The 57,671-nt window shown below is 42.2% G+C and carries 50 protein-coding genes (1 of these 50 running past the window's edge); 33 read left to right on the top strand and 17 right to left on the bottom strand.

What is annotated here, in order from left to right:
* A protein-coding gene (locus tag F824_RS0120625) for an ABC transporter permease (protein ID WP_019599839.1) crosses the window boundary here: on the bottom strand, positions 1 to 1,121 show its 5' portion. Its footprint begins 130 nt before the window's first position; the window shows 1,121 of its 1,251 coding nt (coding positions 1–1,121); it begins with the start codon at positions 1,119 to 1,121; its stop codon lies off the left edge, out of view.
* 119 nt (positions 1,122 to 1,240) lie between these two features.
* Between F824_RS0120625 and queA the strand changes: the two genes are divergently transcribed.
* From queA to F824_RS0120595, 5 genes are all read left to right on the top strand, one after another.
* A complete protein-coding gene (queA, locus tag F824_RS0120620; protein ID WP_019599838.1) occupies positions 1,241 to 2,290 on the top strand; it encodes a tRNA preQ1(34) S-adenosylmethionine ribosyltransferase-isomerase QueA in 1,050 nt (349 codons plus the stop codon).
* A 101-nt stretch (positions 2,291 to 2,391) separates the two neighbouring features.
* Positions 2,392 to 3,075, top strand: coding sequence for a 2-C-methyl-D-erythritol 4-phosphate cytidylyltransferase (locus F824_RS0120610; protein ID WP_019599837.1), 684 nt, complete (start codon positions 2,392 to 2,394; stop codon positions 3,073 to 3,075).
* Positions 3,076 to 3,476: 401 nt separating this feature from the next.
* Positions 3,477 to 4,271 (top strand): LiaF transmembrane domain-containing protein, encoded by a 795-nt coding sequence (locus F824_RS0120605; RefSeq protein ID WP_019599836.1) that lies wholly within the window; start codon positions 3,477 to 3,479, stop codon positions 4,269 to 4,271.
* A 12-nt stretch (positions 4,272 to 4,283) separates the two neighbouring features.
* Positions 4,284 to 5,348 (top strand): sensor histidine kinase, encoded by a 1,065-nt coding sequence (locus F824_RS0120600; protein ID WP_019599835.1) that lies wholly within the window; start codon positions 4,284 to 4,286, stop codon positions 5,346 to 5,348.
* Complete coding sequence (locus tag F824_RS0120595; protein WP_019599834.1) at positions 5,326 to 6,060, top strand: LytR/AlgR family response regulator transcription factor; 735 nt, start codon at positions 5,326 to 5,328, stop codon at positions 6,058 to 6,060. Before F824_RS0120600 ends, F824_RS0120595 begins: the two co-directional genes overlap by 23 nt.
* 280 nt (positions 6,061 to 6,340) lie before the next feature.
* On the opposite strand, the gene F824_RS0120590 is transcribed toward F824_RS0120595, so the two are convergent.
* Both F824_RS0120590 and F824_RS0120585 read right to left on the bottom strand, forming a co-directional pair.
* Complete coding sequence (locus tag F824_RS0120590; protein ID WP_010855875.1) at positions 6,341 to 6,562, bottom strand: DUF2795 domain-containing protein; 222 nt, start codon at positions 6,560 to 6,562, stop codon at positions 6,341 to 6,343.
* 77 nt (positions 6,563 to 6,639) lie between these two features.
* Positions 6,640 to 7,887 carry a DUF349 domain-containing protein gene (locus tag F824_RS0120585; protein ID WP_019599833.1) on the bottom strand — a complete coding sequence of 416 codons (1,248 nt, stop codon included), beginning with the start codon at positions 7,885 to 7,887 and terminating at the stop codon, positions 6,640 to 6,642.
* A 130-nt stretch (positions 7,888 to 8,017) separates the two neighbouring features.
* On the opposite strand from F824_RS0120585, the gene ettA reads away from it, so the two are divergent.
* Both ettA and F824_RS0120570 read left to right on the top strand, forming a co-directional pair.
* Entirely contained in the window at positions 8,018 to 9,697 is a 1,680-nt protein-coding gene (gene ettA / locus F824_RS0120580; protein WP_019599832.1) for an energy-dependent translational throttle protein EttA, read from the top strand.
* 885 nt (positions 9,698 to 10,582) lie between these two features.
* Positions 10,583 to 11,905: a pyridoxal phosphate-dependent aminotransferase gene (locus F824_RS0120570; protein ID WP_019599830.1), complete on the top strand. Its 1,323-nt coding sequence runs from the start codon at positions 10,583 to 10,585 to the stop codon at positions 11,903 to 11,905.
* Between the two features lie 2 nt (positions 11,906 to 11,907).
* Here F824_RS0120570 and F824_RS0120565 read toward each other — a convergent pair whose 3' ends face one another.
* A complete protein-coding gene (locus tag F824_RS0120565; protein ID WP_019599829.1) occupies positions 11,908 to 12,939 on the bottom strand; it encodes a zinc dependent phospholipase C family protein in 1,032 nt (343 codons plus the stop codon).
* A gap of 209 nt (positions 12,940 to 13,148) precedes the next feature.
* Here F824_RS0120565 and rpsT point away from each other — a divergent pair, with 209 nt between their 5' ends.
* The 9 genes from rpsT to F824_RS0120515 all read left to right on the top strand — a co-directional run bounded on the left by rpsT (position 13,149) and on the right by F824_RS0120515 (position 22,137).
* Positions 13,149 to 13,403: a 30S ribosomal protein S20 gene (gene rpsT / locus F824_RS0120560; RefSeq protein ID WP_019599828.1), complete on the top strand. Its 255-nt coding sequence runs from the start codon at positions 13,149 to 13,151 to the stop codon at positions 13,401 to 13,403.
* Positions 13,404 to 13,592: 189 nt separating this feature from the next.
* On the top strand, positions 13,593 to 14,288 hold the full coding sequence (gene radC, locus F824_RS0120555; protein WP_019599827.1) for a RadC family protein: 696 nt from the start codon (positions 13,593 to 13,595) through the stop codon (positions 14,286 to 14,288).
* 4 nt (positions 14,289 to 14,292) lie between these two features.
* Positions 14,293 to 14,913: a DUF1684 domain-containing protein gene (locus F824_RS0120550; protein ID WP_019599826.1), complete on the top strand. Its 621-nt coding sequence runs from the start codon at positions 14,293 to 14,295 to the stop codon at positions 14,911 to 14,913.
* Positions 14,914 to 15,087: 174 nt separating this feature from the next.
* Positions 15,088 to 17,499: a phenylalanine--tRNA ligase subunit beta gene (gene pheT, locus F824_RS0120540; RefSeq protein WP_019599824.1), complete on the top strand. Its 2,412-nt coding sequence runs from the start codon at positions 15,088 to 15,090 to the stop codon at positions 17,497 to 17,499.
* A gap of 4 nt (positions 17,500 to 17,503) precedes the next feature.
* Positions 17,504 to 17,788: a hypothetical protein gene (locus F824_RS0120535; RefSeq protein WP_019599823.1), complete on the top strand. Its 285-nt coding sequence runs from the start codon at positions 17,504 to 17,506 to the stop codon at positions 17,786 to 17,788.
* Between the two features lies 1 nt (position 17,789).
* Complete coding sequence (locus F824_RS0120530; RefSeq protein ID WP_019599822.1) at positions 17,790 to 18,074, top strand: cell division protein ZapA; 285 nt, start codon at positions 17,790 to 17,792, stop codon at positions 18,072 to 18,074.
* A 68-nt stretch (positions 18,075 to 18,142) separates the two neighbouring features.
* The gene (rny, locus tag F824_RS0120525) at positions 18,143 to 19,708 is read left to right on the top strand and encodes a ribonuclease Y (RefSeq protein ID WP_019599821.1); all 1,566 of its coding nucleotides are present in this window, start codon (positions 18,143 to 18,145) and stop codon (positions 19,706 to 19,708) included.
* A 293-nt stretch (positions 19,709 to 20,001) separates the two neighbouring features.
* Positions 20,002 to 20,781 carry a zinc-dependent peptidase gene (locus F824_RS0120520; RefSeq protein ID WP_019599820.1) on the top strand — a complete coding sequence of 260 codons (780 nt, stop codon included), beginning with the start codon at positions 20,002 to 20,004 and terminating at the stop codon, positions 20,779 to 20,781.
* A 72-nt stretch (positions 20,782 to 20,853) separates the two neighbouring features.
* Complete coding sequence (locus F824_RS0120515; RefSeq protein ID WP_019599819.1) at positions 20,854 to 22,137, top strand: M20/M25/M40 family metallo-hydrolase; 1,284 nt, start codon at positions 20,854 to 20,856, stop codon at positions 22,135 to 22,137.
* Between the two features lie 324 nt (positions 22,138 to 22,461).
* Here the strand turns inward: F824_RS0120515 and F824_RS0120510 are convergent, their stop codons facing one another.
* Together F824_RS0120510 and sucD are read right to left on the bottom strand one after the other, a co-directional pair.
* A complete protein-coding gene (locus tag F824_RS0120510) occupies positions 22,462 to 24,093 on the bottom strand; it encodes an ABC-F family ATP-binding cassette domain-containing protein (protein ID WP_019599818.1) in 1,632 nt (543 codons plus the stop codon).
* 174 nt (positions 24,094 to 24,267) lie between these two features.
* The gene (gene sucD / locus F824_RS0120505) at positions 24,268 to 25,149 is read right to left on the bottom strand and encodes a succinate--CoA ligase subunit alpha (protein WP_019599817.1); all 882 of its coding nucleotides are present in this window, start codon (positions 25,147 to 25,149) and stop codon (positions 24,268 to 24,270) included.
* A gap of 130 nt (positions 25,150 to 25,279) precedes the next feature.
* On the opposite strand from sucD, the gene F824_RS0120500 reads away from it, so the two are divergent.
* The 5 genes from F824_RS0120500 (at position 25,280) to F824_RS0120480 (ending at position 32,315) form a co-directional block, all read left to right on the top strand.
* The gene (locus F824_RS0120500) at positions 25,280 to 28,726 is read left to right on the top strand and encodes a sensor histidine kinase (RefSeq protein ID WP_019599816.1); all 3,447 of its coding nucleotides are present in this window, start codon (positions 25,280 to 25,282) and stop codon (positions 28,724 to 28,726) included.
* A 29-nt stretch (positions 28,727 to 28,755) separates the two neighbouring features.
* Complete coding sequence (locus tag F824_RS0120495; protein WP_019599815.1) at positions 28,756 to 29,934, top strand: hybrid sensor histidine kinase/response regulator; 1,179 nt, start codon at positions 28,756 to 28,758, stop codon at positions 29,932 to 29,934.
* A gap of 7 nt (positions 29,935 to 29,941) precedes the next feature.
* The gene (locus F824_RS0120490; protein ID WP_019599814.1) at positions 29,942 to 30,574 is read left to right on the top strand and encodes an ABC transporter ATP-binding protein; all 633 of its coding nucleotides are present in this window, start codon (positions 29,942 to 29,944) and stop codon (positions 30,572 to 30,574) included.
* Positions 30,571 to 31,794 carry an ABC transporter permease gene (locus F824_RS0120485; protein WP_019599813.1) on the top strand — a complete coding sequence of 408 codons (1,224 nt, stop codon included), beginning with the start codon at positions 30,571 to 30,573 and terminating at the stop codon, positions 31,792 to 31,794. The genes F824_RS0120490 and F824_RS0120485 overlap by 4 nt, the downstream gene beginning before the upstream one ends.
* 80 nt (positions 31,795 to 31,874) lie before the next feature.
* Positions 31,875 to 32,315 carry a hypothetical protein gene (locus tag F824_RS0120480; RefSeq protein ID WP_019599812.1) on the top strand — a complete coding sequence of 147 codons (441 nt, stop codon included), beginning with the start codon at positions 31,875 to 31,877 and terminating at the stop codon, positions 32,313 to 32,315.
* A 15-nt stretch (positions 32,316 to 32,330) separates the two neighbouring features.
* Here the strand turns inward: F824_RS0120480 and F824_RS0120475 are convergent, their stop codons facing one another.
* Complete coding sequence (locus tag F824_RS0120475; protein ID WP_019599811.1) at positions 32,331 to 33,152, bottom strand: aminotransferase class IV; 822 nt, start codon at positions 33,150 to 33,152, stop codon at positions 32,331 to 32,333.
* Between the two features lie 56 nt (positions 33,153 to 33,208).
* Between F824_RS0120475 and F824_RS0120470 the strand changes: the two genes are divergently transcribed.
* Together F824_RS0120470 and F824_RS0120465 are read left to right on the top strand one after the other, a co-directional pair.
* Complete coding sequence (locus F824_RS0120470) at positions 33,209 to 33,610, top strand: MerC domain-containing protein (protein WP_019599810.1); 402 nt, start codon at positions 33,209 to 33,211, stop codon at positions 33,608 to 33,610.
* Positions 33,611 to 33,663: 53 nt separating this feature from the next.
* Entirely contained in the window at positions 33,664 to 34,092 is a 429-nt protein-coding gene (locus F824_RS0120465; protein ID WP_019599809.1) for a hypothetical protein, read from the top strand.
* A 16-nt stretch (positions 34,093 to 34,108) separates the two neighbouring features.
* Here the strand turns inward: F824_RS0120465 and F824_RS0120460 are convergent, their stop codons facing one another.
* The 3 genes from F824_RS0120460 to F824_RS0120450 are packed head-to-tail and all read right to left on the bottom strand — an operon-like array spanning position 34,109 to position 35,775.
* Complete coding sequence (locus F824_RS0120460) at positions 34,109 to 34,555, bottom strand: c-type cytochrome (RefSeq protein ID WP_019599808.1); 447 nt, start codon at positions 34,553 to 34,555, stop codon at positions 34,109 to 34,111.
* Positions 34,552 to 35,214, bottom strand: coding sequence for an SCO family protein (locus tag F824_RS0120455; protein WP_019599807.1), 663 nt, complete (start codon positions 35,212 to 35,214; stop codon positions 34,552 to 34,554). Before F824_RS0120455 ends, F824_RS0120460 begins: the two co-directional genes overlap by 4 nt.
* A 21-nt stretch (positions 35,215 to 35,235) precedes the next feature.
* The gene (locus tag F824_RS0120450; RefSeq protein WP_019599806.1) at positions 35,236 to 35,775 is read right to left on the bottom strand and encodes a CopD family protein; all 540 of its coding nucleotides are present in this window, start codon (positions 35,773 to 35,775) and stop codon (positions 35,236 to 35,238) included.
* Between the two features lie 52 nt (positions 35,776 to 35,827).
* Here F824_RS0120450 and F824_RS0120445 point away from each other — a divergent pair, with 52 nt between their 5' ends.
* Entirely contained in the window at positions 35,828 to 36,232 is a 405-nt protein-coding gene (locus F824_RS0120445; RefSeq protein WP_019599805.1) for a hypothetical protein, read from the top strand.
* A 51-nt stretch (positions 36,233 to 36,283) separates the two neighbouring features.
* Positions 36,284 to 37,288, top strand: a complete 1,005-nt coding sequence (meaB, locus tag F824_RS0120440; protein WP_019599804.1) for a methylmalonyl Co-A mutase-associated GTPase MeaB — start codon at positions 36,284 to 36,286, stop codon at positions 37,286 to 37,288.
* A gap of 59 nt (positions 37,289 to 37,347) precedes the next feature.
* Here the strand turns inward: meaB and dnaA are convergent, their stop codons facing one another.
* From dnaA to F824_RS0120425, 3 genes are all read right to left on the bottom strand, one after another.
* Entirely contained in the window at positions 37,348 to 38,769 is a 1,422-nt protein-coding gene (gene dnaA, locus F824_RS0120435; protein ID WP_019599803.1) for a chromosomal replication initiator protein DnaA, read from the bottom strand.
* Positions 38,770 to 38,884: 115 nt separating this feature from the next.
* On the bottom strand, positions 38,885 to 39,802 hold the full coding sequence (locus F824_RS0120430; protein WP_019599802.1) for a bifunctional metallophosphatase/5'-nucleotidase: 918 nt from the start codon (positions 39,800 to 39,802) through the stop codon (positions 38,885 to 38,887).
* Complete coding sequence (locus F824_RS0120425) at positions 39,803 to 40,555, bottom strand: 5'-nucleotidase C-terminal domain-containing protein (protein WP_019599801.1); 753 nt, start codon at positions 40,553 to 40,555, stop codon at positions 39,803 to 39,805.
* Between the two features lie 145 nt (positions 40,556 to 40,700).
* Between F824_RS0120425 and F824_RS0120420 the strand changes: the two genes are divergently transcribed.
* The 4 genes from F824_RS0120420 to F824_RS0120405 all read left to right on the top strand — a co-directional run bounded on the left by F824_RS0120420 (position 40,701) and on the right by F824_RS0120405 (position 48,542).
* Entirely contained in the window at positions 40,701 to 42,125 is a 1,425-nt protein-coding gene (locus F824_RS0120420; RefSeq protein WP_139189689.1) for a methylmalonyl-CoA mutase family protein, read from the top strand.
* 17 nt (positions 42,126 to 42,142) lie between these two features.
* Positions 42,143 to 44,248 carry a methylmalonyl-CoA mutase gene (gene scpA / locus F824_RS0120415; protein ID WP_248691074.1) on the top strand — a complete coding sequence of 702 codons (2,106 nt, stop codon included), beginning with the start codon at positions 42,143 to 42,145 and terminating at the stop codon, positions 44,246 to 44,248.
* Positions 44,249 to 44,354: 106 nt separating this feature from the next.
* Positions 44,355 to 46,244, top strand: coding sequence for a DUF389 domain-containing protein (locus tag F824_RS0120410; RefSeq protein WP_019599798.1), 1,890 nt, complete (start codon positions 44,355 to 44,357; stop codon positions 46,242 to 46,244).
* A gap of 132 nt (positions 46,245 to 46,376) precedes the next feature.
* Positions 46,377 to 48,542, top strand: a complete 2,166-nt coding sequence (locus F824_RS0120405; RefSeq protein WP_019599797.1) for a cation:proton antiporter — start codon at positions 46,377 to 46,379, stop codon at positions 48,540 to 48,542.
* A gap of 83 nt (positions 48,543 to 48,625) precedes the next feature.
* Here the strand turns inward: F824_RS0120405 and F824_RS0120400 are convergent, their stop codons facing one another.
* The 4 genes from F824_RS0120400 to F824_RS0120385 all read right to left on the bottom strand — a co-directional run bounded on the left by F824_RS0120400 (position 48,626) and on the right by F824_RS0120385 (position 51,504).
* Complete coding sequence (locus F824_RS0120400) at positions 48,626 to 48,946, bottom strand: 2Fe-2S iron-sulfur cluster-binding protein (RefSeq protein WP_019599796.1); 321 nt, start codon at positions 48,944 to 48,946, stop codon at positions 48,626 to 48,628.
* Between the two features lie 15 nt (positions 48,947 to 48,961).
* Positions 48,962 to 49,966, bottom strand: a complete 1,005-nt coding sequence (locus F824_RS0120395) for an NAD(P)/FAD-dependent oxidoreductase (protein WP_019599795.1) — start codon at positions 49,964 to 49,966, stop codon at positions 48,962 to 48,964.
* Between the two features lie 88 nt (positions 49,967 to 50,054).
* Positions 50,055 to 50,495 carry a MarR family winged helix-turn-helix transcriptional regulator gene (locus tag F824_RS0120390; RefSeq protein ID WP_019599794.1) on the bottom strand — a complete coding sequence of 147 codons (441 nt, stop codon included), beginning with the start codon at positions 50,493 to 50,495 and terminating at the stop codon, positions 50,055 to 50,057.
* A gap of 139 nt (positions 50,496 to 50,634) precedes the next feature.
* Positions 50,635 to 51,504: a toxin-antitoxin system YwqK family antitoxin gene (locus F824_RS0120385; RefSeq protein ID WP_019599793.1), complete on the bottom strand. Its 870-nt coding sequence runs from the start codon at positions 51,502 to 51,504 to the stop codon at positions 50,635 to 50,637.
* Between the two features lie 125 nt (positions 51,505 to 51,629).
* Between F824_RS0120385 and F824_RS0120380 the strand changes: the two genes are divergently transcribed.
* From F824_RS0120380 to amaB, 4 genes are all read left to right on the top strand, one after another.
* Entirely contained in the window at positions 51,630 to 52,832 is a 1,203-nt protein-coding gene (locus tag F824_RS0120380) for a pyridoxal phosphate-dependent aminotransferase (RefSeq protein ID WP_019599792.1), read from the top strand.
* Between the two features lie 94 nt (positions 52,833 to 52,926).
* Positions 52,927 to 53,643, top strand: coding sequence for a glycosyltransferase family 2 protein (locus F824_RS0120375; RefSeq protein WP_139189691.1), 717 nt, complete (start codon positions 52,927 to 52,929; stop codon positions 53,641 to 53,643).
* A gap of 1,047 nt (positions 53,644 to 54,690) precedes the next feature.
* Positions 54,691 to 55,689 (top strand): DUF4421 domain-containing protein, encoded by a 999-nt coding sequence (locus tag F824_RS0120365; protein WP_033405518.1) that lies wholly within the window; start codon positions 54,691 to 54,693, stop codon positions 55,687 to 55,689.
* Between the two features lie 118 nt (positions 55,690 to 55,807).
* A complete protein-coding gene (gene amaB / locus F824_RS0120360) occupies positions 55,808 to 57,352 on the top strand; it encodes an L-piperidine-6-carboxylate dehydrogenase (RefSeq protein WP_019599788.1) in 1,545 nt (514 codons plus the stop codon).
* Positions 57,353 to 57,671 lie beyond the last annotated feature (319 nt).

Here is a 57,671-nt window from a genome sequence, read left to right as displayed (position 1 = left end):
TCAAGCGTGCCCACCGGAATAAAAGTGATCAAAAAGACGATCAGGATTCCTGCGATTCCACCGATCAAACTCAGGAAAATAGCTTCAAAAAGGAATTGGGAAAGAATGAAATAATTTTTTGCCCCCAATGACTTTTGGATGCCGATGATATTGGTACGCTCCTTGACGGAGACAAACATGATGTTGGCGATGCCAAAACCTCCGACCAAAATGGAAAATCCTCCGATTACCCAACCCGCAATTCCGATGACATCGAAAATGGATCCGATCGTGTTCATGATGAATTCCGACTTGTTCAGTGAAAAATTATCCTCTTGAGTAGGTTTCAACCCCCTCTTCACCCTTAACAGGCCGATCAATTCATTTTCCAAAGCGATCATCCCAATGTCCTCTTCTTTTCCCTTCACGGCGATGCTCGGTTCTATTCCATTGTTGCCCACATAATATAACTTGGTGAAGGATCCATAGGGGATAAGGCAGGATTGATCTTTGGATGCGATGTCAAAAATGCCTTCCCCCTCTTCTTCAAATAAACCAATCACTACAAATTTCCCCCCCTTCATCTTGATCTCTTTCCCAAGTGGGCTTTGACCCGGAAATAAAGTCTCGGAAATTTTTGTGCCGATGATGGCCACATTTCGGGATGAGTTGACCTCAAGTTCCGTGAAAAACCGACCTTCTTGCAAGGGGAGGTCATAAACGTCTTGGTAGGTAAAGGAAACTCCCTGGATATTGCTGCCCTGATAGGAGTTGCTGGCATGTTGAATGACGGTGTTGGCACCGGCAAAAAAAGCGACCGCTTCCGCATTCTTTAATTTGTCCTTCAGGAAAACATATTCAGAGTAGTTGTTGTACGGTCTTCGGAAATATTTCCACCAGGGATAATCAGGCCCACCTCCGCCGAAGGAAAAGCGATTTACCGTTACCACATTGCTGCCAAGGAAGCTAAAGCTGGACTTGATGTTTTTCTCCAGGGAGTCCACTAATGTGAAAACCGCAATAATGGCAAAAATACCAACTGTCACGCCCAAAAGGGAAAGAATTGTGCGGGTAAGGTTGGCTTTTAGGGCCTGCATGGCGAATCTGAGGCTCTCCCAAATCTGTTTGACAAAATGTATCATTTATTTTGGATTAAAAACTAATTCACAATATAAGTACAATTTGGTATTTTTCTTGCTAACTTTGCACTTTTTACGAAGTATCGTAAACCAAATCATAAAGCAATCTACATTCATTATATATGAAGTTATCCGATTTCAAATTCGACGTCCCCAGAAAACTTATTTCCTTGTATCCTGCAGAAAACAGAGACGAATCCCGTCTAATGGTTGTGCACAGGAAAACCGGAGAAATAGAACACCGCATTTTCAAGGATATCATTGAGTACTTTGACGAGGGTGATGTATTTGTAATGAACAACACCAAAGTTTTTCCTGCAAGATTGTATGGCAACAAAGAAAAAACCGGTGCCAAAATCGAGGTTTTCTTGTTGAGGGAACTGAACCAAGAATTGAGGCTTTGGGATGTGTTGGTGGATCCAGCAAGGAAAATCAGGGTTGGAAACAAGCTTTATTTTGGGGACAGTGATTTGGTGGCCGAGGTCATCGACAACACGACTTCAAGAGGAAGAACCATCAGGTTCCTTTTTGACGGAACGGATGAGGAGTTTTACAAAACCGTCGACACATTGGGAGAAACGCCTATCTTGAAGGAATTCATCGAAAGAAGCGTAGAAGCCGAGGATAGGGAAAGATACCAAACCATTTTTGCCAAGCATGTGGGAGCTGTGGCCGCACCAACGGCAGGACTTCACTTTACTCCCCATTTGCTCAAAAGATTGGAGTTGAAAGGTGTCGATGTGACGCCGATCACCCTTCATGTGGGTTTGGGTACTTTCAGACAAGTGGATGTGGAAGACCTGACCAAGCATAAAATGGATTCAGAGAATTTTGATATTCCAGAAGAAACCGTCAACCTTGTCAACCGTGCCTTGGATAGCAAAAAGAGAGTGGTGTCAGTAGGTACTACAACCTTGAAAACCATCGAATCTTCGGTTACTGCCAACGGCAGGTTGAAAGAAGATCGAGGATGGACGGACAAATTTATCACACCTCCTTACGAGTTTAAAATTGCAAATGCCTTGATCACCAACTTCCACCTTCCAGAGTCAACATTGTTGATGACGGCTTCGGCATTTGGAGGATATGACCTGATCATGAAAGCCTATCAAATCGCCATAAAGGAAAAATACAGGTTCTTCTCCTATGGAGATGCCATGTTGATTTTATAATTCATCAAAAAAAGAGCTCCAAAAGAGCTCTTTTTTTCTTTGATTTTTCGATTTTTGTGGGAAAAGGGTTTTTATTTTTTAGATCCGCCAATTACTGAAACATGAAAAAATTCGGGATTATCGTCGCAGGAGGAAATGGAACAAGAATGGGCGCCTCCATTCCAAAGCAATATTTGGAAATTGGAGGGGAACCCATATTGATGCACACCATGAAGGCGTTTTTTCAATATGACCCCACTATCAACTTGATTTTGGTGATTCCCGTAAGCGATTTCCCATTATGGAATTCCCTCTGTGACAAATTCGATTTTAAGATTCCTCATCAATTGGTGAAGGGAGGCCAAAGCCGGTTTCAATCCGTGAGGAACGGGCTGAATTCCATTTTGTCAACAGCCGGATTGGTTGCCATTCACGATGGTGTGCGGCCATTTGTAAATCAGTCGGTGATTTCAAGAAGTTATGAGGAAGCAGCAAAAAAGGGGAGTGCCATCGCGGTCATCAACCTAAAGGATTCCATTAGGAAAATATCAGGGGACGGAAAATCCAATTTTCAGGATCGGCAAGACTTTAGACTGGTCCAGACGCCCCAAACCTTTCAGCTGGAAAAAATCAAAAAAGCATTTGAGGTCCCGGAATCTAAGCAATTCACCGATGATGCCACTGTTTACGAGCAGCAAGGTTGGCAAGTAAACCTTATCGAGGGCAATCCTGAAAACATCAAGATCACAAGTCCAGAGGACATGGACTATGCCGAGTTTTTGGTCAATAGAAACAACAAGGCATAAATGAAGCTTGGGAGTGAGGGATAAGTTTCTCCAATTTATCGAAACCTCAACCAAAGAATCCCACTTGCTTGTCACTTTTTAAGAAATGTTGATTTTTTCTGCGTGATTTAACCCGTAATATGCAATAGGTTTCCAGATGGGGTTGGAACCAAAAAAATCAGATACTTGGAATAAAAATTTATGACACCAAAAGAGTGGAGACATAAAGAGTCAAAACTAAATAATTATGTGTCAATCACAATATTGAATTGAGTCCGTATTGCAAAAAACGGATTTAACCGACAAAATCCTTTATTTCACCGAATTTTCTCATGGGCTAGCCTATTTGGATGGCGTTAGGCAGAAGGTGATGCATTAGATTTGGTTTATTATCTACATCCATCACAATAAATGACAAAGACATGAATAGAAAGAAAGCGCAAAATGACAATGGGAATCTCACGATAGGGTTGATCATTCTCGTAATTGGAGCAGTTTTGTTGTTCAGGAAAATGGGGGTTTTTATTCCTGGCTGGATTCTTTCCTGGCCGATGATCTTCATTGCCATTGGGGTGATCACTTTGATCAAACATAATTTCAAAAGTGGGTTTGGGATATTCATGTTGCTTTTTGGCTCCTTCTTTTTGGTGAAAAGGGAATTGAATCTTCCTGTCGAGATCGAGCAATACATCCTTCCTGTAGGTCTTATCTTTTTGGGGCTTTTTATCATCCTTAGCCGAAGAACCAACAGTATGACGAACTGGAAGGAATGGAATGGGTTGGAGCAATCTCTTGAAAAGAATGCATTCAACTCCGCGGGAATTTTAACCCCAGATGATCCAAATGCGATCAATTCATTGGACTTAGACGTTGATGGCGGTGATGTCGTCAATTCGCAGGCGATGTTTTGTGGTATCCAAAAAAGGGTGCTTTCCAAAAAATTCAAAGGCGGAAAATTATCTGCGATCTTTGGTGGAACTGATATTGATCTCAGTCAGGCGGATTTGACTGGGCCAGCGGTTTTGGATGTTGAAGTGGCATTTGGAGGCATCAAGCTGATCGTCCCGCCACACTGGGATATCCAGATCAATGTGACCAATATGTTTGCCGGGGTGGAGGACAAAAGAATGTATCCTCAGACCAAAACGGATGGGACCAAGATTCTGAGAATCAAAGGGACGATCTTTTTTGGTGGGCTTGAAATCAAATCATTTTAAACTTCACGAAGAATGGGGATCACAGGACTCTTCAAAAGGGAAGGTGGGAGTTGGTTGAAATCCATCCTTGTTTTGGTCTTGTGGATCTTAGCCTCCGCAAAACTGATCCAATCGTATGGGCCAAATTTCAATTTGGCTCTTTTGGACAGTGCTGTGCAGACGACCCTGATAGTTGGAGGTTTGTTTTTGCTGGAGAATGTGTTTAGGTTTTACTTGCCACAACGCTCCAATGCTTGGCTTGCCATCGTTTTGCCACTCGTGATGAGTATCTTGGTTTTGTACCTGGGCCATTTTGGCCTCAAGCAACTCTTCTCCGATCAAACCGAGTACCTTTTGTTTTTGGAAAAGTCATTTGCGGTTAGGGGAGCGATCGTTTCGATTTTGTTCTCGGCATGCGCGCTCTTGTTGGTTATTGCGGGGAGATTGGAAGATCAGCTAAAAACCCGGCAGCGGGAAGAAATGATCATGAAGATGTCCAAGGAGGCAGAACTTCACCAATTGCGCCAGCAGCTGCAACCCCATTTTCTTTTCAATAGTCTCAATTCCATCAGTGCCTTGATTGCGAGCAATCCGGAGAAGGCAAGGGAAATGATTTTCCAGCTATCCGGATTCCTCAGGGGGACCATTCGGAAGGATGAAAAAAAGTGGGTGACAGTTCAGGAAGAGGTTTCTTACCTTCAGCTGTTTTTGGATATTGAGCGGGTGCGTTTTGGCCACAGGTTAAAAGCGGATTTCCAAGTGGAGGAAAACACCCAATCGATAAAAATCCCCCAAATGTTGCTTCAGCCGCTTATGGAAAATGCTGTCAAGCATGGCTTGTATGGCACCATGGGTGACGTGGATATCCAATTAAATATCCGGGATGTTGGTGTTTACTTGGAAATGACCATTACCAATCCATTTGATCCTAAAGCTGGAGTATCGGCCGATGGGCTGGGATTTGGCTTGGATGCCGTAAAAAGGCGCCTTTATTTATTGTTCGGACGGCACGATCTTTTAAATTGTGTAGTCAATCAAAGTCAGTTTTCAGTTGTGTTAAAGATTCCCTATGCCCATGATTCCAATCCTCATAATTGATGATGAGCCTTTGGCTGCACAGATTGTCAAGGAATACCTTTCGGATTATCCCGATTTTGAAGTGTTGAAAATCTGCGTGGATGGCTTCGAAGGGATCAAGGCAATTCAGGAGTACCAGCCCGAATTGATATTTTTGGATGTACAAATGCCCAAGATCAATGGCTTCGAGATGTTGGAGTTGCTTGACGAACCTCCATCCGTCATTTTCACCACGGCTTTTGACGAGTATGCGCTCAAGGCTTTCGATGCACATGCCGTGGATTATTTGTTGAAGCCTTTTCCGAAGGAAAGATTTTCTAAGGCGATCGCCAAATTCCTCCAGTTGGAATCCAAATCCTCCTTAAAAGAATTGATGGAATCCAATGCGCTGCCTTCCGAAGGGTATTCCAGTAGGGTAGTATTGAAGGTCAAAAACGAAATCAAAATCATTCCTGTCCAAGACATTAAATATTTTGAGGGCAATGATGACTATGTGAATGTCCATACCCAGGAAGGGAAGTTTCTGAAAAATAAAACGATGAGATTTTTTGAATCCACACTCAATCCCGATGTTTTCGTGAGGGTCCACCGTTCCTACATTGTCAAAATAGCTGAGATCACGAAAATAGAGAGTTATGAAAAAGACGGTTATCTCTTGATTCTCAGGGACGGCAAACAAATCCCGGTTAGCAAGACTGGGTTCCCGAAATTGAAGGCGGTGTTGGGGATTTAGGGAAGAGGGAAGTTATCGATACCCTTAAAAGGTGTTGGGAAAAAGCGGTGATTTCTTGGCTTGAATCCGTGTGATGCATTGCCAGCCCATTCTGACCTAAAAATGCTTAATACTCAGTCTTTATTTACTTTATCAATTCGGTGATATTCCTTATTCTCCCAATAGCCTGATTTACTTTCAGCTTCCACCCCCATTGGGAAATCCAATGCGTATTTGGGATTGTACTTCAGGATAGGGTACAATAAAAAATGACCCCAATGTGTTTGGGGTCATTTTTTATTTAATATTCATCCTCATTGAAAAAGAAATCGTCTTTGGTAGGATAATCTGGCCAAATCTCTTCTATATTCTCATATGGCTCACCATCATCTTCCAGTTCCTGAAGGTTTTCTACAACCTCCAAAGGAGCCCCGGAGCGGATCGCAAAATCTATCAATTCGTCCTTGGTAGCAGGCCAGGGTGCATCTTCTAGATAAGACGCAAGTTCTAATGTCCAATACATAGTGTCTTTATTTATTGTTTACCGGCTTTACGGGTTGCAAAAATAGAAATTGTTTTTAATTATCAATCTTTAACTGATTATTTGTTTGAAAGTTCCTTCAATATAAAATTTTTTACATCAACCTTTCTTTTATAAGCACTTAACTTTCTTTTCATCATGATTTCAAAATCGCTTTCCTGTGATTTGAAATTTTCCGCGTTCCCTTTGATGGTTTCCAGTTCGGTTTGGTCCCGATGAATGAGGTCTTTCAGGATGGTAGATTTGATCTGTTTTTGTTCAGCAATTGGCTTTTTGTCGAAGTCTGAATTTTTGGAGGTGGCCAATTTGTCCAAAAAGGCTTTTTCAAATACTACTTCGGTGGAGAAGATGAAGGAGCGCATGACCAGATTGGCTTCCTTGGGTTTGCTCGGCGGCAAATTCCTCCATTCCGCCTGAATTTTTTTTGCGGCAGCCTGTACCGATGGCGTTGCTTCCTGAAGGGATAATTTTTTCATCTCTTCGTTCATCGACTCCAGTTTTCGCATGAAGTCCCTGGGACTGAGCTGCGGCATGGACTGGATGGTCCTTTTGTACCTGCTGAAGATTCTGTTGTTTATTTTGGAAAACTCATCCCAAAGTGGCTGTCTTTTGTCAGCGGGAACCTTTCCGGATTCCTTCCATTGTTTTTGAATTTTCTTGCTGATCTCAAAGGCCCGCTTTGCATCCGCCATGTTAAAAGCATCTTGGGCTTGCGCCACAAGGGATTCGTAGACCTTTATGTTTTCCTCGGCTTGCAGAGCCAGTCCTTCGAAAAATTGTTTTCTGTTGTCAAAAAAGGAATCAATGATGTCATTAAATGTGGTTTCAAGATCCTCTTCGTATTCCTTTTCTACAGATCCTGTTTTGATCCAGCGGGTCTTGAGGCTTTTGAATTCCTCAGTGGTTTTCTTCCAGTCGGTATCGTCCTTGATTGCCTCAGCTTCCAAGATCAGTCCTTTTTTGATTTCGAGATTGCGCTCCCTGTTTTTTTTGATGATGTCCTCCAGGAAGGATTCGAGTTGGTTGAGGTCCTCGATCATGGGCACAAAGTCTCCCAGTGCGTCATATTGCAACAAGGATTCCTTCAGATGAATCAGTTTCATCAGGAAAGAGCCTTTGTTTTGATTTTCCTCGATGTCTTTTTTGAGATTGTCAACCTTACTCTTTATGGTTGAAAATCTTTCTTCGAAGTACTTGAGGGTAGAGGTTTCATCCTCTTTTACTTCCCCGATGACCCTATCGGGTTGGTTTAGAAATCCCTTCAAAAATACTTTGTTGTCCTTAATGTATCCGTACGGATGCTCCATTGCGATTTAATAGGTAGTGGCTGTTCTTTAGTTTTTTGCAAATTAATTAATTCAAAAGGATTAATCCTAAGAAAGGGGTTTTTTTGCCATCTTTGTTTTTGCAATTTTGTGAGTTGAAAAACAATAATTTATGAGCGCTGAGAAAATCATATTTTCAATGTCGGGGGTTTCAAAAATCTACCCTCCACAGAAGAAAGTTTTAAAAGACATTTATCTATCATTTTTTTATGGAGCCAAAATTGGTGTTTTGGGTCTAAACGGGTCTGGTAAAAGTTCCTTGCTGAAGATCATTGCAGGGATGGACAAGGAATTCCAAGGCGATGTGGTCTGGTCACCGGGCTATACCGTGGGCATGCTCGAGCAGGAGCCCAAGCTGGATCCCACCAAGACCGTCAAGGAGATTGTGGAGGAAGCCGTTTCGGCAACCATCGCTTTGCTCAAGGAGTTTGAGGAAATCAACGAGAAATTCATGGATCCTGCCTTGATGGATGATCCCGATGCCATGGACAAGCTTATCGACAAGCAAGGAGAAGTCCAAGCCAAGATCGATGCAGCCAATGCCTGGGAACTGGATCTTGTCTTGGAAAAGGCCATGGACGCCTTGCGTCTCCCGCCAAGCGATGCTCTTGTGGGCAATCTTTCGGGAGGAGAAAAAAGAAGGGTGGCCTTATGCAGACTTTTGCTGCAGGAACCTGATGTGTTGCTTCTGGATGAACCCACCAACCATCTTGATGCAGAATCCGTGCTTTGGCTGGAGCAGCATTTGCAACAATACAAAGGAACCGTGATCGCCGTGACCCACGACAGGTACTTTTTGGACAATGTGGCCGGTTGGATTTTGGAGTTGGACAGGGGCGAAGGGATTCCCTGGAAAGGAAATTACTCCTCTTGGTTGGACCAAAAGCAGCAACGCTTAAAGCAGGAAGAGAAAACGGAATCCAAGCGTCAGAAAACTTTGGAACGTGAACTCGAGTGGATTCGGATGACTCCGAAAGCCCGTCAAGCCAAAGGAAAGGCGAGATTGAGCGCTTATGACAAACTCGTCAGCGACGAAGGGAAAGAGAAAGAAGCCAAGTTGGAACTGTACATCCCGCCTGGACCAAGGTTGGGTTCCAAAGTGATCGAGGTCAACGGAGTTTCCAAAGCCTATGGAGACAAACTGCTGTTCGACAATCTTTCCTTCAATCTTCCCCAAGGTGGAATCGTCGGGATCATCGGGCCCAATGGAGCAGGTAAGTCAACCCTGTTTAAGTTGATCACCGGAAAAGAAAAAGCAGACGCAGGACATTTCGAAGTAGGAGAGACCGTCCAATTGGCCTATGTGGACCAGGAACATGACAATCTCGACCCCAACAAGTCGGTGTACGAGAGTATCTCCGGAGGCAACGAGATCATCAAACTGGGCAACAAGGAAATGAATTCCAGAGCCTATGTGAGCAAATTCAATTTCGGAGGAGCTGATCAGGAGAAAAAAGTAGGTAGCCTTTCCGGTGGCGAAAGAAACCGTGTGCACCTGGCCATGACGCTTAAGGAAGGTGGTAATTTACTCCTTCTGGATGAGCCAACCAATGATTTGGATGTGAACACGTTGAGAGCCCTTGAAGAGGCCCTTGAGAATTTCGGCGGCTGTGCAGTGGTGATTTCCCACGACAGATGGTTCTTGGATAGGATTTGTACACACATCCTCGCTTTTGAGGGAGATTCTCAGGTATATTGGTTTGAAGGAAACTTCTCCGATTACGAAGAAAACAAGAAAAAACGATTGGGTGACGTGACGCCAAAGCGGATTAAGTACAAAAAGCTGAAGTAACACTAGGTTCAAGTCTTCGGAATGGTTCAAGTCTTCAGACTTGGACCAAGTGTAATATTGCGATAATTCAAGTCTTCAGACTTTGACTTCCTTTTGAAATTTCAATTTGATGAACAAGAGAGTCTTACATATAGCCATAGCGATACATGCAGCCATCTTGGCGCCACACTACTTAGGTTATCCCTATCTGGGCAGCATCAAGGGAGCGATATGGGTATCTATGATTTTCATGCTTTTGGCTAATTTCCTCTTTTTAGTTTGGGAGTTTAAAAAGAAAGAGAAGGAAATGAAGTCGAAATGATTTTCATGAATTTCAATTCTCGGATTGGTTCAAGTCTTCAGAATGGTTCAAGTCTTCAGACTTGGACCATTTTTTATTAGATCCAACACTAAGCATGCCCCGGCAATTTTTCAAATAACAAATTGCTCGATTTAATGCGAAATATGCATTAGATAATCTTATGGGGATTAAGCCGCAAGAAAACCAGACTCTTTGAGGAATAAGGCAAATAAGCGACTTGGTAGAGTCAAAAAAATAAGCAAAGTCTGATTATCAAGAAATTTCAGGCTGAATAGGGAATGTATAGCACAGCTTTGGAATAAAAACTCAAAAGCATATGATTAAAACACGATCCTTTTAGTTTTAACCTTTTCTCCGACAAGCCTGGCCATACACACTTTTTGATTTGTCACAAACCAAAAGTAAAATATTGATTTTATTGTCCCAAAAAAAAGGATTTCTTATCGATCTGTTTCGTTCAAGTCTTCGGGCTTTGACCTAAGCCCTTTCCCGATATTCCAATCAAATCGTATCTTTTTTAAAGAATCAACAATCATTCCCTGCCTTTTTTGTTTATTTGCTTCATAATCCAAAACATCAGGTGTATGAGACAATTGCTATTGAGACCGGGAGCAGAAGAGTTGAATTATGAGATCAGGGGCATCGTAAAAAAAGCCCGGATGATCGAACAACTCGGCTATGAAATCACCTGGGAAAATATCGGCGATCCCATCCAAAAACACAATGTGGTGCCCGTTTGGATGAAGGAAATTGTTTCTGACCTTGTTGGCCAGGACAAATCCTACGGCTATGCAGATTCCAAGGGCGTCCTTGAAACCAGGCAATTTCTAGCGGGACTGAACAACCAAAAGCAAGGCGTTCAAATCTCCGCCGAAGATATTCTCTTCTTTAATGGCTTGGGTGATGCCATCGCCAAATTGTATCAATTCTTGATTCCGACGGCCAGGATCATAGGCCCTTCACCGGCTTACAGCACGCACAGCTCCGCCGAAGCCGCCCACGCCAATACTGCTCCGATCACTTATAAACTCGATCCGGATAACCAATGGCTTCCCGATATGGAGGATCTTTATAATAAGGTGAAATACAACCCCTCCATCGTTGGGATCCTGATCATCAATCCGGATAACCCGACTGGCATGGTATATCCCAAGGAGGTCTTGGAGGACTTCGTTAAAATTGCGCGTGAATTTCGTTTGCTGCTGATTGCGGATGAAATCTATCAAAACATCACTTATAATGGTATAAAAGCAGTTTCCCTTGCAGAAGTTGCGGGTGACTTGCCTTCTATTTCGCTGAAGGGTATTTCCAAGGAGTTTCCTTGGCCAGGTTCCCGATGTGGCTGGATGGAATTTTACAACAGAGGGGCTTCTTTGGAATTCAACAAGCTCTGTCAGACCTTGGAAAATGCCAAAATGATTGAGGTCTGCTCAACGATTCTGCCACAGCTTGCCATTCCCAGGATTATGACCCATCCGGATTATGCAGCTTACCGGCAGGATGCCAACGAGCGGATCGGCAGGCGAAGCCAAATCATGAAGGAGGTCCTGGGTGATATTCCCGGGATCAAGTTCAATCCCACACAAGGGGCGTTTTACAATACCATCGTATTCGATGAAAGCTTTTTAGATCCCAACCAATATTTGCCCATCACCGACTCAAAGGTGCAAGGGCTTTTGAGTGAGTGGTTGAAAGATACAGCCATGCCACTGGACAAGCGTTTTGTGTATTACCTTTTGGCTGCCACCAAGATTTGCGTGGTGCCGATCAGTTCTTTTTGTTCCGATTTGAGAGGATTTAGAGTGACCTTGCTTGAGGAGGATGAGGAAGTTTTTAGGGATACCTTCCATCAACTGTCCAAGGCCATCCAATTTTATCTGCAGTCGCACAAAAAGCAGATGGCCTAATTTTATTCTGTTGTTTTTGGGGGTGAAGCGCTCCACATGGACCTGACGAATGATCTTCGGGTTTCATTTTGAGGATCGGTTGAGGACAATCCTTCGTGCTCCCGGATTTCCAATTGTTCTTTTGGGTCGAAAGTCTCCTTCATGCCCTCGATGGGCGATTTCAGAAGGGAGTTCAAATCGGGTTGTCCGGCGTCAACCCAAGCGGTGTACCAAAAATCAGCAATCATCTTGATGGAGTTTTGCATTTGCCTTTCGATCTGTCCGTTGAGCATCTCGTTGTAAGCAATCGTGAAGGGCTTTGAATACACTCTGGTGTTGATTCCACCCCTCTCTTCGAAGCTGTATTTTTTGTCATCGGGAAATTTCTCGCTCAGGATTCTTTCAAAATTGAGAACGCTGTCCAGTGCGGCATGTGCGTTGATCACTGCTTGCCAAGCGGTGAGTTGGGGAGAGGGAAGATATTCGGCTTGTCCCACAAAAAAATCAAAATCATCGGAGAGCAGTTCCGGAACCCGGCTTTCCCAAAAGGCATGGATACCATTTTGGCCGGTTAGCTGTCCGTTGTAGTTCTTGGTGGTGTGAAGGGGTACATTGATGTCGGCGATATAATGGCCCAAGTCGGCGGCAAGCCGCAGGATTGCCTTGGTGTCTTTTTTCTTAAAAGCCTCCGTCAACTGTATTTTGACATGGTAAGCGTTCCAGGGGCCGATTCCATGTTGCCTCAATTCCTCTTTGGTGAAGGATTCGAGCGCCTGAGGCCAATATCTGGGCAGTTTGTACACGGCGCTGTCTCCATAATTATCGGCATCGATAAAATGTTTTTCGGCTTCACCCATGACAGCATACCGGCGTCTGTCCGGGTTGATGGCATTCTCGGTGATAAATTGAATATTGGCCTTGAAGAAGCCTATCATTTCTGGGGGAAGTGAAAAAATGGCGAGCCGATTGATCCTCCGATGAGCAAAAAATCCCCAAGCGCAAATGTCGGAGCCTGAAATGAAAAAAATCAGAAGCAAAGCTAAAAATCGATTCATATTTAAATTTAATGAAAAAAAGGATTTTAAAAAACTAAAATATAGTTATCTTTGTGGCACCCAAGGAGGGATGAGGTGAAAAAAATCTGTTGATTTTGAGACTTTATCTGGTTTAGTTTCGAAAACCGTTTGTGTTTAAGAATTAATCTGCTAAATTTGCACTCCGTTTAGGGCAAAGGAGATTGTAAAGACATTAAGTAAAATAAGATATGGCAAATCACAAATCGGCACTTAAAAGAATTCGTTCAAACGAAGCCAAGCGTTTGAGAAATAGATATCAGGCCAAAACTACAAGAACATTTATCAAAAGATTAAAGGCAACTACCGACAAGGTAGAGGCGCAAGATCTCTTGAACAAAGTGACTTCAATGATTGACAAATTGGCTAAGAAAAGCATTATTCACAAGAATAACGCAGCCAACAAAAAATCCAAATTGACCAAATTGGTCAATTCTTTGGCATAGTCTTTCGACAAAGTCAACTTAAAATGCATTTATTAAGCCTTAGTTTAAACTAAGGCTTTTTTTGTTGCCTATTATTTTCTATTTTTCACTCGCTTTTGGGAAAAGATCCTTTCAGCAAAGCACAGCAGAAAATCAGTGCAATGTTCAAATCCTTTGGCAATCGAAGGGAGGTTTTTAAGTTGATTTTTTATGGAGAAATACGAATCAATCAAAATTTCTGCTCTGGCAGAGGAGGATCGTCCAAGGGAAAAACTACTGCTCAAAGGGCGAGCTTCCCTTTCCGATGCCGAACTCGTCGCAATCCTGATCGGTTCAGGAACAAAATTTCTAAGCGCCGTTGATCTTGCCAAGCACATCCTCTCTTCGGTCAACAATGACTTGGGGGAGTTGGCAAAGTTGAGTGTGAAGGATTTGCAGCGGTTCAAGGGTATCGGCGAAGCCAAGGCGATTAGCATCGTTAGCGCCATGGAACTCGGGAGGAGAAGGAAAGTTTTTGAGCCCCAAAAGCGGATAAAAGTCACCTCCTCCTCGGATATTTATAATTACATGAAATCAGACTTGATGGATGAGACCACGGAGAGTTTTTATATTGTGTTGCTCAACCGCGCTAATTTCGTGATCCGGAAACAGCTCATCAGCAAAGGGGGTAGCAATTCAACACTTGCGGATCCAAAGATGATTTTCAAGCATGCGCTTGACCACATGGCAAGTTCCATGATCTTGGTCCATAACCATCCCTCGGGAAATCTAAGCCCCTCCGATGCCGACAGAAAACTGACCAATAAATTGGTGGAGGTTGGTAAAAATCTGGAGGTTTTGGTCCTCGATCATGTGATTTTCACAGATGTTGGCTATTTTAGCTTCGCAGATGAAGCATTGATTTGAATTTATGAAGAGCCAAAATATTTTCCTGATTATAGTAGTTTTCGTTGTCTCTGTTTCGGTTGTTTATATGCTGACCAATTCCGAAACTACGGAAGATTATATTGAAAAAATAGAAAAAGAAAGAGAGCGTCAATTTAAGTTTATCCGCTTCAACATCGATTCTCCCCTGACAGCGGAGCAGAAGCAAGGGTTTCAGGCGCTGAGTTTTTACCCCATAGATCCCGAGTTTCGAATCAAAGCCAAAATGGTACCCGTGGAGGATCGAAAAATGATCGAGGTACCACTCACGGACGGCTCAGTCGAAAAATACCTAAGGCATTCCTACGCCGAATTTGAGCTGAAGGGGAAACCCCACCGTTTGCTTCTTCTTCAGTCGGTAAAAGAGGTAGACATGAGAAATTTCTTTCTGGCCTTTGCCGATGCCACGAGTGGAGAAGAGACATATGGCGGAGGACGTTACATCAATCTTCGGCAGGATGGGAAAAACAGCATCACCATTGATTTCAATTTGGCATACAATCCCTACTGTGCCTATAATCCCGATTTTGCCTGTCCTTTGCCTCCGAAAGAGAATATTTTGGAAGTGGGTATTTTGGCCGGGGAAAAGGATTACAAAAAAGAGTAGGGAGGTTTAATGACCAAATCTGCACTTTCCACAAACCATTTGACTCCCAAATTTGAATGAGATGTTTGTGTTGGCGATTTATCCAAAGGGAAAACCAAAATTAACTCACCCAAACCTTCCTCCCTCCATCATTTCCATTAAATTTGTGCCTTATTCTGAAATAACCCAGCATTCATGAAAATCTCCATAAATAGACTCAAAGATTTTATTGCGATCGATCAAACCCCTGAAGAAATAGCGGCCTTGCTGACCGGTTCAGGCTTGGAAGTGGAGGGGATTTCGCTTTTTGAGTCTATTCCCGGAGGTTTGGAAGGAGTGGTCATCGGGGAGGTGTTGTCTTGCGAAAGACATCCCAATGCCGACAAGTTAAGTGTGACTACCGTGGATATTGGGACTGGAATTGTCCCGATTGTATGTGGAGCATCCAATGTTGCCAAGGGACAAAAAGTGGTCGTCGCCACGGAGGGGGCAACTTTATATCCAGTTTCGGGCGAACCTTTTGTAATCAAAAAAGCCAAAATCAGGGGGGAAGTTTCTCAGGGAATGATTTGTGCCGAGGATGAAATCGGTTTGGGCGAAAGCCACGAAGGCATCCTGGTGCTGGACACTCAATTGCCGAATGGCACGCCTGCATCCAAGTATTTCGATGTGGCTAGGGATCATGTATTGGAAATCGGTTTGACTCCCAATAGGGCTGATGCAGCCTCTCATTTGGGTGTTGCCAGGGACTTGAAGGCATTATTGAACAGCCCGATCTGTCTTCCTTCCGTGGATGGATTTAAAGTGGACAACCAAAATCTTTCCATATCCGTCGAGGTGGAGGACCCAAAAGACTGCCCAAGATATGCAGGATTGACGGTGTCAAACATAAAAGTTGGACCCTCTCCTGAATGGTTGCAAAACTATCTCAAGGCCCTGGACTTGGAACCGATCAACAATATCGTGGATATCACCAATTTCATCCTGCATGATCTTGGTCAACCGCTGCACGCTTTTGATGCAGACAAGATCAAAGGGAATAAAATTATCGTGAAGACACTCCCGAAAGACACTGTGTTCTTCACCCTTGACGATAAGGAAAGGAAACTTTCCGGTGCTGAACTGATGATTTGCGATGCGTCAGAGGGCTTGTGTATCGCAGGTGTTTTTGGGGGAAAAGGATCTGGGGTTTCTTCAAGCACCCAGAGTATTTTCTTGGAAAGTGCCTGTTTTTCACCGGATATTATCCGGAAAGGAGGGCAGTTTCATGGTCTAAAGACCGACGCCTCTTTTAGGTTTGAAAGAGGGACGGATCCCAATATGCCTGTTTATGCACTGAAAAGGGCCGCAATGCTCATTCAGGAATTGGCAGGAGGCGAGATATCTTCCGAGATTATCGATGTCTATCCCAATCCCGTGGAGGACTTCAAAATACCCGTTGCCTTCAAAAACATTGATCGTCTGATCGGAAAGCAAATTGCCAAGGAGGAAATCAAAGCGATCCTGCATGGATTGGAAATAGAGGTAAGTGCTGAAACCGAAATTGGTTTTTTGGCAACGGTAAAACCCTATCGGGTGGATGTGACCCGCGAGGCGGATGTCATTGAAGAAATCCTGAGAATCTATGGCTTTGAAAATGTAGCCTTGTCAGAAAACCTGAAATCAGACTTCCTTGCCGAACATCCCGGCAAAGACCTCAACAAGCTTCAGTACCGACTCAGTGAAGCTTTGGCGGCATTAGGGTTTTATGAAATCATCACCAATTCCCTCACAAAACCTGCTTATGTGGAAAAATCAGGTTTTTTGGAAACTTCCGAAAACGTGAACATCCTGAATCAACTCAGCGAGGATTTGAGCGTCATGCGTCAATCCCTTTTGTTCTCGGGATTGGAAGTGTTGGCCCACAATATCAATCGGCGGCAGAAGGATTTGAAAGTCTTTGAATTTGGCACCGTCTATTTCAAGGAGCAAGTTGGGTATAGGGAAGAAAAAAGACTTGGTCTTTTCATGACTGGAGACAAGGCTTCTGAAAGTTGGCTGGCACCTTCGCGAGCGGTTGGGTTTTCCGATTTGCATGCGGTGGCGGAGTTGATTTTGGAGAAGCTGAACATCGAGGGTTATGGAATGGAGATTCTCCACGATGCGCCATTTGAATATGCCTTGAAACTGACCTTGGGAGAAAAGGAACTTGGGAAAGTGGGCATGCTTCGCCAGGAAGCCTGCAAACTAGCTGGGGTGAAACAAGAAGTTCTTTTTGCCGAACTGAACTGGGATTTACTCGGTAAGAAAGCAAAAGGCTTGAAGAAGTTTCAGGAAATCTCCAAATTTCCTGAGGTACGAAGGGATTTATCTTTGGTAATCGATAAAAATGTTACATTTGACAACATTAAAAAGATTGCTTTAAAAGCCGGCGGGAAACTGTTGCAAAGAATCAACGTATTTGACTTATATCAAGGGGATAAAATAGGTGCAGATAAAAAAGCCTATGCATTGAGTTTTTATCTTCAAGATTCAGAAAACACGCTGATCGACAAAGTGATTGACAAAACAATGGATCGGCTGATCCAAAATTTCGAAACCGAGGCAGGGGCATTCATCCGAAAATAACAAAATGATTCACGAAGAACTTCAACGACTGGAAAGGCTTGCAAGTCAAGTCGGTAAAAAGCTTCAACAGATAGAACTGGAAAACATTTCGCTAAAGGAGGATTTGGCAAAGGCTGTAAAAGCGGTTGCGGAAAAGGATCAGGTATTGGAGGATTTTAAAAATCAAATTAAAATTACTAAACTTGTAAACAGCATACCGGTGGAAAACATTGAGTCTGCCGAATTAAGAGAAAAAATTAATAATTATATAAAAGAAATCGATAATATAATTGCCTATTTGTCTGAATGATATGGAAGCACTTTCAGTAAAAATAAAGATCGGAGACCGCGAATACCCTATGAAGGTAAAAGTGGAGGATGAAGCAAAAATCAGACATGCAGGTAAATTGATTAATGATAAAATAAAAAGATATAGAGACGAATTTGGTTTGGATGATCGTCAGGATTTGTTGGCTATGGTGGCTTTTGACAGCATGGTCGAATCCATGGAGCAAAACAAAATCAACACTGATGACAGTGAATTGGTGGAATCCAGTATTGTCCGAGTCAATGCCCAATTGAAATCCCTGTTATAATTATTGAAATTCGATCTGATTTGGGACTTTTTGGTGTCCGGTAGGTATATATAAACGCTAAATAACCTATGGGAATATCATTATACATTATCGTCGCAGGCCTTTTGGGGTTGGCGATAGGGGCCTTGGTGGTCGGCTTTTTTCTGAAAAACAACAACAAAAAACTGGAAGAAGAAGCCCGGGAAAAGTCCAAAATACTCATCAAAGAAGCGGAATTGACCGCTGAATCCATCAAAAAAACGAAGATTCTTGAGGCAAAGGAAAATTACCTGAAACTCAAATCAGAATTTGAGGAGGATGTCAACAAGAAGAAAGGAATCCTCCTGACCAATGAAAATAAGCTGAAGCAAAAAGAGCAGTTTTTGTCAAAGGAACTTGAGCAGATCAAGCGAAAAGAGGCCGAGCTTGACAGCAAAAAAGAAGTCCTATCCGCACAGCTCCATTCTGTGCAGGTGAAAAAAGAAGAGCTGGAAAAAGTAACCAGTCAAAGGATTTCCGACTTGGAGAAAATTGCCAACCTTTCCAAAGAAGACGCAAGGGAACAACTTGTGGAAATGCTCAAGGATGAAGCGCAGACCAAAGCTTCCTCCCATATCAAGGATATTCTTGATCAAGCCAAATTGACGGCAACCAAGCAAGCCAAAAAGATTGTTTTGGATACAATCCAAAGGACAGCGACGGAACATGCCATCGAGAATTGTGTTTCTGTTTTCAACATCGAGAGTGATGATGTCAAAGGAAAAATTATTGGTAGGGAAGGAAGGAATATCCGAGCACTGGAAGCGGCCACTGGCGTGGAAATCGTCGTGGACGACACCCCTGAAGCCATCATTATCTCGGGCTTTGATCCGGTAAGAAGAGAGATTGCAAGGCTTTCTCTACACCGCTTGGTCCAGGACGGAAGAATTCATCCCGCCAGAATCGAGGAGGTAGTCGCCAAAACTGAGAAAAACATAGAAGAGGAAATCATCGAAATCGGTGAAAGAACCTGTATCGAATTGGGAATTCACGGATTGCACCCAGAATTGATCAGAATGGTCGGGAGATTAAGATTCAGATCCTCTTACGGTCAAAATTTGTTGCAACATTCCAAGGAAGTTGCCAAGCTTTGTGCTACAATGGCTGCCGAAATGGGCTTGAACGCCAAACTTGCCAAAAGAGCGGGATTGCTTCATGATATCGGAAAGGTTTATCCAGAAGAAGCTGAACTTCCCCATGCTATCCTTGGGATGGAGCTAGCCAAAAAATATAAGGAAAACCCAGAAGTCTGCAATGCCATTGGAGCCCATCACGATGAGATCGAGATGACTTCCATGATCTCTCCTATCGTACAGGCTTCAGATGCGATATCTGGCTCCAGACCAGGTGCAAGGAGGGAAATCATGGACAGCTATATCAAAAGACTCAAAGACCTCGAAGAACTTGCGCTGGGATTTGAAGGAGTCAACAAGTGTTTTGCCATGCAGGCAGGACGTGAGTTGAGGGTAATGGTCGATGCAGACAATGTGGATGATCAAACCGCCAGTCAACTTTCCTTTGACCTTTCCCAAAAGATAGAAAAGGAAATGCAGTATCCAGGTCAGATCAAAATCACGGTTATCCGTGAAATGAGAGCTGTGAACTATGCGAAGTAATTAAACCCGTTTAATGCATTACGAACACAATTCAATATTATATTTAATTGATGTTCAATTATCTCTTGATTGCTTTTGAATTCACACTATTGGTGTCAGGAATTAGTTTTCCAATAGTCTGATTTTCTTTCAGTTAAGATCTCATTTGGAAACGTAATGCATATTCTGGGTAAATGATCCCATTGGTCATTTTTAAAAGGTGTAGGAGAAATTCTACACCTTTTTTAGTTTAATTTCTTTTTCTACTTTTATCCAAAACTTAAAAATCAACAATTCCCTAACCCAACTTCTGGATGTTTTTATTTACACATTTATTCATTGGCATCGGGGAGCTTTTTTATGGTTCCTACAAAGATTTACGGATTCGTTTGGCCAAGAAAACGTTGTCTGGCCAAGACAAAGCCCTCCTGTCCAATTTGTTTCCCTATTATGCGAAACTGAACCCAAAACATAAACAGGAATTCATCGAAAAAATGGAATGGTTCATTGCTGAAAAGGCTTTTGTCCCAAGGGGTGATTTGACGAAGATCACCCAAGAAATGAAACTTCTGATTTCAGCCACTGCGGTAATGGTGACTTTCGGGTTTCGAGGAGTGACTTTAAAGCATTTTAGGAAGATATTGATCTATCCGGACGCTTATTATTCAACGGTCAATCAGCAATACCACAAAGGTGAGGTCAATCCTAAACTTGGAATCATTGTATTGTCTTGGGAAAATTTCGTGAAAGGATTTATCGATCAGCAGGATGGGGTGAACTTGGGGATCCACGAAATGGCCCATGCCATGAAGCTTGAAAATCAGATTCATTACAACAACGAAAGCAATTTTTTCAACCCGACACTTTGGGTAAGATATTCGGAAATCGCTGCCGTAGAAATGAGGAAAATCCTGAAAAGAGAAAAGTCAATGTTTCGGTCAGCTGCAGCAAATAATGAGCACGAATTTTTTGCTGTGGCTTTGGAGGTTTTCTTTGAAAAATCAGCGGAGCTCAAGATTTACAATGAATCTCTTTATCAATCCTTGGTTTATTTACTTAAACAAGACCCGATAGTCCTGTCCAGAGTCAATTAAAATTATTTGTTTACAAGCGGTATTGTCATTTTTTTGGATTTTAGTGATTTTTGAAGCCAAAACAATTCACTTATGAAATTAATCAAAAACGCTCTGGCATTCGCTTTTTCAGTCCTACTATTCCTTCAGGTTTCTGCACAGGATATCAAAGTGGTCTACAAGACAGAGGTAGAAAAATTGGCAAAGAATAAAGAGGTTCAAGATGCCTTTGCTTATATTCTTGATATAGACGGTCAAACGATATCGGACATGATTACCTTGACAGAGATTCCCGCGCCGTCCTTTGAGGAAGCTGCAAAGGGTCTGGTATTCGCAGAGATGCTTCGAAAAGCTGGTGCGGATTCGGTTTGGATAGATGAAGCAGGCAATGTCATTGCTTTGAGAAAAGGGAAAAAATCTACCAAAACCATTGTAATCGATGCACACTTGGATACTGTATTTCCCATTGAGACCGATGTGACTGTAAAACAAAAAGGTGATACTTTGTATGCCCCGGGAATAGCGGATGCAAATCGATCCTTGGCCATGGTTGTGGCTTTGGTAAAAACTTTAGAGCAAAAGAAAATCAGAACAGATCACGATTTATGGTTTGTGGGCTCGGTTGGTGAGGAAGGCCTTGGTGATTTAAAAGGAATGAAGCACTTGTTTCGAGAAGGTGGAAACAAGATCGATGCATTTATCGCGATTGATGGGGGTGATATTGAAGGTATTGTCAATGGTGGAATAGGCTCTCTCCGTTATAGAGTGACATTCAAAGGTTCAGGTGGGCATTCCTATGGGGCTTTTGGAATAGGAAACCCACACAATGCTTTGGCAAATACGATAGCGGGTTTTGTCCCTAAAGCCGATAGTTTCTCCAAGGAAGGAATCCGGACCACGTATAGTGTGTCTGTTCTCGGTGGTGGCACCTCGGTAAATTCCATACCTTATGAATCGTGGATGCTGGTGGACATGCGTTCCGAAAGCCAGGAAAGGCTTCAGGGGATCAATAAATTGTTTTTGGAGTCCATTGAAGAGGGATTGCAAAAAGAAAATTTAATTGTCAAAAGAGGAGAACCTTTGACTGTAGAAATCGAAAATGTTGGAGACAGACCAAGTGGTTTGCTTGATGCTGATCATCCCTTGATTCAGCAATCGATGGCAGTTGCAAATTATCTTACGGGTAAGCAGCCCAGATTAAGTTCGAGTTCCACCAATAGCAACGTGCCCTTTTCCTTGGGAATTCCGGCAGTGACAATAGGAAGAGGAGGGCAAGCAGGTGGCGGACATAGCCTAGACGAATGGTTTCTGAACAAGGACGGACATCTCGGACTTCAGCATGCTTTGTTGCTGATCTTGTCGCAAGGAGGGATGTAAAATAGAGGGGGATTTATCCAGAAATCTTGAAGTGTCCCGGAAGAGGAGAATTTAACACGAAACATGCACTAGGTTTCCCATTGGGTGTTGATACCGCAAGAAAATCAGGCTATTGGGAGAATAAGGCATAGCGCCGATTCGGTAAAGTCACAAACAGTTTAAAATTGACTGATTATTAAGCAGTTTCATGTTGGAACAGAATTGGTCTTAAAAAAGGTTTAAATCAAAACGGCTCAGAATCGAAAGATCTGAGCCGTTTTTTTTCCTTATCAAGTTTTTCCGCAAAAGTGGAAATTAATGCAGAATGAAACAAAGTGGGGTTTCTTACCGCTCCACTTCCTTCAGGTTCTCCAGTTTTTTGTTTCTAAGGAATCCATTGATGTCCTCAAAATGTTCCTTCACCCTTTTATTCCCAAACTCAAAAACCTTTGTCACCAAACCGTCCAAAAAGTCCCTGTCGTGGGAAACGATGATCAATGTACCGTCAAAAGCTTTCAAGGCATCTTTGATGATGTCCTTGGTCTTCATGTCGAGGTGATTGGTAGGTTCATCGAGAATCAAGAGATTGACGGGTTCCAGAAGAAGTTTGATCATGGCCAATCTTGTTTTTTCCCCACCAGAGAGTACTTTGACCTTTTTCATGGAATCTTCCCCGCCAAACATAAATGCGCCAAGCATATCCTTGATTTTTTTACGTATTTCGCCCACAGCGATTCCGTCTACGGTGTCGAAAACCGTCTGGCTTTCATCGAGCAGTGAGGCTTGGTTTTGGGCGAAATACCCGATCATGGTATTGTGGGCCAATTCACATTTGCCTTCAAAATCTATTTCAGCCATGATGGCTTTGATCATGGTGGATTTTCCTTCTCCGTTTTTCCCCACAAAAGCGACTTTTTCGCCTCTTTCGATGGTCATCGTGGCATTTTTGAAAACCACATGGTCCCCGTAGGATTTGGATAAATCCTCTGCCAACACGGGATATTTGCCCGATTTGGGTGATGGGGGAAAGCGCAATTTCAATGCGGAGCTGTCCACTTCATCGATTTCCACGATGTCCAGTTTCTCCAGCATTTTCACACGGGATTGTACTTGTAGGGTTTTGGAATAAGTACCCTTGAAGCGATCGATGAACTGCTGTACGTCCGCCATCATCTTCTGTTGTTCGTCAAAGGCTTTTTGCTGGTGCTCCCTTCGCTCCCTGCGGAGTTCCAGGTAATGGCTGTATTTTGCTTTGTAATCGTATATTCTGCCCATCGTCACTTCGATGGTCCTGGTGGTGATCTTGTCCACAAATGCCCTGTCGTGGGAAATCACCACTACGGCTTTTGCCTTTTGGGTCAAAAATTCCTCCAGCCATTGGATGGACTCAATGTCCAAATGGTTGGTAGGCTCATCCAGCAAGACCAAATCGGGTTTTTGCAGAAGGATCTTGGCCAGTTCCAGCCGCATTCTCCATCCCCCCGAAAACTCGGAAGTCTGTCTCTTGAAATCTTCTCTGACAAATCCCAGTCCCAACAAAACCTTCTCAATTTCGGCTTCATAGTTGATTTCTTCGATTGCATAAAAACTCTCGCTGAGTTCGGACACCTTCTCGATAATTTTGTAGTATTCATCGGATTCATAATCCGTCCGGACCGTCAATTCTTCATTCAATGCTTCGATTTCGGTTTTCATGCTCAGGTAGGAGGCAAAAGCCTTGGCCGTCTCTTCAAATACCGAACAGTCATCCGAAGTCAAAAGATGCTGGGGCAAATAGGCAATGATCGCATCCTTGGGGGCGGAAATGCCTCCGGAACTTGGTTTTGCTGCGCCTGCGATGATTTTGAGCATGGTGGATTTACCTGCGCCATTTTTGCCCATCAGGGCGATTTTGTCATTTTCATTGATGGCGAAGGATACGTTACTGAAAAGCGGCGTACCTCCATGTATTACGGTAAGGGCATCTACTGAAATCATAAATTGGGATTTTGAAGCGGCAAAGATAGTGTAATTTTAAATTACCCGGAAAGAATCAAGAGTGGTTCAGGCTCGAATTAAGCCTGGCTGGAATATCTCACCAATAGGCTGAAAAAAAACCGCTGAAGAAAATTTTTCCTTCAGCGGTTTTCATTTCCATTAAATGAATATGGATTATGCTTCGATTCCCATGGCTTTCGCCATTACGGATCCGATCTCGGCAGGAGATTCGGCCACAAGGATACCGTTTGCTTTCAAAATTCTGATTTTGGCATCGGCCGTATCATCCGCACCACCGATAATAGCACCTGCATGGCCCATCCTTCTTCCGGCTGGAGCAGTCTTGCCTGCGATGAAGCCCACAACTGGCTTTCTGTTTCCGTTTTCACGCACCCAGATGGCTGCTTCGGCTTCATAGTTTCCACCGATTTCGCCGATCATTACGATTGCATCTGTTTCAGGATCGTTCATCAGCATTTCCACGGCTTCCTTTGTAGAGGTTCCGATGATCGGATCTCCACCGATTCCGATGGCTGTTGAGATTCCCAATCCAGCCTTTGTTACTTGGTCAGCGGCTTCGTAAGTAAGTGTTCCGGATTTAGAGACAATACCGATTCTTCCTGGCTTGAAAACGAAACCAGGCATGATTCCAACTTTTGCTTCACCAGGTGTGATTACACCAGGGCAGTTTGGGCCGATAAGGATGGTCCCTCTTTCCTTGATGTAAGGTTTTGCTTTCATCATGTCCGCAACAGGAATTCCTTCGGTGATTGCAATCACAACCTTGATGCCTGCGTCAGCAGCTTCCATGATGGCATCTGCTGCAAAAGCTGGTGGAACAAAAATGATGGAGGTATCCGCTCCAGTCTTTTGAACAGCTTCTTCGACAGAGTTGAAAACAGGTTTTTCAAGATGTGTAGAACCGCCTTTGCCTGGAGTTACTCCTCCTACAACGTTCGTTCCATATTCTATCATTTGCTGTGCATGGAAGGAACCTTCCGAGCCTGTAAACCCTTGCACGATCACTTTCGAATTCTTATTGACTAAAACACTCATTCTGCGATTTTTATAGTTTGCTACAAAATTAAAAGAATAAGCCCTTACTCAAAAAGAAATGGCAAACAATATCGATTTAATTTACACTAACCATATCTTTTTCTAAATTAGAGGGTGCATTGGTCGGTCTATGAAGAAAAACCTACTCTTTTTTTTATGCCTTATTTGCCTCCATCAGGCATTTTCGCAATCCTATCAGTTCAATCGACAGATTAGAGGGGTAGAATTGCCATCCAATAATATTTCCGGGATTTTGCAGGACGATATGGGTTTGATGTGGTTCACTACTGCATCAGGAATTTTTTATTCCGATGGATTCAATACTTACCCCCTGCCGGACACCATTCAAAGCCAGCTTTCCGCAAAAAGTAATTTTTTCAAAGATGAGAACGGTTTCATTTGGGTATACAGCACATTTGGGGCTCCCAAGGCATTTTATTTTAGCCAAAACCAATGGTTTGAATTCTTTTTCCCAAAATCGTTTGATGAAAAAAAGCTCAACAGAATTAAGTTTGCTGTAGGGGGGGAGGGAGCCGAAAAGGTGTTTTTTCTCGTTTCTGATGGGGAAACTTCCTTTACCGATATTCATTCAAAAAACTGGGTCACAATAAAAAATAATCTAAGCCGGGACGGTTCCTTTGTTGGCCTTTTCAATGATAAGGGAAGCATTTACCTTTTCTTTGAAAAAGCCATCTTTCGATTTTCGGATAACGCCCTCCTACCATTTGAATTCGAAGGAATAAAGCTCCCCGCTCCAGTTGTTTCTGTCAGGAGTGATGAAGAGACTGGCGGATACTTTTTTTTGGGTGAAAATTATTTGGCGTATGGAAAAAGCTTTTCAATTCCCGAGAAAATCGTCCATCAGAATTTTTCAAAGGATATCTACAGTCCAATCGACCATTTCTACCTACAAGTGGACCAAGGGAAGGTTTTTTATTTTTATAATTCCCATTTATATAAATATGATCCAAATCAAGGGTCTGCATTTGAAATAAATTCTGGTGATACCACAAAATCATTTTATATAACCACAGCTTATGTGGGAAGGGAGGGTGTTATTTGGATTGGTTCTCTTCGAGGACTGTTGAATATAAACTCCTTGAAGATTTTGAATTATAACTCTGGGGTTTTGCTGGACGATGAAGTAACGGCTATTATAAAAATCGGGCCTGCCGAGTATCTTCTTGGGTTTAACAATGGTTTGGAGATTTGGGAAAATGGTAAGAAAAAAGTCCTTCAGGAGGATAAATCATTGGTTGGCCAACCTCGGAATAGGATAACCAATTTTTCCATGGACAAAAATGGAATTGTGTGGTTTTCCTCCAATCTCGCAGGTATAGGAAGATTTGACCCGAAAAATTTAAAACTTGACTATACATCCAGTCCGTTGAACGAGAATATTAATTCGATAAAAGCGATTGGCGACAGTCTTTTTTTTGTGAGTTGGGGAAAAATATACCTTTCCTCTATCCATCATTCCGGACCAAAGCATTTTGAGCATGAGATTAATAACCAGTTTTTGGGAAAGTTGAATCAGGATTTCTTTTTTTTTAGAAAAATAGACGTTCTCAGTGACGGAAGGTTGATTTTTGTCCAAGCAGGCGATACAAGAGCGCAGGATTTGGTGGTTGAAACGGATTCATTCATCAACGTTATCGGGTACAATTACTTGGAATCGGGAGACACACTCTTGCTGGGCACTGAGCTGGGCTTGATGTATCACCATAAGGGGAAGGTCGATTTTATGTCTTGGAATGGTGTGGTGATAAACAGGCCTGTTTATGCGCTGCTAAAAGATGCAAACAGCAATCTTTGGGTTGGGACGGATCAGGGGATTTTCATGGTCAATAACGGAATAGTCAGGCAATTTGAGGAATCCAATGGCTTGGCGGGTTCGGAAATCAACCGCGGGGCCTTGGTGGAAGGAGAAGACGGGAAAATCTTGATCGGGACGCAAAATGGACTTTCAGTTTATGACCCCAAAGAAGATGAAACAAAACCCCATTCGCCGATTGTGGATATTTTGAGTGTGGAGATCCTAGATCCAAATTTCAAAAAAACGGATTTGAATAAAATTCCTTACAACACCAATTCTGTGGAGATCAAATACAGAGCCGTTAGCTTTCTCCAGCTTTCACATTTGGAGATAAAGTACATGTTGGAAGGCTATCAAGATGATTGGGTCACATTGGAGAACCCAAGGTCCAATTTATTGGTATTCAATAATTTGCCGCCAGGGGAATACAGGTTGATGTTGCAGGCGGGAATCGGTGGTCATGGGTATTCGGAGATCATCACTTCTCCCACCTTCCTGATTTTAAAGCCCTTTTATTTGCAAAATTGGTTCGTGGGATTGATCCTCCTGTTTTTTTTGGGGATCGGTTTTCTGTTGAACAGGTTTTTGGACCAATTGCGAAAACAAGGGATTTTGAAAAAGACGATTGATCAAAAAACAATGGAAGCATTAATCACAGAAGATCATTTCAAAAATGTTTGGAACAGTTCCAAAGATGGACTGATGCTTACTTTGACAGGTGGTAAAATCCTTACGGTCAACCCTAGTTTTTCCAAATTGGTAGGCTTGTCTGAAAAGGAGCTTGAATCTTTAAGTCTCCCTGAACTCTTTAGTGATCCTGACTTTTATCTCACCCAAAAACCCGCATTTCTCAATCAAATAATTGCCTCAGAAGGGAAAGGTTTTGCGTTAGAGATGACAATGCCCTTCAAAAACGGGCCAAAGGAAGTGGAACTTTATGCCACGATTCTTAAGTCCGATTTAGAAGGAAACTCTGTTTTTCTTTGGGTCATCAGGGATATAGGAGAGAAAAAAAGCTATGAAAGAGGCTTGAAGGTTGCTAAAGAAAAGGCCGAAGAAGCCAGTGAGTTGAAATCCAATTTCCTTTCCAACATGAGCCATGAGATCCGGACCCCTTTGAATGGGATTTTGGGAACCACCGAAAATATCATGCAGGACCGTCGGGGGGATCAAGCTTTGATTTCTCAGCTCGAAATCATCCTTGAATCCGGAGAAAGATTGCTGAATACGATCAACGGTATTTTAGATTTATCCAAAATCGAAGCCAAAAAAATGCAGATTGTATACAAGCAAACCAATATTAATGATTTTCTAGGAAAAATTCTTTTACCTTTAAAATCCCTTGCGATCAAAAAAGGTTTGCTGCTGTCAGCAAAGTTCGAGGCCAAATCATTGATAGGGATGATTGACCGAAGGTACTTCGAAATGATTGTCAACAACCTTGTAGGAAATGCCATCAAATATTCCAAAAATGGTTTAATCACCGTAAAACTAAAGGAATTGGACCAGCAGATTTGCCTAGAAGTCAGGGATAATGGGATTGGGATGAGCGAAGAATTCATGTCAAAGTTGTTCAATCCATTTGAGCAGGAAAGCCAAGGATACGGAAGGACTTTTGAAGGTTCTGGTTTAGGATTGACCATTACAAAAAACCTGGTGGAATTACTTGGCGGCACCATCCACATAGAAAGTGCCCAATCCAAAGGGACAACCGTCAAGGTGTTTTTGCCTTTTAAAAAAACCGATAACATAATTAAATGAAAATTACCCAGCTTTAACTATCATTGTATATGTTTCCACTTAGGATTTTGATTACAGAAGATGATCATGTGTCAGCGCTATTGCTTAAAAAAGCACTTGAAAAAAACAATCACCAAATCATAGGGATATCGGATTCTGGTGATAGAGCGCTGGAAATCTTGGCCGAAAACCCAGCAGACATTGTCATGATGGACATCAATCTCGCAGGGGAGCTTGATGGCATCAAGACCACTGAAATCATCAATGAAAAATATGATATCCCAGTAGTGTACTTGAGTGCAAGTTCGGATGCGGAAACACTCACCAAAGTGGTGGGTACCAATCCAAGTGCCTACGTGATCAAGCCCTTCAATATCCGGGAGTTGAACATGGTGATCGAGTTGGCCATTTTTAAGGACCGGAAGGAAAAAGAACTTCAAAAGCTCAACAATGAGTTGGAGGAAAAAGTAAGACAGCGGACGGCCGACTTGCATGAAGCCAACAAAGAATTGACCAGAGCATTGGAGAAGGAAAGGGAAATCGGTGAGTTAAAATCAAGAATCGTGTTGAACGTTTCGCATGGTTTCAAAACTCCTTTGACCTCCATCTTGAGCTCTGCCCAATTGCTTCAAATGTATGCAGAAAAGGACCATCCCTTCAAAATAAAAATTGCCAAACATGCCCAGAAAATAGAGAATTCAGTAAGAAGTCTCAACAATCTGTTGACCTCTGTCCTGTTTTTTGGCAAGGCAGATGCCAACAAGATTGATTACAAACCGAAGAAGATGTTTACAGGGGCCTTTATCAATGAAATTATCGATGTGGTCAAAGCCGGATCTGAACATGATGTTAAAATCAATTTGATGATGGGTAAAATTCCCAAAACCATCGTTTCAGATGTGGAATTGCTTTACCAAATATTCGAGAATCTGCTATCGAATGCATTGAAATATTCCAAGGATGGCCAGGAAGTCGATTTTTCGATCTGGGCCGAAGAGGGACATCTCAAGGCCATTGTCAAAGACAGAGGGATTGGGATACCAAAATCAGAACAAGACCAGTTGTACGACCGTTTTTTCAGGGCAAAAAACGTCGGGATAATCGAGGGATCTGGATTGGGACTTTCCATTGTCAAAAAAAGCGTCGATGTTTTACAAGGCGAAATATCCTTTTTAAGTGAACAAGGCAAAGGGACGACATTTACCCTTTCCATACCCATAAACAATTAATTTGATTATGCTTGCAGCAAAAAACATTGAATTCAATTACGACAAAGTCCGAAAATTTGAGTTTCCCGATATCCAAATGAAAGAAGGGGATGAACTTTTGATTTTGGGCAAATCGGGAAGTGGGAAAACCACCATCCTCAATATCCTTGGAGGGCTGTTGAAACCGCTTTCAGGGGAAGTCATCATTGGAGGCTCTTCCTTGTATCAACTCAAAGGAGCGAGTTTGGATAAATTCCGAGGAAAAAACATTGGCATCATCTTTCAAAAACCCCACATCTTAGCTCCTTTAACGGTGGAGGAAAATTTACGCTTGGCGAATTTTTTTGTGGGGGAGAGGGGGAAACAAAATGAGGCTCTATTGAGGGAATTGGGGATCTTCGAAAAGAGGAAATCAAAAATCAGCACCCTAAGCGAAGGGGAAGCCCAAAGGGTATCCATCGCAAGAGCACTGGCAAACAGCCCCAAACTCATCTTAGCGGATGAACCCACTTCCAGCCTCGATGATGAAAATGCCACCATCGTCATCAAACTTTTGCAGGAGCAGGCCAAAAAATTCCAAGCGGCCCTGATAATCGTCACACACGACCAAAGGGTCAAGAATTTTATTTCCAATCAAGTAATCGTGGGAGGTACATTATGAACATGTTGAAGTTAAGTTGGAAATACCTGATATTCAAACCTCTGAATACCGGCCTCAATATCCTGTTGCTGGCATTGGGACTGGCCATCATCACCGTGCTGATTTTGATTCAGGATCAATTTGAAAATAAAATGACCCAAGATGCCAAGGGAATCGACTTGGTGGTTGGGGCGAAAGGAAGTCCTTTACAATTGATCCTTTCCAGTATTTACCACATTGATTATCCCACTGGGAATATTGATTTGAAAGATGCTCAGTCCATTTCTAAAAACAGACTGATTAAAAATGTGATTCCTTTAGGAATGGGGGACAATTATGAAGGTTTTAGAATCGTCGGTACCAATCATGATTATCTGGAATTGTATACAGTGGCTTTTCAAGGTGGAAGCGCTTGGGAAAAACCTTTTGATGTGGTTCTGGGAAGTGAAGTTGCCAAAAAATTAAAGTTGAATTTGGGGGATAATTTCATAGGTTCCCATGGGATTGGAAGCAGCAGTCATGAACATGATGCCCATCCTTATCGCGTCACCGGGATTTTACAACCCAAAGGGAATGTGGTGGATAATTTGATACTGACAAGCATTGAATCCGTTTGGTACACCCATGATGAAGAACATGACCACGCCAAAATGGAAGCTTCGGTCAGCAAAACGGGATTCCCGTTAACGGAGGAAGATCGGGAAGTGACCTCATTGCTCCTCCAATACCGTAACCCAATCGCAGCGGTGCAACTCCCCCGAATGATCAATAGCAAAAGTGCATTGCAGGCTGCCTCACCTTCCTTTGAAATCTCAAGATTGTTTGAATTGCTGGGGGTAGGGGTGAAGGTGATTCAAGGACTGGCGATTGTCATCATTGTGATTGCCGGGCTTGGTATTTTCATTGCGCTCTTCAATTCCCTTAAAGAAAGGAAATATGATTTGGCAGTCATGAGAACTTTAGGAGCATCGAGTGGACAGCTGTTTTTGCATATTGTTTTGGAAGGAGTGATTTTGACTTTCCTTGGGGCTTTACTGGGAATTGCCATTGGGCACCTTTTCCTAGCCATACTCGTTATGCAAAATGAACAAGGCGTTTTGGGAGGACTTACGGCAGCTGTATTCCTTAAGGAAGAATTCCTGATATTGGCATTTGCGATAGGTGTGGGCTTTATTGCCTCTTTGATCCCTGCATGGACCGCTTATCAAACAGATATTGCCAAACAACTTACAAAATCGTAATTACGTGGCCTTATTATTACCCTAAAATTGAAAGAATAACCCAATATGTAATCAATACATTCTAAATCAGACAGTAAGAGATGAGTTTTAAGAGAAATTTAATAGTATTTATCCTGATATTTTCTTCGGGACTTGTCTGGGGACAGGCGACACCCAGCGTTTGGAAAGACCTATCGGAGGTTACCTATAAAATAGGGCAGGATGAATTTGGCGAGCTTTATCTTCCTGTTTTTGGGGATAAAATCAAAAAACTGGAAGGAAAAATGGTTGAGGCTGATGGATACATTATCCCCTTTGAAGGGATGTTTAAGCCTGAGCATATTATACTTTCTTCACTTCCATTGGCAGAGTGTTTCTTTTGCGGTTCTGGAGGGCCAGAGACGGTGATGGAGGTCATGTTGAACTCACCTATCAAATACACCTCTAAGCGGGTTAAAGTGAGGGGCAGGCTTACCCTCAACGACCGAGACCCCGAAAAATTAATGTATATTCTCAATGATGCGGTATTGCTGACGAATTAAAAAAAAAACTCCGGATTATCCGGAGTTTTTTTGTTCCATTTCCTGGAAAGCCTGGATCAGCTCCTTGGTGATCTTCCCCGGTTTTCCATTTCCTATTTGTCGATCATCGATTCGGGTGACAGGAAGTATTTTTTTGGTGGTACTCGTCATGAAGACCTCGTCTGCAGCCAATGTTTCGTCAAAGCCAATCGGCTGGATTTTGATGGATCCGCTCAATTCCAGGACTCTTTTTCTGGTAATTCCATGCAATACATTTTGGTCCGGGGTGAAGATTTCCCCGTTTTTAATCACAAAGATATTGCTCCTGGAACTTTCCGAAATCAAACCATTGTGATGGTAAATCACGTCTTCTGCACCTTCTTTTTTCCAATTGGAACTTAACCAAACAGGGAAGGTGTAATTTGTCGTCTTGATTTCTGCAAGTGCACGGACGTGTTCAATGCTGGAAAGCTTGACTCCATTGGTGTATTTCTGTTCCCCTGGAAACATCAAGTCCTCACAGAAAATGAACAAATCCCCTTTGGCAGGAGAAAAGTGATTGTCGGACATCCCTCCAGACAAGAGCATTCTGATACCTCCTTGTCGAAGATCGTTCTTTTCTATAAGTTCAAGGATGATGTTTCGGAGTGTTTCCTTGTTGAAGTCCAAAGGAAGATAGGTCTTTTGAGCCGAGCCAATAAACCTGTCCAAATAATCAGTCAGAAATAAAGGGACAAAATTTTCAGTCCTGAAAAAATCAAAGATTCCATACCCCCTGATCAACCCAATATCCATGGGATGAAGAGTGGCTTCGGAAGAGGGGATTATTTGGTTTCGGGCAAAGCAAAGTGGTTTCATAAAAATATTTAATGGTTTGAGGCTTATTATTTGAAGAAAACTATATATTTGCAATTATGTTGCAAGTAATTAAAAGATTATCCGCGCAATCTGCAGATGTATTGGGAATTTCAGCGTCCTTGTTATGCATGGTCCATTGTTTGGCATTTCCCTTGTTCATTTCCGTAGGCTATATTTTTCAACACGGCGAAGAACCGGGTCATGATCATTGGCATTTTGTGGATTATTTGTTTATTGGGCTTGCTTTGTGGGCTGTTTTCCATGCATCCAAAAATACACAATCCAAAGGGATTAAAATAGCACTTTGGATTGCTGTAGTTGTTTTTTCCATCTCAGTCTCATTGCATGATTTAGCCCCTTGGATGGTGTTTGTTTCAGTGGCCTCCTCCTTGGCATTGGTTATTTTTCATATTCTTAACTGGAAATTTCATCGAAAATGTAACGTTATAATAAAATAAATTCCTTTTTTAATTTAATTAATTCTAAATTGCAAGAGTTAATTAAATTGTATATGAATTCAAGTTTAAAATATTTGTTTTTTTATTTTTTATTTATTCTTTTTTCGTCTTGCAGTCCAAATGGTGAAGAATCCAATGACTTGCTTAAAGAAGAAGTCATCGCCATACATGATGAAGTGATGCCCAAAATGGGAGAGCTGAAATCCCTCCACAAAGAGATTTTGCTGAAGATAGATTTGCTCAAATCAGACTCATCAAAAAATGCGGCAGATATCCAAGAGTTACAGGTCTTGGCAAATAATCTTGATGCATCCTTTGAGGGTATGTTTATTTGGATGCGTCAGTTTAAATCCACCTATGAAGGAATGAACGAGGAAGAGATTACCCAATACCTACTCGAACAGAAAAAAATGGTCGAAAAAGTGAATCTCGACATCAAAAAGAATTTGGCTGAGGCCAAGTCGGAATTGGATAAATCCTGATTGTATCGTTTCGGTTTTATTTTTTCAAAAAAACCTCCACTTGTGGGATGCTGATTAATCCTTTTTCGTTTCCCCAAATATTGTACAAATAAGTGCTGATTTGTGCGATTTCAATGTTTGTCAGCTTGGGATTTGCAGGCATGGCCTGGTTGTATGAATTGCCATTTACCATGATTTCACCCTCCATTCCATTTTTTATCAATCGTACGGTTCTACCGATATCTTCAACCATGTAATCCGATGGATTCAATGGGGGGATCAATTTACCCAAACCTTTGCCATCATCTTTGTGACAATTGGCGCAGTGCTGTCCGTAAAGGAGCTTGCCTTCCAAGGCATATTGCATTACTTTAGTGTCTGAAATATGGGCAAGTGAATTTCCACTTCTGTCTGCCTCGGGTTTGCACCCACTTGACAAAACAAGCATTATTCCGATAATCAAAGCAAACTTTTCGTGTTTCATTCCTTTTTGGGCAATAGTTTTGGAATGTCATTCATCAATCGATTGACTTGATCTTCCTTGGTGCCGTCATAGATTCCCCTGATCCTCCCATTCTGATCAACGAGTACAAAGGCTCCCGAGTGAAGAAATCCCCCAGGTTCTTGTTGGTCTTCCATGGCTGTAGTCAGGTAACTGGTCTGTCCGATTTCAAAGATCTTCTCTTGGTCTCCAGTGAGGAAATGCCAGGTGGAGGCGTCTTCAATGCCCAATCTTTGAGAATAATCCTTTAGCAATGCCACAGTATCGTGTTTGGGATCTATGGTGTGGCTTAGGATTTTGAAGTCTGGATTGTCCTTGAATTTTTCATGTACCCGAAGCATCTGCGTCTTCATAACCGGACAGATGGTTGGGCAAGTAGTGAAAAAGAAGTCTGCCACATACACTTTTCCTTCCAAATCCGCATTGGTAATTGATATGCTGTCTTGGTTGAGAAAGGAGAATGCTGCGATTTTGTGATATACCGTATCGGTAACCGTCTTGCCTTCCATTTCAAATGAATCGACATGCCAATTGCCCAATATAGGGAGGGGTGTGCCTTTCTCGTTTTCTTTCTCCGTACAATTTGAGAAAAGGAAAAGGATTCCAAGAAGGCTGAATAAAAGCTGTTTGTTGTAGATCATGTAATTTTTTTCAAGAGTGTTTCAGGGATTCTTTTCCCTGATTCTTCTGTATAATTTTATGCCAAGCATCAATAGAATACCCAACCCGATCAATCCGACCAAGGCCCAAATCATATCCACCGTGTTTTTCAGGACAATTAGAAATACGATTGCAAAGAGCAGGAGGGTTGCGGCTTCATTCCATATACGTAACTGATTTGAGGTCCATTTGGCTATTCCTTTTTGCAATTCTTTGTATTGATAATGACATTTGATATGATACAGATAGAGTAAAAACACAAAAGCCAGCTTGGCCTGCATAAATCCCAACTGCATGTATCCCCATCGGTAGGTCAACACCCATATTCCAAAAACCAAAGTAAGAATCGCGGAGGGCCACGTTATACCAAGCCACAATCTTTTTGCCATCAGGTTGAACTGGGGGACCAATACCTTTCGTTCTTCTTCTGGTTTTTCCAAGGCCTCGGTCTGGTAGATGAAAAGTCTCACGATGTAAAATAATCCTGCAAACCAGGTAACTATAAAAATGATATGGAGTGCTTTAATGTATTCGAAAGCCATTGTGGTAATTTTCAGCTAAATTATGGCTTAATCTTCAAAGTACCTGAAAAACATGTCAAATAGATATCCTTTTTATGTAATTATATTAATAGTTGTTGCGCTCCTTTTCTGGATTGGTAAGGAATCCCTTACCCAACCTGGAGTGGGGGATCTGGAACTTGATTTTGAGGAAATGGCGAGCTTTCGAAATGAGAACAATACCGGACCTGTTCTTCGGGTGTATGCTGTATTTGCTCCTGATACTCTCTGGGATGTGATGCGCAAATATGGAGAATTTATGCCCCACACCAAGTACGGAAATACAAAGGTGTTTTTCTTTGGTCAAAAAAATGCAACACCCACAAAGGTGGGGCCTGATGAACCGTTTTTCGATATTTCTTATCAGGAGCATTGTATAGGGGTTTACGAAAAATCGGCGATGGGTCAAGAGCGTTTCAGGAGGTATCCTTTTCAATAAAATACTTACCTTCACATTCAAAACGAACAGGAATCAATCAACTTTTAAATTTTGAAACGAAAAGAAAGGCTTTCGGAAAGCGCCTATATTCAGGGGGTTTTGTCAGGTGATAGGGTTGTCCTGAGCAGAGCCATTACTTTGGTGGAAAGTACCCTTCCAGCAGATCAGGAATTGGCCGAGGCGGTGGTTTCAGGAATATTGTCCCACACAGGAAATTCCATCCGGATCGGCATCACCGGTGTCCCCGGCGTGGGAAAGAGTACGTTTATCGAGACTTTTGGGAAGATTGTTGTAGACAAAGGGTTGAAATTGGCGGTACTGGCCATAGACCCCAGCAGCCAAAAGACAGGGGGGAGCATTTTGGGAGACAAAACAAGGATGGAAACCCTAGCTGCCGACAAGCGGGCATATATCCGGCCCAGCCCGACAGGGAGCACCTTGGGCGGAGTGAGTGCAAGAACCAGGGAAGCCATGTTGCTTTGTGAAGCAGCGGGATTTGATGTCATTTTTATTGAAACAGTTGGTGTCGGACAGTCAGAAATCGCGGTCAGGGGGATGGTAGATTTTTTCCTGCTGTTGATGTTGGCGGGAGCAGGGGATGAGCTTCAGGGGATCAAAAAGGGGATCATCGAAATCTGTGATGCTTTGGTGATCAATAAGGCAGATGGGGACAACTTGCCAATGGCCAAAAGGGCCCAAAGGGAATATGCCAACGCTTTGCATCTTTTCCCCATACGGGAGAGCGGCTGGTTGCCCAAGGTGAAAATTTGCTCCGCAGTGGAAAAAACGGGTCTGGTGGAAATTTGGGAGATGATCTCTGAATATCGGGACTTGACCAAGGCCAATGGCTTTTATGATGCCAATAGAGCCGAACAAAGAGGGAACTGGATGCATGAGCACATTGGGTATTTGCTGAAAAACCAATTCTACCAGGATTCTCTGATCCAAGAAAAACTAAAAAAGAACCTACCCGCAGTCAAGTCAGGTGCGCTTTCCGCTATTGCAATCGCAAAGGAGTTGGTTGAGCTTTTTATGGAAGGGAAGGCAAAAAAATAAGTTGTTTATGCCTTAAGGTTTTCAATTGCCAATAAGGGTTTGCAATCAACTCCCTAACATCAATAAGACCTCATTTTGAATTTTTTCTTCAATTCTTCAACTGCATTTCTTAAGGTGGTATCGGTTTCGATCATGTCGTTTACAGTTTGAACGGCATGGATGACGGTGCTGTGGTCTCTTCCTCCAAAATGGTATCCTATGGATTTCAAGGAATGGTTGGTGAACTCCTTGGAAAAATACATCGCCACCTGTCTGGCGGTTACGATTTCCTTTTTTCTTGTTTTTGCCTTCAAGTCGTCCAGCTTGATGTCAAAATAATCCGAAACTGTCTTTTGGATAAAATCTATCCCGACTTCTGTTTCAATGTCCTTGACAATGTTTTTCATGATCGTCTTCGCCAGGGAAAGGTCAATCTCCACTCGGTTGAGTGAGGCATGTGCCAAAAGCGAAATCATGACACCTTCTAATTCCCTAACATTGGTATCGACGGTATAGGCCAAATATTCAATCACATCGTCGGGGATGAAAATCCCTTCTGATTGCATCTTTCTTTTGATGATGGCCACCCTGGTTTCAAAATCAGGCATTTGCAAATCCGCTGTCAATCCCCACTTGAATCGGGAAAGCAACCTTTCTTCCAATCCCTTAAGATCCCTTGGCGGACGATCCGAGGTCATGATGATTTGTTTTTTATTTTGATGAAGATGGTTGAAAATGTGGAAAAACATTTCTTGGGTTCGGTCTTTTCCTGCCAAAAATTGGATATCGTCAATGATTAAGACATCCACCTGCATGTAAAAATTGGTGAAACTTTTCACGTTACCATCCTTGATGGAATCCATAAATTGGTTCACGAATTTTTCAGAGGATACATAGAGCACAAATTTATCCTCAGGACCGTTTTTGATCTCATTTCCGATCGCTTGTACCAAATGGGTCTTTCCAAGTCCAACTCCTCCATATACCATCAAGGGGTTGAAAGAGGTGATTCCCGGTTTGGTCGCCACGGCAAATCCCGCCGATCTCGCAAGCCTATTACAATCCCCCTCTATATAGGTGTTGAAACTGTAATTTGGGTTCAGATTGGATTGAAGAAGCGTATCGCTGTGGAGGGATTGCATGTCAAATGGACTTCTGCTCTCCACCGAAAGTGGTGTTTTTTTGGTTGCATTGGAGGTGGTCCCTTGTGGAAAACTCACCACATATGGTTGGTTTTGGGAATTCCCTTTGTCCACGACCACTGCATATTCCAAACGGCCGTTACCGCCAAGGACGGATTTGATGGCCAATTTCAATACTTGCACATAATTGTCTTCCAACCATTCGTAAAAAAATTGACTTGGAACTTGGATCGTAAGGCTGCTTCCGTCTAATCTTACCGGATTAATGGGTCTAAACCAAGTTGAAAAGCTCTGCTCATTTACATGTGGTTCGATCACACGCAAACATTCATTCCATACTGCATTGGCCTCTGAACTCATTTAAACCGATAAAATTGTGTTGTGAAAAGTAATGATGAAACTCCCTGTTTTTCTTCAAGGGGATCAAATTTGGGGAAAATATATTTAAATAAAAAATCAATTTCTGCTTGACTTTCTAATAAATAGGCAGGTTTTGGCTGCTCGCATAATTTATTCTATTTTCTTTGGTAAACTCAAAATCCACTTTGCCCAATCGCAATGCTCCGGTTCCGGATTGATTTACCACCGTAGTAAAGCCCTGTGGTCCAATTATCAATTTTGGTTCATCCAAAAATGTATGTGTATGTCCTCCAATGATTAGGTCAATTCCCTCCACTTGAGCGGCCAACTTTAGATCATCTATTTTTTTGCTTTGGTAAGAATGGCCCAAATGAGACAGACAAATGATCAGATCACAATTTTTCGATTTCAATTCCTGAACCATTTCTCGGGAAACAGTCACTGGGTCAAGATATTTGGTGTCTCCATAATTTTTTGATGCCACCAATCCCTGCAATTCAATGCCCACACCAAAAACACCGATTTTTATCCCGTTTTTTCTAAAAATTTTGTAGGGTAAAAAAACATTGTTGAGGATGGTTTGGCTGAAATCATAATTCGAGGAAATAAAACCGAATCCTGCATTCGGGATTTGATCCAGAATTCCTTTCATGCCATTGTCAAACTCATGGTTTCCCAAGGTGGAAGCGTCATATCCCATCTCGTTCATGAGCCGAAGCTCAAGTTCTCCCCCATAAAAATTGAAATAGGGGGTTCCCTGAAAGATGTCGCCGGCATCCAAAAGCAGTATGTTGTCTTCTTCCCGACGGATCTTTTGAATGACAGAAGCTAGTTTGGTCATCCCTCCTTGATTTGCATTTCGTCCACCATCATTGGGGAAAGGCTCAATCCTTGAATGGATGTCGTTGGTATGCAGAATGGTTATTTTCCTGCTTCTTGCTGGAGAAGGAATCGCCGCCGCCATCAAACTGCCACCAAGGCTGATACTAGCCCCGGTTAAAATGCTTCTTTTAAGAAAATCTCTCCTTTCCATTTATTTGAATTTTTGCCTGCCTTCGATTTCAGCATCGAGCTTGATTCCCTTTGCCGTTTTTTCTTTTATTTTTTCCAGAATAAAATCCCGCAGTAAGATCGCGGAAGTTTCTTTTCTTGGCAAATCAATCAAAAATTCCATCTGGTCCCCGCCGTTGGCAAGGTAATCATTGATGGCCAGCAAGTAGTTTCTTCCCTCTTCCACAGGTTTCCCCTGCACGGTGAATTCGGTGAGGAGATCGTTTTCCGTAGCTATTGTCATCCCGTTGATGCCTAAAATCTTTTTTTCTGCAGCGAATTTTGCCAGCTTTTTGACATCATCTGCTTTGAGCTCCAGGATGTATAAGTAGTTGTCAAACGGAGAAAGCTCAAAGACATTTCGAAGTGTGATATTTCCTTCCGGGAGGATGTTTCTCATCCCGCCGTTGTTGATGATCGACATGTCCACCGGGTAGCCAAATGTTTCCTCCGCGTATTCTTTCTGGATATCCGCCACAAAGTTTCCCAACGTCGTTTCGCCTTTGCCCGCTTTGTTGAGTTCTTTTACGGTTTGACCAATCACGGTATTCATTTCAAGGTCAAGCCTTTCCTTGTAGGGGAGGATGATTTTGTCAAATTGGGGATGGTTTTCTACAGCGGCACTGATTGCGAAAAAGTCTGATTGATGGTTTTTGGTTAGCTTTGGGCTGCATTGGGATAGGCTGACAACAGCCAATATCAAAAATAATTGAAGGAAAAGAGGATGGATTCTCATGTCTTAATATGCTTTGAAATAATCGGTTTTGAATGTTCAAAACCTTATTTTTGACTTTGCAAATATAAGCCATCATCTTTTAAATCAAGGAAAATTCTACATCAATGGTGTTTGGATATTTTTCAACCCAAATATAAACCCGAAAATGAAAGACAAATTATTCAGTGATTTCCCTGTCACAACCAAGCAGGATTGGATCAATCAGGCAATTCAGGAATTGAAAGGAAAAGACTTCGAGAAAACACTTGTGACCAAAACCAGGGAAGGCTTTTCTTTGGATCCTTTTTATACGCCAGAAGATTTTAAATCCCATGAATGGACCAAGAAGTATCAAAATCAAGTGAATCCCAAACCGGAAATTCCAGGTATTTCACCCAGAGTTTGGTCCAATGTGGTTCGAATAGATGTAGTGGATGAAAAATCCGCAAATATCGAGATATTGGAAGTCTTACAACATGGAGCAGATGGCCTCCTGCTGGTTTTGGAAGGAAACGAGAACATGGACGTTCTTCTGCAAAATGTGCTGCCACAATACATACAGGTTTTTTTGTGTCCCAAAAACAATCCCGATCAAGCCTTATCGGCATTTTTTGATTGGGCGAATGACAATGGGTTTGAAAAGAAGGAAATCCATGGAGGATTGCTTTGGGATGGCTTTGCACAGGCCTTGAATGCATCAAATGATAAGGAAAGCATACTGGATATTGTTGAGAACCTATTGGAACTTGGTCTTCCTTTCACAAGATTCAAAGTGTTTTCATTGAATTCGGCCATCTACCACGATGCTGGCGGATCAGCCGTTCAAGAAATGGCTTTTTGTATTTCAGCTTTTATCGAGTTGATGGATGGCCTGACGGAAAGAGGAAGAAATCCTCAGGAGATTTTCCAAAAACTGTTGGTGGAATGTTCCGTGGGATCGGACTATTTTATGGAAATCGCCAAAGTGAGGACGCTGAGGGTCCTGATCCACCAATTGGCTGCATTGTATCAGGTGAATCTTGCACCTGAATCCATCTTCATTTTCGCCAACACCAGTTTCTGGACGAAAACAACACAGGATGTCCAATCCAACATTTTGCGAAACACCACCGAAGCAATGGCTGCGATTTTGGGCGGAAGCAATGCCCTGCATGTCCTCGCACATGATGTGGCTTTGGGTGCACCTAATGAGTTTTCCAAAAGAATGGCCAGGAACGTTTCTTCCATTCTCAAGGAGGAAAGTTACCTGGACAAGGTTTTGGACCCTGTTTCGGGCAGTTATTATTTGGCTTCCCTGATGTCTTCCCTGTTTTATAAAGCAAAAGATAAAATTGAGCTTTTGGAACAAAAAGGGGGTTGGTGGATGGCATACCAAAATTTAACCCTTCAGAAAGAAATCAAAGCAATGCGGAGTGAAAGAATGCTGGCACTGGTGACGAAGGAAGAAACCAAAATCGGGGTGAACAAATATGTCAATCGGGAGGATTCTGATGCTGTGCCGGGGATAAATAGGATGCCCGAAGATGAAAATCAATTGAAGTCCACCAGACAGAGTCTTTTGGCAGAAAACAAAAACCAAAATCAAGGATGAGACCGGATATCAGCAAAATGTCACCTTTTTCAACTCGAGATTTTCAGTCGGATGAATGGAAGGACATCGATTGGCAGACCCCAGAAAAGATCAGCGTTCCCGCCGCATTTGAGGAAAAAGACCTTAAGGGAATGGAGCATTTGAGATTTGGAGCTGGAATAAGCCCTTTTCTTCGAGGCCCCTATGGGACCATGTATATCCTGAGACCTTGGACGATTCGCCAATATGCAGGCTTTTCGACAGCTGAAGCTTCCAATGCCTTTTATAGAAGAAATTTGGAGGCAGGCCAAAAAGGACTTTCTGTTGCTTTCGATCTTGCCACGCACAGGGGATATGATTCTGACCATCCAAGAGTAGTGGGAGATGTGGGGAAAGCGGGTGTGGCCATTGATTCGGTTCTGGATATGAAAATTTTGTTTGACCAGATTCCCTTGGATCAAATGTCGGTTTCCATGACCATGAATGGGGCAGTCATTCCAATATTGGCCTTTTATATCGTAGCGGCAGAAGAGCAGGGCGTGAAGCCCCAGCAACTGACGGGGACGATACAGAATGATATTTTGAAGGAATTTATGGTAAGGAATACCTACATCTATCCGCCGTTGGCCTCCATGAAAATCATTGCCGATATTTTCGAATATACGTCGAAGTACATGCCCAAATTCAACTCCATCTCCATTTCTGGCTACCACATGCAGGAGGCTGGCGCTACGGCAGACCTGGAATTGGCCTATACGCTGGCGGATGGCTTGGAATATTTGAGAACGGGAATTTCCACTGGTTTGGATATCGATGACTTTGCGCCGAGACTGTCTTTCTTTTGGGCCATCGGCATGAATCATTTCATGGAGATTGCAAAATTGCGTGCGGGAAGATTGCTCTGGGCAAAAATCGTCAAGCAATTCAATCCCAAAGATCCAAAATCCTCTATGCTCAGGACCCATTGTCAAACTTCGGGATGGTCATTGACAGAGCAGGATGCATTCAATAATGTGGCTAGGACCACAGTAGAGGCCTTGGCAGCTGCATTGGGGCATACACAGTCCCTGCATACCAATTCCTTCGATGAAGCCATTGCACTGCCGACGGATTTTTCGGCACGGATTGCCAGGAATACGCAGCTATTCCTTCAGGAAGAAACCGGCATCTGCAAAGTGGTGGATCCATGGGGCGGCTCTTATTATTTGGAATATCTGACTGACCAGTTGGTTGATAAAGCATGGGGATTAATCCAGGAAGTGGAGGAATTGGGAGGAATGGCCAAAGCTATAGAAGCAGGGATTCCAAAGATGAGAATTGAAGAAGCGGCAGCGAGAAAGCAGGCAAGAATCGACAGTGGCAAGGATGTCATCGTAGGAGTAAACCGATACCAAACTGAGCATTCATCAGAATTTGAAATCTTGGAGGTGGACAACGATTCCGTGAGGAGTTCCCAGATTGAAAGACTTCAGGAATTGAAAAAAGAAAGGAATGCGGAAGCAGTCACCTTGGCATTGGATGCCATCAGGCTTGCCGCAAAATCCGGAGAGGGCAACTTGCTTTCTGCGGCAGTGCACGCTGCCAGAAAAAGAGCTACTTTAGGAGAAATCTCAGACGCCATGGAAGATGCATTTGGAAGGCACAAAGCTACGATAAAATCTATTTCAGGAGTTTATTCAAGTGAAGCCAAAGAGGATAAAAGTTTTAAGGAAGCCCAGGAGTTGGCTGATAAATTTGCGAGCTTGGAGGGGAGAAGACCAAGGATCATGGTTGCCAAAATGGGACAGGATGGACACGACCGTGGGGCAAAAGTGATTGCCACAGGATTTGCGGACATGGGGTTTGATGTGGATATCGGGCCATTGTTTCAGACACCAGAAGAGGTAGCGGTACAGGCAGTGGAAAATGATGTTCACATGGTAGGAGCTTCTTCATTGGCAGCAGGCCACAAAACCTTGATCCCCCAATTGATTTCGGAATTGAAAAAACTGGGCAGGGAGGACATCATGGTGATTGCCGGAGGAGTGATCCCTCCCAAGGATTATGCATTTCTTCATGAGGCAGGAGTTGCAGCTATTTTTGGCCCGGGAACTGTCCTCACCAAAGCAGCGATCGAGATATTGAATAAACTTATGGCGGAATAAAGCTTGCGTAAGATAATATTCCCTATCATTTCAATGATGTCAGGCAATTTTAAAAAACCTTTACCCAATTGGAAAACCTTGATTTTTCCCTTAATACCTGTTTTTTATGAAAAGGATAATTTTGATCTATGATGATCAATTGGAAAATGAAGTCCGGGAGGGAGTAATCCCTTTATTCGGCAGTCAACTGAAATCAGGCATTGCTTATAAAAATTTCAAATCATTTGGCTTCAGTGAAGAGGATTTTTTGGTATGTTATCTATCGGATGACCAACTCAAGGAATTCCTGCCATTTGTAACCGAAAGCCATTATAAGATCGGGTTTTTACCCCATCCAAAAATGAAGCATGCCCGACAGGGATTTGGGATTTCCGAAAAATTGGAGGAAGCAGTGGACAACATTTTGAAAACCGAGGAGGTCTTGGATGTGGATGTTTTATATGCCAATGGAATCCCTGTTTTCAATACTTTGGTTATCGGGAATACATTGAGTCTCATGTATGGATCGCTTACCGAAAATACCTTCAAACGTTTCTTTGAAAAAATCGGGAATTTTTTCAAGATGTTTAAAAGAGTGCGTTTGCATCGGTATTTTTTGGATTGGTCCAATGAAAAGGGAGAATTGAGGGGAAAGCCATTGGAAACCGCAGCGCTGGGTATTCTCACCGTCCAACATGGGAAAAGCACTTTGCTGTCCAGGAGGATTTTGGAAGATTCTTTCGTGAATGATGGCTTGATGCACAATTTGGTCTTGTCCCCGAGAAGTGTCGGGGAAATGATTCAGTTTTCTGTGATCGGCCTTTTCCAAATTTCAAAGAGTGAGAGCATGCCGCCTTTTGCCTCTTTGATCAAAACGGACAGGATGCTTATTTCCAGTCCAGAACCGATAAATTTTTCTTTGGATGATACCTTGATGTCGGCTAAAGAGATTGAGTTGATGGTCGTACCAAAGGTTTTGTCCATCGTGCCTGGTATTCATTTGAAAACGGATGAATTGGTCAATAGTGCCAAAGTTTTCAAGACAAAAAGTTTGCCTCAAGGAGAATTGAGAGAGGGGCTTTTGGGGAGATACCTGCCTTTGACCAATCATGCAACGACCGAGGAGTTTAAATGGCTTTTTTCCATTCTCCGAGAAAATTCAAAGACCACATCAAGTTTTCTGGTGTTGATGGCGCTCTCTACGCTGATTGCCACATTTGGGCTTTTCGGGAATTCCTCCCCTGTCATCATCGGTGCCATGATTTTGGCGCCATTGATGTCTCCTATTGTTTCCTTGTCCATGGGGGTTTTAAGGCAAGATGAGCAATTGATTAAAGACAGCTTAAAAGCAATTGGTTTTGGGATGCTGATTGGATATGTGTTTGCGGTTTTGATCACCTGGCTGACGCCTTTAAACAGCATGAACTCCGAGATTGTGGCCAGAATACGGCCAAATCTATTGGATTTGGGAGTGGCTGCTGGATCTGGGATCGCAGGAGCTTATGCACATGCCAAAAAAGAAATAGCCAAAACGCTGGCAGGTGTGGCAATCGCTGTGGCTTTGGTCCCGCCCCTTGCAGTTTCAGGAATAGGTTTGGGTTGGGGAGAATGGTCGGTATTCTGGGGAGCACTTTTGCTTTTGGGGACCAACTTGGCCGGAATGGTACTTGCCGGAGCGGTTACCTTCCTGTTTTTGGGATTCAGTCCATTCAGGTTGGCGCGAAAAGGATTGTTTATTTCTTTGATGTTTGTGGCCATGATCAGTGCTCCCTTGGCTTTTGGTTTTTCCAAAATGGTAAAAGAAAATAGGATCATCCAAAATTTAAGTGGGAAGGAACTTACGCAAGGGGTCTTGAGGGATATTAGAATTATCCAGTTAAATCCATTAAGACTTTCCCTAACTTTGGTGTCCGAAAAACCCTTGGACCAAGACGAACTTCAAAAAATAAAAATGCAAATCAACCAACTCCTCGGAGAAGATGTGGGACTTGAACTTTCGGTAGGGCTAAAATTATAAAAGCCTTATTTCGGACCTGAATTTTTTCTTTGTGAATGTACAAGGAGAATCAATTATATTTACCCAATTTGATTCTATTATCCTTGACTAAAATTAAAATCGGTAAATCCGTAAAACCTTTATAAAACCAATATGATATTAGGTGCCGATTTAAATTTCTCCTTGCCTTGGGGTAATCCTGTTCTGATTTTTACGAGCATCCTGTTCATTATTCTTTTTGCTCCCATTTTATTGAATAAAGTTAAAATCCCTCAGCTGATCGGATTGATTATCGCTGGCGCTATTATTGGTCCAAATGGATTTAATTTATTGGAGCGGGACAGTAGTGTTATCTTGTTTGGAACAGTAGGGCTCTTGTACATCATGTTCTTGGCTGGTCTGGAAATTGATCTTGCGGATTTTAAAAAGAATAGCAGGAAAAGCATTGTTTTTGGATTGTATACCTTCTTGATACCCATGACGCTTGGGATTCTTGCGGGGATTTATATCTTGGATTTCAGTTTGATCACCTCCGTTTTGCTGGCAAGTATGTTTGCCTCCCATACCCTTATCGCCTATCCAATCATCAGTAAAATGGGAGTAGCCAAAAATAAGGCTGTAAATATCACTGTGGGTGGGACGATGATCACAGACACACTTGCCCTTTTGGTATTGGCCGTAATAGCGGGGATGTCAAAGGGTGAATTGACAAATGATTTTTGGATCAGGTTGGTGATCTCGGTGATCGTGTTCGCCTCAATAGTGATTTTTATTTTTCCATTGTTGGGAAGATGGTTTTTCAAAAGGGTGGATGACAATGTTTCCCAATATGTTTTTGTTTTGGGATTGGTGTTTTTGGGTGCCTTTTTGGCCGAAGCTGCAGGGATCGAAGCGATCATCGGCGCTTTCCTTGCAGGATTGGCATTGAACAGATTGATTCCACATACTTCCCCGCTGATGAATCGGATTGAGTTTGTCGGGAATGCCTTGTTTATCCCTTTTTTCCTGATTGGGGTGGGCATGCTGATTGACTATAGGGTCTTTTTCAACGACCTCAATACCATCTATGTAGCCGTCACCATGACGATCATCGCCACAGTGTCGAAATTCCTTGCTGCATATTTTACGCAAAAGACCTTTAAATTTTCTTCAGCCCAGCGAGATGTGATTTTTGGATTGAGCAATGCACAAGCTGCAGCTACCTTGGCGGCAGTCTTGGTGGGGTACAATATTATTGTCGGGGAAACAGAAACAGGAGAACCTATCCGTTTGCTTGGGGAAAGTGTCCTTAACGGTACTATATTGATGATTTTGGTAACTTGCACGCATGCGTCCTTTGTGGCTCAAAAAGGGGCTGCCAAATTGGCATTGGAGGAAGAAAGTGCTGCCGGTGAGCAGGATGAAAATGTCGATCCTCAGGATAAAATTCTTATTCCACTCAGTTATCCCGAGAATATTGAGGAATTGATCCAACTGGGGGTGACCATCAAAAGCAAGTCTACCAAGAATTCCCTAATCGCCTTAAATATTGTCCCTTCTGATTCCAAGGATGAAAGCAAGGAGAAGTTTGCCAAGAAACTCCTTCAAAAAGCCAGCGTTAGTGCTGCGGCTACGGACAATATTCTTACAGAACTCATACGGTATGATTCCGACATTGTCAATGGAATAACCAACGTAGTGAAGGAAAACAAAGCGACAGACATCATACTTGGTCTTCACAAGCAGGGTGGGATTTCTGATTCTTACCTTGGCAATCTTACTGAAGGGATTCTTCGAAAATGCAATGTAACGACCCTTATTTACAAGAATCTTCAACCCATTAATACCATTGAGAGATACTTGGTTGTCATTCCTGAAAATGGCGAACGGGAAATGGGCTTCCCTTTCTGGCTCTTGCGGATGTGGAATATCGGAAGAAATACAGGTGCAAAACTGGTTTTTTATGGGTCTGCCGAGACCCTTGATTATATTCAGCAAATCAATAAAAAATTCACCATTGAAGCTGCTTTTATTGAGTTTTCAGATTGGGAGGAGATTCTCATCATCTCCAGGGATCTTAAGGAAAACAATGCTTTGGTCATGATTTTGAGTAGAAAGAACGGGGTTTCTTTTACACCCGTCATGAACAAGTTGCCAAAATATTTGAATAAGTATTTCAATAAAAACAATTATATATTGGTTTATCCCATGCAGCTTGAAAGCGAGGATAGCGGGATAGTCTCTTATGGAGGAAGTTCAATTTTGAATCCGTTGATCAATAGTGTGGAACGTATCGACGAATTTGGTAAAATCGTAGCGAAACTTTTCAGGAAAAAATAAAAAAATAATCCCTGGACAATTTCGATCAGTAAGATTTTTTACCGAGATCTACCTTGTCCAGGGAAGAATTGTATTGAATAAATTTAATTGTCTTCTCCTCTTAATTTGATGACAGCACCTTCCAATATCGGTCCGATCCTGACTTGACAAGCCAACCTGCTCGTAGGAAAGTATTCAGGAAGATTTTCCAATTGGTCCAATTCAACATCGGAGGCTTCTCCAAGTTCAGCCTGTCCTTCCATTATCTCCACATGACAGGTTGCACAAAGTGCCATTCCGCCACAAGTAGCCAAAACTGGATATTCTGAGGCTTTCAAGATTTCCATCAGGCTCAAGCCCATGTCATCTGGAGCTTCTATTGTCTCACGATTTCCATCGTGGTCTTCTACAGTAAATTTCACCATACCACAAATGTAATATTAAAATGCATTAACGCCATTTACAGTTGTGTATTTGAAGCTCAATTTTTGATCTGGGTATACGAATTTGAAAGCCGAATGCATCATGATCGCTGCTTCGTGAAATCCACAAAGAATCAATTTAAGTTTTCCTGGATAGGTGTTGATATCCCCGATGGCGTATATCCGCTCGATATTCGTAGAATAATCACGGGTATCCACTTCGATGGCATTTTTGTCCACACTGAGTCCCCATTCCCCAATTGGTCCAAGCTTTGGGCTCAACCCAAACAGGGCAATCAAATAATCTGTATCTATCTTAATCTCTTCTTTGCCTTTTCCTTCCAGTGTGATTTGGTTCAAATGACCATTTCCACCGAGTTCTTTCAAATTTGCAGAAAGAATCAAGTCGATTTTACCACGGTTGGCGAGGTCAAAGACCTTTGCCGCGGAATCAGGTGCACCTCTAAATGTTTCGTTTCTGTGTACAAGGGTAACTTTTTCAGCTACGTTGGAAAGAAAGATGGCCCAATCCAAAGCAGAATCGCCCCCACCTGCCAAGACAACTTTCTTGTCTCTGAAAGTCTCGGGGTTTTTCACCATGTAGGTCACTCCTTTGCCCTCAAAGCGCTCAAGGTTTTCCAAAACCGGTTTGCGTGGTTCGAAGCAACCCAAGCCTCCGGCAATTACGATCACCTGGGCATGAATCTGGTTTTTGTCACTGGTAGTCAGGATATAGGAGCCATCAGATTGTTTTGCAAGATGATCTACCCGCTCTCCCAGACTGAATGTTGGAGTGAATGGCTTGATCTGTTTCATGAGATTGTCCACCAATTCCTGTGCTTTAACTTCAGGATATCCCGGGATATCGTAAATGGGCTTTTGCGGATAAATTTCTGAAAGTTGTCCGCCTACTTGGGGCAAGGCATCGATCAGATGGCAACGCATCTTCAACAATCCAGCTTCAAATACTGCAAATAATCCAACAGGACCGGCTCCGATAATACAAATGTCAGTTGTAATCATGATCTATCAGTGTTTAATTGGTTAAACCAATGTTTTTTTCAATTGTTTGTGCAAATATAATTCGTGTGGCAACTATTTTTTTTAACCTCTAGGGATTCTTTTCAAGGTTGGAATAAATCGTGTTCAAGATCCGCTTGAATTCTTCAAAATCGGAACTGTTTAAATTTTCCCAAGCTTTTTCCCGAATTGTCGCCACTTGGGGTTTGAGTTGGGAAACTTTTCGGATGCCCGTTTCGGTCAGATGGAGATGGAAACTTCTCCTGTCTTGTGGATGTGGGATCCTCTCTACATATCCCTTTTTGCAAAGAATGTCAATTATTCTTGTCAATGTTGGTTGGTCTTTGAAAACCAATTGTGCCAATTCTGTCTGGCTAAGCAGCTCATTTTCTGAAAGATTTTTCAGAATCAACCATTGATCCACTGTCACATCAAAATCCCCATTCTTGAATTTTTGTTGTGCATATTGTTTCACTTTTCGCGCTGTCCTATCCAAAAGAAAAGAATACTTACCAAACTGTTCCTGTGTCATACAAATAATTAGTATGACAAATATAAAAAAAAATTCAGTTTTTCACTCAATTGTCTATTAAAATTATAGGGTTTGTATGATACATGATTGCAATAAAAAAAATATGAAAATGGATAAGTACTGATAAAAGCAATGCACATTATTCGTTTTGACGCTCATTTCTGTAGACAAGGTTTCCCTCCTTGTCCCATTCCGCCCTGATGAAAGGTCTATAATTTTTCGTCAAAGGTCGCTCTTGGTACACAATTTCCCTTTTGCGAATTGCCTTGGTGTTTTTGGTATCCCAATATTCCGTCCACAACCCAATTTTTTCACCAAATCGAAATTCGCCTGTCACCGCAATTTGCCCATTTTCATAAAAATGGAAAAAATTCCCTTCAAATAAGGAGTATTCCACTGGGATGATTTTCTCGATTTTTTTATTGTCTCCTGTATAATAAGTCACTCGGGAATCTTTTGGCCAGCCTTCAGAATAGTGGCCTTTGTCCACAAGAATGCTTTTGTTGTCATACACCAACCAAGTCCCATGTTTGGTACCGTAATAGAACATTCCCTTTTCAACTACATGTTCATCAATGATCTTTTCGTAAGGACCGTGAAGCAAATAACCTTTTGTTGGATCAAAATCCTTGTTTTTGATGGTTTTTTCTTTGGTTTCAAACCAGAAAATATCCCTGATATAGGGATCCACGATCCTTTTTTGTGTAGTGAAATGGAAAAATTGATATTGGGTTTGATTTCTTATGGTTTGTTTGGTGAATCCTTTTGTCGTTCGTTCGCCAAAAAAAATATTTTTCTTGATTTTTTTCTTCCCAGCTTTCTTTTTTTCCTCTTTCGCTTTGTCATCAAAGAGGAGTAGGGGTAAGGAAGAAGGCAAAAGTCGGTCTTGAACGATCCCTGAAGAGTCTGGATCGGTATTTTCCTGAATTTGTTTTTCCTGGCCAAAAACAGCTGAGCTTCCGAAAATAGCCAAACACAAAAGTAGAAAAGGGGTCTTCATGTATTTCATAACGAAGAATAAATGCCAATTATTTCTAAAGCGAAATTAGCAATTTGAAATCTATTCGGCTGATAAGTTTAGAATTAATAATTCTAATCCTTAATTTTGGCCACATTAAAAAAATAACCACTATAATGAATTCTATTCTATCCGACCGTATTATCAATATGGAAGAGTCAGCTACGCTGGCCATGGCAAAAAAATCCCGTGAACTCAAAATGCAGGGTATTGATATCATCAGTTTGAGTCTTGGAGAGCCAGATTTTAAAACCCCGCAGCATATTCAGGATGCAGCGAAAGCAGCCATCGATGAGGGGAAATATTTTTCCTACTCACCAGTAGCCGGGTATCAGGACCTGAGGGAAGCCATCGCCAAAAAGCTGAGGGAAGAGAATGGGATTTCAGAAGCCAAAGCAGAAAATATCGTTGTTTCTACCGGAGCCAAGCATTCCATAGCCAATGTGTTCATGTGTATGCTCAATGATGGGGATGAAGTTGTGATTTTCTCGCCGTATTGGGTAAGTTATGCAGAAATCATCAAGCTTGCAGGTGGAGTTCCTGTGTTGATAGAAGGGACTTTGGAAAACAATTTCAAAGCCACAGCTGCCCAGTTGGAAGCTGCGCTGACTGACAGGACCAAGGCTGTGATCTATTCCTCCCCCTGCAATCCGACAGGATCGGTGTTCAGCAAGGAAGAATTGGAAGCCATTGCCGAAGTGGTCAAAAAGAAAAAAGATCTTTTCGTGATAGCGGATGAGATTTATGAACTGATTAATTTCACTGGAAAGCATTCCAGCATAGGGTCATTTCCGGGCATGTTTGAGAGGACCATTACTGTAAATGGTTTTTCAAAGGGATATGCCATGACAGGCTGGAGAGTAGGTTATATTTGTGCTCCTTTGTTCATCGCAAAAGCGTGTGAAAAAATGCAGGGGCAGTTTACCTCGGGCGGCACTGGTATTGCCCAAAGGGCAGCATTGGCGGCCATTACAGGAGACCAATTGCCATCCCGAAAAATGGAGGAAGCCTATTTAAGCCGAAGAGATCTTGTTTTGGGCTTATTGAGAGGGATTCCTGGAATCAAAACGCATGTTCCGGAAGGCGCATTTTACTTCTTTCCGGATGTTTCAGCATTCTTTGGCAAAAGTGCCGAGGGGTATCTGGTCAAAGATGCCGATGATTTTTGTCTGTATCTGTTGGAGAAAGCAAATGTATCCCTAGTGACTGGGGCTGCCTTTGGTGCACCCAATTGTGTCAGAATATCCTATGCCGCATCTGAGGAAGAATTGAAAGAAGCTTTGACCAGAATGAAAAATGCACTGGCCAAATTTTCATAAAATAAATTGATCTGAAAAGCCCTGTTGCCAAAAGCTCCAGGGCTTTTTTTCTTGACATCAAATAAATATCTTTCTGTATCTGAATTTCGATTTGTTGAAAACGCCTAAAATCCTAGTCATTACACCGGTTAAAAACTCCATTGAAACAACTTTGGAGACTTCCAGAGCAATTTCTGGTTCTAATGTAGCCCTGACCCATAAAATTTTCAATGATTTTAGCTCGGCGGAGACCAAGCTGGCTTTGGAGGAAAATAGGGAATCGATCGGATATGAATTGGTCAATTTGGAAGAGATCACCCAGACACCTTCCCCAAATTATAAATTGGTGCTTCATTTGGCTCAACAGGAGGCTTTGCTCGCCGGTGTTCCCCTTCTGGTGGTGGAGTCTGATGTGGTGGTTCGGTATGATACGATTAAAACATTATTGGATTTTTTGAATGGACATCCAAAAACCGGATTGGTAGGTTCTGTGACAGTGGACGAAGAAGGTGTCGTGAATTTCCCTTACTTGAAGTTCAAGGGCGTGAAGAAAGACATTATCAAGACCAAGAGGAGTTTGAGCTTTTGCTGTACACTTTTTTCTCTTGAATTATTGAAGAGATTCGATTTTCGGGATTTGGACGAATCGAAAAACTGGTATGATACCTTTATTTCAAAAAAAGCAATTGAACTGGGTTTTGAGAATTATGTGTTGATGGATGCCCCTGTTTTGCACAAGCCTCATGGGAGCAGGCCTTGGAAGCAGCTGAAATATAAAAATCCGTTGAAGTATTACTTTTTGAAATTTTGGAAAGGATTGGATAAGATATGATCTTTTAGGTGTGTTGGTCCAAAAGGAATCTGACAAGCGATAATTTTTTTCGGCTTTTCTGATTGTTTGGGTTTAAAGAAGGGGTGCTCGGTCAAGAGAAGGCAACCTCGTATTGCCGCTCCAAAAATTAAAAAGCCTGAAATGGAGTATGTGACTGTAAGTGAAGGTGTTGGTAGGGATTATGTTATTTTTCTAATTTTATTCTAAAATCTAGACCAACAGTCCGGCTGGTATTGAGCTACTTTTGGGTCAAAGGCTAAATAAATTTTGGGCTTAAATTATTTTTTTTTTGATCACACCGTCGATATATCTTTGCGAGATTTTTTGAATTTGTTTTTCCTGTAATTTAAATACAATAAAATGTTTTCTGAATAAATAAAAATGCATAAATGAAATATAATTATTTAAAGAAAAAATATATAATAGTTTCAAGATTTTAGGCCGTGATTTCCCATGTTGCTTGGGTGTCTGTAAGAATTACATAATCAAAATAATAACGAAATATTTTCTTTGATTTAAGATTTTTAAATCAAAAACAGCTAAATATTACTTTAAATGCCTTTTTTTCAACTTATCTCAAAAATATTTTTCATGTCCGATCACTTGATTTTTTTGTCAAAAACAAGGGTTTAAATGATTAGGCCGTGGTTTTTCTTGAACTTTGTTAAAGGGATATAAATTCATTTTATTAATATTTGATTAAATAATCAAAAAATACCGTGAAAAAATTTGTTTTATATTCAATATTTACCCTATATTTACATCGGGTGATTAAGCAACTTTTTCTGCTACAAACTTTTAGTATAAATTTAAATAGAGGTTATTTCGAGAATCATTTTTTCTAGCCTCTATTACTCTTTTTTTTGAAATCAATTTTTCCGCGGATGCGGATTTTTTTTTGTCAAAACCCAAAGGAATTCATATAAGGATCTAAAATTTGCTTAGGTTCGGGTAAATTTTGATTTGCCGAATATGGTTAAGAGTGAGGGTGTGTTTTTAGCCAATTTTTTTTTGAAAAAATGCCGTTTTGAGTGGCAGATACTTTCAATGTTTTCCTTCTTTTTTGGGGTTGGGTCATCGGATGTACTCGCGCAGGTTGAAGAAGATTCTGCGTACTACACTACTTTTCAGGAAAAGTTAACCACGAGGATTTATACTTCCAGAAAATTCACAAGCTTTTTGATAAAAGACAAGGTTGCCAACCAGGACTATAGGTTTGACCCGAATTCCACCCTTAATTTAGGCTTAGGCTTGACCTATCAAGGCTTGACCTTGAATCTGGCATATGGATTCAGGTTTTTGAATCCGGAGATCGGTAAAGGCTCTTCAAAATACATGGACTTACAAACCCATATCTATCCAAAAAATTGGGTCATGGATGTTTTTCTCCAATTTTACAAAGGGTATCACCTCGCTGAAAAGGGCTTGGGCGCCTCCAATCCGGAGCTGTATTACCAGCTGCCAGAAATGAGGGTGCGTAAGGTCGGTGCAAATGTCCAATACTTGTTCAATGGGGATCAGATTTCCCTCCGAGCAGCATTTTTGCAAAGTGAGTGGCAGCAGAAATCAGCAGGAAGCTTTTTGGCTGGAATGGAAGTTTATGGCGGGGGTGCGTCCAATTCAGAGGGGATTCTTCCGGATGACTTGGTTAGTCCCGGACGAAATTTCAATGAATTCCGGTTTTTTCAATTTGGGCCAAATGCCGGATACGTGCATACACTGGTAATTAAAAAGCATTTTTTTATTACTGGGTCTGCTTCCACGAATCTGAACTTGGCTTACAACAGCATCCAGTACCCAGATCAGAAATCCCATTCTTGGGGAGTGAATTCCAATTTGTTTTTGAGGGGATATGTGGGGTACAATTCTGAAAAATGGTCCATCAATACGAATTATGTCCACAATAGTGTGAAATTGCTGGGAGTGGAGGATTTTAACAATAGGTTCAATACAGGGAATTATAGAATCAATTTCATCTATCGATTTACCGTAGGCCCAAAGCTGAAGCCCTATCTGGATTACCTTGACCTCAAAAGATATTTGTAATCGGTGGTGAAACCCACAAAAAAAATCAAGTTCTTTTATCTGCTGACAAACCCGAAGCCTAGATTTTTTTTTGTTAGTTTTACCTATATTATTTCACAAAAGAATAAACCCAATGATGATGTCAAATCAATACGGAATCAAGAAGGCCCTTGAAAGACTGGGGGTTCAAGAAGAGAATAAAGGTGCTTCAACTGGTAATATTTGGATTGTATCTGAGGAGAAATATATCGGTTCCTTTTCACCCGCCGATGGCGCTTTAATAGGGAAAGTACAATTGACGGATTCAAAATCCTATGAAGAAGTAGTCTTGAAAGCGCAGGAAGCCTTTGCGAAATGGAGAGTATTGCCAGCCCCCCAAAGAGGTGAAATAGTAAGGCAAATCGGAAATGCGATAAGGGAGGTGAAAGAGGATCTTGGCAAGCTGGTCTCCTATGAAATGGGTAAATCCTATCAAGAAGGATTGGGAGAGGTGCAGGAAATGATTGATATCTGTGATTTTGCCGTTGGTCTTTCCAGACAACTTTACGGGCTGACCATGCATTCCGAGCGTCCTGGGCACAGGATGTATGAGCAATGGCACTCACTGGGTATAGTTGGGATCATTTCTGCATTCAATTTCCCCGTTGCGGTTTGGGCATGGAACAGCATGTTGGCCTGGGTTTGCGGAGATGTTTGTATCTGGAAACCCTCCGAAAAAGCCCCACTTTCTGGAGTAGCCTGTCAGCATATCGTTGCCAAAGTTTTTAAAGAAAATGGACTGCCAGAAGGGATTTCTTCCCTGATCGTCGGGGATTATAAGGTTGGCGAAATGATGAGCCAGGACAAAAGAATTCCATTGATATCGGCCACAGGTTCTACTAGGATGGGTAAGATAGTCGGGCAGGCAGTCGCTGCCCGATTGGGAAGATCATTGTTGGAGCTTGGGGGAAACAATGCCATCATCATCACCCAAAATGCGGACATGGAAATCGCTATTCGTGGCGCCTTGTTTGGCGCAGTGGGTACCGCTGGTCAGCGATGTACCACGACGAGGAGATTGATCATCCATGAATCCATGTATGAATCCGTAAAGGAAAGATTGGCATTGGCCTACTCTAAATTGGTGATTGGAAATCCTTTGGATGAGAAGAACCATGTAGGGCCTTTGATAGACAAGGAGGCCGTTAATATGTACCTCAATACAATCAAAAAGGTAAAAGAAGAAGGTGGTGTAGCGGTAGTCGAGGGAGGTGTTCTGGAAGGAGAAGGGTATGAATCCGGCTGTTATGTAAAACCCTGCATTATCGAAGCGGAAAACCATTTTGAAATGGTGCAACATGAAACTTTTGCGCCTATCCTTTACATCATGAAATACAATACATTGGAAGAAGCCATTGGCATGCACAATAATGTTCCGCAGGGATTGTCGTCGGCAATTATGACACTGAACATGAGAGAGGCGGAAGCGTTCCTTTCTTCAGCAGGATCGGATTGCGGAATTGCCAATGTAAATATAGGTACTTCAGGAGCCGAGATTGGCGGAGCATTCGGCGGTGAAAAAGAAACTGGAGGAGGAAGGGAATCCGGTTCCGATGCTTGGAAAGCCTATATGCGTCGGCAGACCAACACGATCAATTACAGTGATTCTTTGCCTTTGGCACAAGGAATCAAGTTTGATATTTGAAATTTTGACTGTCGGGAAAGCTTCTGAGTTTTCCCGACAGTCATTTTTGGGTTGAATATTTGAGTTGTTTGGAGGAGAGGACGTTTCATCCTTTGTTTTTTTTCTTATTCATTTTCAACATGTTATTTCAAGTAGGAATAATTTTCAGGGATAATAGTTGTGTCTGAATAAATAAAATCTACCTTTGCATTCCGTTTAATTCGTGAACGGAAGTAAATAATGAAAGTTTAGCTCAGTTGGTTCAGAGCATTCCGTCCAAAACGGAAGGGTCGAGGTTTCTAATATCTCAACTAAAGTCTCATTATCCTAACCAAAAGTG

The sequence above is a fragment of the Rhodonellum psychrophilum GCM71 = DSM 17998 genome, from assembly GCF_000381545.1.
GTDB classification, from domain to species: Bacteria; Bacteroidota; Bacteroidia; order Cytophagales; family Cyclobacteriaceae; genus Rhodonellum; species Rhodonellum psychrophilum.
Note: the sequence above shows the minus strand (reverse complement) of the source record. Positions and strands in the feature narration are given on the sequence as shown.

What these genes read in the sequence shown, in the direction of transcription:
- radC (WP_019599827.1), top strand. Translation starts at nt 13,593, where the DNA reads ATGGAGAAATACGAATCAATCAAAATTTCTGCTCTGGCAGAGGAGGAT.
- F824_RS0120460 (WP_019599808.1), bottom strand. Translation starts at nt 34,555, where the DNA reads ATGAAACACGAAAAGTTTGCTTTGATTATCGGAATAATGCTTGTTTTG.
- F824_RS0120420 (WP_139189689.1), top strand. Translation starts at nt 40,701, where the DNA reads ATGAAAGACAAATTATTCAGTGATTTCCCTGTCACAACCAAGCAGGAT.
- F824_RS0120510 (WP_019599818.1), bottom strand. Translation starts at nt 24,093, where the DNA reads ATGATTTCAGTAGATGCCCTTACCGTAATACATGGAGGTACGCCGCTT.
- pheT (WP_019599824.1), top strand. Translation starts at nt 15,088, where the DNA reads ATGAAAATCTCCATAAATAGACTCAAAGATTTTATTGCGATCGATCAA.
- F824_RS0120495 (WP_019599815.1), top strand. Translation starts at nt 28,756, where the DNA reads ATGTTTCCACTTAGGATTTTGATTACAGAAGATGATCATGTGTCAGCG.
- F824_RS0120475 (WP_019599811.1), bottom strand. Translation starts at nt 33,152, where the DNA reads ATGAAACCACTTTGCTTTGCCCGAAACCAAATAATCCCCTCTTCCGAA.
- F824_RS0120500 (WP_019599816.1), top strand. Translation starts at nt 25,280, where the DNA reads ATGAAGAAAAACCTACTCTTTTTTTTATGCCTTATTTGCCTCCATCAG.
- F824_RS0120385 (WP_019599793.1), bottom strand. Translation starts at nt 51,504, where the DNA reads ATGAAATACATGAAGACCCCTTTTCTACTTTTGTGTTTGGCTATTTTC.
- F824_RS0120535 (WP_019599823.1), top strand. Translation starts at nt 17,504, where the DNA reads ATGATTCACGAAGAACTTCAACGACTGGAAAGGCTTGCAAGTCAAGTC.
- rpsT (WP_019599828.1), top strand. Translation starts at nt 13,149, where the DNA reads ATGGCAAATCACAAATCGGCACTTAAAAGAATTCGTTCAAACGAAGCC.
- F824_RS0120565 (WP_019599829.1), bottom strand. Translation starts at nt 12,939, where the DNA reads ATGAATCGATTTTTAGCTTTGCTTCTGATTTTTTTCATTTCAGGCTCC.
- F824_RS0120485 (WP_019599813.1), top strand. Translation starts at nt 30,571, where the DNA reads ATGAACATGTTGAAGTTAAGTTGGAAATACCTGATATTCAAACCTCTG.
- F824_RS0120610 (WP_019599837.1), top strand. Translation starts at nt 2,392, where the DNA reads ATGAAAAAATTCGGGATTATCGTCGCAGGAGGAAATGGAACAAGAATG.
- F824_RS0120465 (WP_019599809.1), top strand. Translation starts at nt 33,664, where the DNA reads ATGAATTCAAGTTTAAAATATTTGTTTTTTTATTTTTTATTTATTCTT.
- sucD (WP_019599817.1), bottom strand. Translation starts at nt 25,149, where the DNA reads ATGAGTGTTTTAGTCAATAAGAATTCGAAAGTGATCGTGCAAGGGTTT.
- F824_RS0120390 (WP_019599794.1), bottom strand. Translation starts at nt 50,495, where the DNA reads ATGACACAGGAACAGTTTGGTAAGTATTCTTTTCTTTTGGATAGGACA.
- F824_RS0120365 (WP_033405518.1), top strand. Translation starts at nt 54,691, where the DNA reads ATGTTTTCCTTCTTTTTTGGGGTTGGGTCATCGGATGTACTCGCGCAG.
- scpA (WP_248691074.1), top strand. Translation starts at nt 42,143, where the DNA reads ATGTCACCTTTTTCAACTCGAGATTTTCAGTCGGATGAATGGAAGGAC.
- F824_RS0120470 (WP_019599810.1), top strand. Translation starts at nt 33,209, where the DNA reads ATGTTGCAAGTAATTAAAAGATTATCCGCGCAATCTGCAGATGTATTG.
- F824_RS0120450 (WP_019599806.1), bottom strand. Translation starts at nt 35,775, where the DNA reads ATGGCTTTCGAATACATTAAAGCACTCCATATCATTTTTATAGTTACC.
- F824_RS0120425 (WP_019599801.1), bottom strand. Translation starts at nt 40,555, where the DNA reads ATGAGAATCCATCCTCTTTTCCTTCAATTATTTTTGATATTGGCTGTT.
- F824_RS0120400 (WP_019599796.1), bottom strand. Translation starts at nt 48,946, where the DNA reads ATGGTGAAATTTACTGTAGAAGACCACGATGGAAATCGTGAGACAATA.
- amaB (WP_019599788.1), top strand. Translation starts at nt 55,808, where the DNA reads ATGTCAAATCAATACGGAATCAAGAAGGCCCTTGAAAGACTGGGGGTT.
- F824_RS0120405 (WP_019599797.1), top strand. Translation starts at nt 46,377, where the DNA reads ATGATATTAGGTGCCGATTTAAATTTCTCCTTGCCTTGGGGTAATCCT.
- F824_RS0120520 (WP_019599820.1), top strand. Translation starts at nt 20,002, where the DNA reads ATGTTTTTATTTACACATTTATTCATTGGCATCGGGGAGCTTTTTTAT.
- rny (WP_019599821.1), top strand. Translation starts at nt 18,143, where the DNA reads ATGGGAATATCATTATACATTATCGTCGCAGGCCTTTTGGGGTTGGCG.
- queA (WP_019599838.1), top strand. Translation starts at nt 1,241, where the DNA reads ATGAAGTTATCCGATTTCAAATTCGACGTCCCCAGAAAACTTATTTCC.
- F824_RS0120445 (WP_019599805.1), top strand. Translation starts at nt 35,828, where the DNA reads ATGTCAAATAGATATCCTTTTTATGTAATTATATTAATAGTTGTTGCG.
- ettA (WP_019599832.1), top strand. Translation starts at nt 8,018, where the DNA reads ATGAGCGCTGAGAAAATCATATTTTCAATGTCGGGGGTTTCAAAAATC.
- F824_RS0120585 (WP_019599833.1), bottom strand. Translation starts at nt 7,887, where the DNA reads ATGGAGCATCCGTACGGATACATTAAGGACAACAAAGTATTTTTGAAG.
- F824_RS0120595 (WP_019599834.1), top strand. Translation starts at nt 5,326, where the DNA reads ATGATTCCAATCCTCATAATTGATGATGAGCCTTTGGCTGCACAGATT.
- F824_RS0120590 (WP_010855875.1), bottom strand. Translation starts at nt 6,562, where the DNA reads ATGTATTGGACATTAGAACTTGCGTCTTATCTAGAAGATGCACCCTGG.
- dnaA (WP_019599803.1), bottom strand. Translation starts at nt 38,769, where the DNA reads ATGAGTTCAGAGGCCAATGCAGTATGGAATGAATGTTTGCGTGTGATC.
- F824_RS0120530 (WP_019599822.1), top strand. Translation starts at nt 17,790, where the DNA reads ATGGAAGCACTTTCAGTAAAAATAAAGATCGGAGACCGCGAATACCCT.
- F824_RS0120430 (WP_019599802.1), bottom strand. Translation starts at nt 39,802, where the DNA reads ATGGAAAGGAGAGATTTTCTTAAAAGAAGCATTTTAACCGGGGCTAGT.
- F824_RS0120480 (WP_019599812.1), top strand. Translation starts at nt 31,875, where the DNA reads ATGAGTTTTAAGAGAAATTTAATAGTATTTATCCTGATATTTTCTTCG.
- F824_RS0120550 (WP_019599826.1), top strand. Translation starts at nt 14,293, where the DNA reads ATGAAGAGCCAAAATATTTTCCTGATTATAGTAGTTTTCGTTGTCTCT.
- F824_RS0120455 (WP_019599807.1), bottom strand. Translation starts at nt 35,214, where the DNA reads ATGATCTACAACAAACAGCTTTTATTCAGCCTTCTTGGAATCCTTTTC.
- F824_RS0120395 (WP_019599795.1), bottom strand. Translation starts at nt 49,966, where the DNA reads ATGATTACAACTGACATTTGTATTATCGGAGCCGGTCCTGTTGGATTA.
- F824_RS0120515 (WP_019599819.1), top strand. Translation starts at nt 20,854, where the DNA reads ATGAAATTAATCAAAAACGCTCTGGCATTCGCTTTTTCAGTCCTACTA.
- F824_RS0120605 (WP_019599836.1), top strand. Translation starts at nt 3,477, where the DNA reads ATGAATAGAAAGAAAGCGCAAAATGACAATGGGAATCTCACGATAGGG.
- F824_RS0120410 (WP_019599798.1), top strand. Translation starts at nt 44,355, where the DNA reads ATGAAAAGGATAATTTTGATCTATGATGATCAATTGGAAAATGAAGTC.
- F824_RS0120380 (WP_019599792.1), top strand. Translation starts at nt 51,630, where the DNA reads ATGAATTCTATTCTATCCGACCGTATTATCAATATGGAAGAGTCAGCT.
- F824_RS0120490 (WP_019599814.1), top strand. Translation starts at nt 29,942, where the DNA reads ATGCTTGCAGCAAAAAACATTGAATTCAATTACGACAAAGTCCGAAAA.
- F824_RS0120600 (WP_019599835.1), top strand. Translation starts at nt 4,284, where the DNA reads ATGGGGATCACAGGACTCTTCAAAAGGGAAGGTGGGAGTTGGTTGAAA.
- F824_RS0120570 (WP_019599830.1), top strand. Translation starts at nt 10,583, where the DNA reads ATGAGACAATTGCTATTGAGACCGGGAGCAGAAGAGTTGAATTATGAG.